Origin of the sequence: Herbaspirillum sp. VT-16-41 (genome assembly GCF_001994935.1) — a bacterium.
Classification (GTDB): domain Bacteria; phylum Pseudomonadota; class Gammaproteobacteria; order Burkholderiales; family Burkholderiaceae_D; genus Herbaspirillum; species Herbaspirillum frisingense.
Map to the genome: position 1 here is coordinate 1 of NZ_MUXB01000279.1, position 57040 is coordinate 57040.

51 protein-coding genes (1 of these 51 cut by a window edge) are annotated in these 57040 nt (G+C 63.9%); 33 read left to right on the forward strand and 18 right to left on the reverse strand.

The genetic code is table 11. From position 1 onward, the window contains the following. Positions 1–266 precede the first annotated feature (266 nt). From BTM36_RS27120 to BTM36_RS27165, 10 genes are all read left to right on the forward strand, one after another. Positions 267–1475, forward strand: a complete 1209-nt coding sequence (locus BTM36_RS27120; protein WP_077238595.1) for an ABC transporter substrate-binding protein — start codon at positions 267–269, stop codon at positions 1473–1475. A gap of 149 nt (positions 1476–1624) precedes the next feature. Continuing rightward, positions 1625–2509 carry a branched-chain amino acid ABC transporter permease gene (locus BTM36_RS27125; RefSeq protein ID WP_077238596.1) on the forward strand — a complete coding sequence of 295 codons (885 nt, stop codon included), beginning with the start codon at positions 1625–1627 and terminating at the stop codon, positions 2507–2509. 12 nt (positions 2510–2521) lie between these two features. Beyond that, positions 2522–3502 (forward strand): branched-chain amino acid ABC transporter permease, encoded by a 981-nt coding sequence (locus BTM36_RS27130; RefSeq protein WP_039875323.1) that lies wholly within the window; start codon positions 2522–2524, stop codon positions 3500–3502. A gap of 390 nt (positions 3503–3892) precedes the next feature. Continuing rightward, the gene (locus BTM36_RS27135) at positions 3893–4654 is read left to right on the forward strand and encodes a TSUP family transporter (protein ID WP_006463432.1); all 762 of its coding nucleotides are present in this window, start codon (positions 3893–3895) and stop codon (positions 4652–4654) included. Between the two features lie 302 nt (positions 4655–4956). Next, on the forward strand, positions 4957–6885 hold the full coding sequence (mnmG, locus tag BTM36_RS27140; protein WP_077238597.1) for a tRNA uridine-5-carboxymethylaminomethyl(34) synthesis enzyme MnmG: 1929 nt from the start codon (positions 4957–4959) through the stop codon (positions 6883–6885). A 67-nt stretch (positions 6886–6952) separates the two neighbouring features. After that, complete coding sequence (gene rsmG, locus BTM36_RS27145) at positions 6953–7615, forward strand: 16S rRNA (guanine(527)-N(7))-methyltransferase RsmG (RefSeq protein ID WP_077238598.1); 663 nt, start codon at positions 6953–6955, stop codon at positions 7613–7615. After that, positions 7615–8160: a lipocalin family protein gene (locus tag BTM36_RS27150; RefSeq protein WP_006463429.1), complete on the forward strand. Its 546-nt coding sequence runs from the start codon at positions 7615–7617 to the stop codon at positions 8158–8160. The genes rsmG and BTM36_RS27150 overlap by 1 nt, the downstream gene beginning before the upstream one ends. 69 nt (positions 8161–8229) lie before the next feature. After that, positions 8230–8862 (forward strand): leucine efflux protein LeuE, encoded by a 633-nt coding sequence (gene leuE, locus BTM36_RS27155; protein ID WP_006463428.1) that lies wholly within the window; start codon positions 8230–8232, stop codon positions 8860–8862. Positions 8863–8880: 18 nt separating this feature from the next. Then, the gene (locus BTM36_RS27160; RefSeq protein ID WP_006463427.1) at positions 8881–9651 is read left to right on the forward strand and encodes a ParA family protein; all 771 of its coding nucleotides are present in this window, start codon (positions 8881–8883) and stop codon (positions 9649–9651) included. A 28-nt stretch (positions 9652–9679) separates the two neighbouring features. Further along, positions 9680–10594, forward strand: a complete 915-nt coding sequence (locus BTM36_RS27165) for a ParB/RepB/Spo0J family partition protein (protein WP_006463426.1) — start codon at positions 9680–9682, stop codon at positions 10592–10594. 120 nt (positions 10595–10714) lie between these two features. Here the strand turns inward: BTM36_RS27165 and BTM36_RS27170 are convergent, their stop codons facing one another. Beyond that, positions 10715–12259 (reverse strand): glucan biosynthesis protein G, encoded by a 1545-nt coding sequence (locus tag BTM36_RS27170; protein ID WP_077238632.1) that lies wholly within the window; start codon positions 12257–12259, stop codon positions 10715–10717. Positions 12260–12527: 268 nt separating this feature from the next. On the opposite strand from BTM36_RS27170, the gene bglX reads away from it, so the two are divergent. Beyond that, positions 12528–14882, forward strand: coding sequence for a beta-glucosidase BglX (gene bglX, locus BTM36_RS27175; RefSeq protein WP_077238599.1), 2355 nt, complete (start codon positions 12528–12530; stop codon positions 14880–14882). A gap of 183 nt (positions 14883–15065) precedes the next feature. Here bglX and BTM36_RS27180 read toward each other — a convergent pair whose 3' ends face one another. Beyond that, positions 15066–16919 (reverse strand): ABC transporter ATP-binding protein, encoded by a 1854-nt coding sequence (locus BTM36_RS27180; RefSeq protein WP_077238600.1) that lies wholly within the window; start codon positions 16917–16919, stop codon positions 15066–15068. Positions 16920–17229: 310 nt separating this feature from the next. Here BTM36_RS27180 and BTM36_RS27185 point away from each other — a divergent pair, with 310 nt between their 5' ends. Beyond that, complete coding sequence (locus BTM36_RS27185; RefSeq protein WP_077238601.1) at positions 17230–17886, forward strand: HD domain-containing protein; 657 nt, start codon at positions 17230–17232, stop codon at positions 17884–17886. Positions 17887–17994: 108 nt separating this feature from the next. Here the strand turns inward: BTM36_RS27185 and BTM36_RS27190 are convergent, their stop codons facing one another. Then, positions 17995–19716 carry a methyl-accepting chemotaxis protein gene (locus BTM36_RS27190; protein WP_077238602.1) on the reverse strand — a complete coding sequence of 574 codons (1722 nt, stop codon included), beginning with the start codon at positions 19714–19716 and terminating at the stop codon, positions 17995–17997. A gap of 329 nt (positions 19717–20045) precedes the next feature. On the opposite strand from BTM36_RS27190, the gene BTM36_RS27195 reads away from it, so the two are divergent. The 3 genes from BTM36_RS27195 (at position 20046) to BTM36_RS27205 (ending at position 23294) form a co-directional block, all read left to right on the forward strand. Beyond that, positions 20046–21851: an ABC transporter ATP-binding protein/permease gene (locus BTM36_RS27195; protein WP_077238603.1), complete on the forward strand. Its 1806-nt coding sequence runs from the start codon at positions 20046–20048 to the stop codon at positions 21849–21851. 126 nt (positions 21852–21977) lie between these two features. Next, positions 21978–22826 (forward strand): D-amino acid aminotransferase, encoded by an 849-nt coding sequence (locus BTM36_RS27200; RefSeq protein WP_077238604.1) that lies wholly within the window; start codon positions 21978–21980, stop codon positions 22824–22826. Between the two features lie 186 nt (positions 22827–23012). After that, a complete protein-coding gene (locus BTM36_RS27205) occupies positions 23013–23294 on the forward strand; it encodes a DUF493 family protein (protein ID WP_039875317.1) in 282 nt (93 codons plus the stop codon). 64 nt (positions 23295–23358) lie between these two features. Here the strand turns inward: BTM36_RS27205 and gcvA are convergent, their stop codons facing one another. Next, positions 23359–24327: a transcriptional regulator GcvA gene (gene gcvA, locus BTM36_RS27210; RefSeq protein ID WP_006463417.1), complete on the reverse strand. Its 969-nt coding sequence runs from the start codon at positions 24325–24327 to the stop codon at positions 23359–23361. Positions 24328–24514: 187 nt separating this feature from the next. Here gcvA and BTM36_RS27215 point away from each other — a divergent pair, with 187 nt between their 5' ends. The 7 genes from BTM36_RS27215 (at position 24515) to BTM36_RS27245 (ending at position 32665) form a co-directional block, all read left to right on the forward strand. After that, the gene (locus tag BTM36_RS27215) at positions 24515–24904 is read left to right on the forward strand and encodes a DUF2917 domain-containing protein (RefSeq protein WP_077238605.1); all 390 of its coding nucleotides are present in this window, start codon (positions 24515–24517) and stop codon (positions 24902–24904) included. A gap of 35 nt (positions 24905–24939) precedes the next feature. Continuing rightward, positions 24940–25641 (forward strand): lipoyl(octanoyl) transferase LipB, encoded by a 702-nt coding sequence (gene lipB, locus BTM36_RS27220; protein WP_077238606.1) that lies wholly within the window; start codon positions 24940–24942, stop codon positions 25639–25641. 40 nt (positions 25642–25681) lie between these two features. Further along, the gene (gene lipA, locus BTM36_RS27225) at positions 25682–26680 is read left to right on the forward strand and encodes a lipoyl synthase (RefSeq protein WP_006463414.1); all 999 of its coding nucleotides are present in this window, start codon (positions 25682–25684) and stop codon (positions 26678–26680) included. A gap of 26 nt (positions 26681–26706) precedes the next feature. Continuing rightward, positions 26707–27456, forward strand: coding sequence for a Fic family protein (locus BTM36_RS27230; protein ID WP_077238607.1), 750 nt, complete (start codon positions 26707–26709; stop codon positions 27454–27456). Between the two features lie 147 nt (positions 27457–27603). Further along, positions 27604–28296: a GTP cyclohydrolase II gene (gene ribA / locus BTM36_RS27235; protein ID WP_006463413.1), complete on the forward strand. Its 693-nt coding sequence runs from the start codon at positions 27604–27606 to the stop codon at positions 28294–28296. Between the two features lie 146 nt (positions 28297–28442). After that, positions 28443–29651, forward strand: coding sequence for a GTP-binding protein (locus tag BTM36_RS27240; RefSeq protein WP_077238608.1), 1209 nt, complete (start codon positions 28443–28445; stop codon positions 29649–29651). 173 nt (positions 29652–29824) lie between these two features. Further along, positions 29825–32665: an EAL domain-containing protein gene (locus tag BTM36_RS27245; RefSeq protein WP_077238609.1), complete on the forward strand. Its 2841-nt coding sequence runs from the start codon at positions 29825–29827 to the stop codon at positions 32663–32665. A 39-nt stretch (positions 32666–32704) separates the two neighbouring features. Here the strand turns inward: BTM36_RS27245 and BTM36_RS27250 are convergent, their stop codons facing one another. Both BTM36_RS27250 and BTM36_RS27255 read right to left on the reverse strand, forming a co-directional pair. Further along, the gene (locus BTM36_RS27250) at positions 32705–33640 is read right to left on the reverse strand and encodes an AEC family transporter (protein ID WP_006463410.1); all 936 of its coding nucleotides are present in this window, start codon (positions 33638–33640) and stop codon (positions 32705–32707) included. 48 nt (positions 33641–33688) lie between these two features. Then, positions 33689–34414, reverse strand: a complete 726-nt coding sequence (locus tag BTM36_RS27255; protein ID WP_077238610.1) for a GntR family transcriptional regulator — start codon at positions 34412–34414, stop codon at positions 33689–33691. A 136-nt stretch (positions 34415–34550) separates the two neighbouring features. On the opposite strand from BTM36_RS27255, the gene mnmC reads away from it, so the two are divergent. Next, positions 34551–36473, forward strand: a complete 1923-nt coding sequence (gene mnmC / locus BTM36_RS27260) for an FAD-dependent 5-carboxymethylaminomethyl-2-thiouridine(34) oxidoreductase MnmC (protein WP_077238611.1) — start codon at positions 34551–34553, stop codon at positions 36471–36473. On the opposite strand, the gene BTM36_RS27265 is transcribed toward mnmC, so the two are convergent. Continuing rightward, the gene (locus BTM36_RS27265) at positions 36448–36786 is read right to left on the reverse strand and encodes a YXWGXW repeat-containing protein (protein WP_077238612.1); all 339 of its coding nucleotides are present in this window, start codon (positions 36784–36786) and stop codon (positions 36448–36450) included. The genes mnmC and BTM36_RS27265 overlap by 26 nt on opposite strands. 222 nt (positions 36787–37008) lie before the next feature. Beyond that, a complete protein-coding gene (locus BTM36_RS27270) occupies positions 37009–38013 on the reverse strand; it encodes a helix-turn-helix domain-containing GNAT family N-acetyltransferase (protein WP_077238613.1) in 1005 nt (334 codons plus the stop codon). 256 nt (positions 38014–38269) lie between these two features. Between BTM36_RS27270 and BTM36_RS27275 the strand changes: the two genes are divergently transcribed. Beyond that, positions 38270–39877 (forward strand): NAD(P)/FAD-dependent oxidoreductase, encoded by a 1608-nt coding sequence (locus tag BTM36_RS27275; RefSeq protein WP_077238614.1) that lies wholly within the window; start codon positions 38270–38272, stop codon positions 39875–39877. Positions 39878–39965: 88 nt separating this feature from the next. Here BTM36_RS27275 and phaP read toward each other — a convergent pair whose 3' ends face one another. The 3 genes from phaP to BTM36_RS27290 form a co-directional block, all read right to left on the reverse strand. Then, positions 39966–40535 (reverse strand): TIGR01841 family phasin, encoded by a 570-nt coding sequence (gene phaP / locus BTM36_RS27280; protein WP_006463404.1) that lies wholly within the window; start codon positions 40533–40535, stop codon positions 39966–39968. Between the two features lie 241 nt (positions 40536–40776). After that, positions 40777–41991 (reverse strand): patatin-like phospholipase family protein, encoded by a 1215-nt coding sequence (locus tag BTM36_RS27285; protein ID WP_077238615.1) that lies wholly within the window; start codon positions 41989–41991, stop codon positions 40777–40779. Positions 41992–42119: 128 nt separating this feature from the next. After that, positions 42120–42326, reverse strand: coding sequence for a DUF3717 domain-containing protein (locus BTM36_RS27290; protein ID WP_006463402.1), 207 nt, complete (start codon positions 42324–42326; stop codon positions 42120–42122). Between the two features lie 310 nt (positions 42327–42636). On the opposite strand from BTM36_RS27290, the gene BTM36_RS27295 reads away from it, so the two are divergent. From BTM36_RS27295 to BTM36_RS27315, 5 genes are all read left to right on the forward strand, one after another. Then, positions 42637–43905, forward strand: a complete 1269-nt coding sequence (locus tag BTM36_RS27295) for an SfnB family sulfur acquisition oxidoreductase (protein ID WP_077238616.1) — start codon at positions 42637–42639, stop codon at positions 43903–43905. 17 nt (positions 43906–43922) lie between these two features. Next, positions 43923–45302 (forward strand): LLM class flavin-dependent oxidoreductase, encoded by a 1380-nt coding sequence (locus BTM36_RS27300; protein WP_077238617.1) that lies wholly within the window; start codon positions 43923–43925, stop codon positions 45300–45302. A 121-nt stretch (positions 45303–45423) separates the two neighbouring features. Next, positions 45424–46245: a MetQ/NlpA family ABC transporter substrate-binding protein gene (locus tag BTM36_RS27305; protein WP_006463399.1), complete on the forward strand. Its 822-nt coding sequence runs from the start codon at positions 45424–45426 to the stop codon at positions 46243–46245. 442 nt (positions 46246–46687) lie between these two features. After that, complete coding sequence (locus tag BTM36_RS27310) at positions 46688–47623, forward strand: DMT family transporter (protein WP_077238618.1); 936 nt, start codon at positions 46688–46690, stop codon at positions 47621–47623. Positions 47624–47634: 11 nt separating this feature from the next. Next, positions 47635–48969, forward strand: a complete 1335-nt coding sequence (locus tag BTM36_RS27315; protein WP_077238619.1) for a DUF2863 family protein — start codon at positions 47635–47637, stop codon at positions 48967–48969. Here BTM36_RS27315 and BTM36_RS27320 read toward each other — a convergent pair. Further along, positions 48966–49289, reverse strand: coding sequence for a hypothetical protein (locus tag BTM36_RS27320; RefSeq protein ID WP_006463396.1), 324 nt, complete (start codon positions 49287–49289; stop codon positions 48966–48968). The genes BTM36_RS27315 and BTM36_RS27320 overlap by 4 nt on opposite strands. Before the next feature lie 427 nt (positions 49290–49716). Between BTM36_RS27320 and BTM36_RS27325 the strand changes: the two genes are divergently transcribed. After that, the gene (locus tag BTM36_RS27325) at positions 49717–50562 is read left to right on the forward strand and encodes a transporter substrate-binding domain-containing protein (RefSeq protein ID WP_077238620.1); all 846 of its coding nucleotides are present in this window, start codon (positions 49717–49719) and stop codon (positions 50560–50562) included. A 142-nt stretch (positions 50563–50704) separates the two neighbouring features. On the opposite strand, the gene BTM36_RS27330 is transcribed toward BTM36_RS27325, so the two are convergent. The 4 genes from BTM36_RS27330 to BTM36_RS27345 form a co-directional block, all read right to left on the reverse strand. Continuing rightward, positions 50705–50896 (reverse strand): hypothetical protein, encoded by a 192-nt coding sequence (locus BTM36_RS27330; RefSeq protein ID WP_006463394.1) that lies wholly within the window; start codon positions 50894–50896, stop codon positions 50705–50707. Beyond that, positions 50896–51192 (reverse strand): hypothetical protein, encoded by a 297-nt coding sequence (locus tag BTM36_RS27335; RefSeq protein ID WP_077238621.1) that lies wholly within the window; start codon positions 51190–51192, stop codon positions 50896–50898. Before BTM36_RS27335 ends, BTM36_RS27330 begins: the two co-directional genes overlap by 1 nt. A gap of 218 nt (positions 51193–51410) precedes the next feature. Then, positions 51411–52193, reverse strand: a complete 783-nt coding sequence (locus BTM36_RS27340; protein WP_006463392.1) for an amino acid ABC transporter ATP-binding protein — start codon at positions 52191–52193, stop codon at positions 51411–51413. A 10-nt stretch (positions 52194–52203) separates the two neighbouring features. Then, the gene (locus tag BTM36_RS27345) at positions 52204–52869 is read right to left on the reverse strand and encodes an amino acid ABC transporter permease (protein WP_077238622.1); all 666 of its coding nucleotides are present in this window, start codon (positions 52867–52869) and stop codon (positions 52204–52206) included. 377 nt (positions 52870–53246) lie between these two features. Here BTM36_RS27345 and BTM36_RS27350 point away from each other — a divergent pair, with 377 nt between their 5' ends. Both BTM36_RS27350 and BTM36_RS27355 read left to right on the forward strand, forming a co-directional pair. Beyond that, positions 53247–54029, forward strand: a complete 783-nt coding sequence (locus tag BTM36_RS27350) for an SDR family NAD(P)-dependent oxidoreductase (protein ID WP_077238623.1) — start codon at positions 53247–53249, stop codon at positions 54027–54029. A gap of 71 nt (positions 54030–54100) precedes the next feature. Next, on the forward strand, positions 54101–55366 hold the full coding sequence (locus BTM36_RS27355) for a D-amino acid dehydrogenase (RefSeq protein ID WP_077238624.1): 1266 nt from the start codon (positions 54101–54103) through the stop codon (positions 55364–55366). A 22-nt stretch (positions 55367–55388) separates the two neighbouring features. Here BTM36_RS27355 and BTM36_RS27360 read toward each other — a convergent pair whose 3' ends face one another. Beyond that, positions 55389–55829, reverse strand: a complete 441-nt coding sequence (locus BTM36_RS27360) for a hypothetical protein (RefSeq protein ID WP_077238625.1) — start codon at positions 55827–55829, stop codon at positions 55389–55391. A gap of 255 nt (positions 55830–56084) precedes the next feature. Between BTM36_RS27360 and BTM36_RS27365 the strand changes: the two genes are divergently transcribed. After that, entirely contained in the window at positions 56085–56660 is a 576-nt protein-coding gene (locus tag BTM36_RS27365) for a hypothetical protein (RefSeq protein ID WP_006463386.1), read from the forward strand. Positions 56661–56773: 113 nt separating this feature from the next. Here BTM36_RS27365 and BTM36_RS27370 read toward each other — a convergent pair whose 3' ends face one another. Continuing rightward, positions 56774–57040 carry the end of a flagellar basal body L-ring protein FlgH gene (locus BTM36_RS27370; RefSeq protein ID WP_006463385.1) on the reverse strand. Its footprint extends 399 nt past the window's final position, so the window shows 267 of its 666 coding nt (coding positions 400–666); its start codon lies beyond the right edge, outside the window; it ends in the stop codon at positions 56774–56776.

The following is a 57040-nucleotide window of genomic DNA, read 5'->3' on the forward strand; positions in this document are numbered from 1 at the left end:
GCCAGATCGTCGAGTCCTTCGAGTCTTCGCAGCTGGAAGCGAAGATGCAGACCTTGAACGAACTGCTGGGCGTCTGATCCCGATCCACGCTCCCGTGAGCGGCGCCACGGCTGCGCCGCCTTCCTGATTTTTCCGTAGCACCTGCATCACCGGAACAAGAAGTACTGCCAAACAAGTACGTCAGCGGGGTGAGCGATCCTTTCCCCGTTCCACCAAGTTGTCTCGCTTCACTATTACACGCGGGCTTCATAACAGAGGAGATGAATATGAAACTTAAGGCAATGGCACTGGCGATCACCGCAGCAGCGGCAGCATTCGCGACGGCATCGGCTTCGGCCCAGATTTCGGGCGACGTGATCAAGATCGGTTTCATCACCGATATCTCGGGCGTGTATTCGGACATCGACGGCCAGGGTGGCGCAGAAGCCATCAAGATGGCGATTGCCGACATGGGCGGCGCCATCAACGGCAAGAAGATCGAACTGGTCGTGGCCGACCACCAGAACAAGGCTGACGTGGCCGCCAGCAAGGCCCGTGAATGGTTCGACCAGCAGGGCGTGGACATGCTCATCGGTGGCACCAACTCCGGTACCGCCCTGGCCAGCGCCAAGGTAGCGGCCGAGAAGAAGAAGGTCTACATGCAGATCGGCGCCGGTTCGGCCCGTCTGACCAATGAAGAGTGCTCGCCCTATACCGTGCACTACGCCTACGACACCGTGGCCCTGGCCAAGGGTACCGGTTCGGCAGTGGTGAAGCAGGGCGGCAAGAGCTGGTTCTTCCTGACCGCTGACTACGCCTTCGGCCACTCCCTGGAATCCGACACGGCCAACGTCGTGAAGGCATCCGGCGGCACCGTGGTGGGTTCGGTCAAGCACCCGCTGGGCGCGTCCGACTTCTCCTCCTTCCTGCTGCAGGCGCAGAGCTCCAAGGCCCAGATCATCGGCCTGGCCAACGCCGGTGGCGACTTCATCAACTCGGTGAAGGCTGCCAACGAGTTCGGCATCACCAAGACCGCCAAGCTGGCCGGTCTGCTGGTGTTCATCAACGACGTGCACTCGCTGACCCTGAAGAACACCGAAGGCCTGTACCTGACCGATAGCTGGTACTGGGATTCCAACGAAGAGACTCGTGCCTTTGCCAAGCGCTACTTCGCCGTGCGCAAGAAAATGCCGTCGTCCCTGCAAGCCGCCGACTACTCGGCCGCCCTGCAATACCTGAAGGTGGTCAAGGAAATCGGTACCGACGATTCGGACAAGGTCATGGCTGCCCTGCGCAAGGCCAAGTTCAACGACATGTACCAGAAGAACGGCTACCTGCGCGCCGACGGCCGCGTGATGCACGACATGTACCTGTACCAGGTCAAGGCCCAGTCGGAATCGAAGTATCCGTGGGACTACTACAAGCTGGTGCAGACCATTCCTGCCGAGCAGGCCTGGACTACCAAGGCTGAATCCAAGTGCGCGGCCTGGAAGTAAGCAGGACGCACCGAGCAGCGCGCAACAAGCAGTAAGGCCATCGCACAGCCCGGCAAAATCTGTCATTTCTGTTCACGCGGGGATGGCAGATTTTTGCTGTAAAGCGCCGGGCGATGGTGATTTTCACCCATCTGGATGAACGGGTTTTTATGGAACTATTCGGCATACCCCTGCAAGCCCTGTTGAGCCAGCTCCTGCTGGGACTGGTCAACGGCTCCTTCTACGCCATGCTCTCGCTGGGCCTGGCGGTGATCTTTGGCTTGCTCAACGTGATCAACTTCGCGCACGGCACCCTGTACATGCTGGGCGCTTTCCTGGCGTGGATGGGCCTGTCCTATCTCGGCCTGAACTACTGGGTCATGCTCATCGTGGCACCGATTCTGGTGGGCGCATTCGGCATCGTCATCGAGAAGACCATGCTTCGCTGGCTCTACAAGCTGGACCACCTCTACGGGCTGCTGCTGACCTTCGGTATCACGCTGATGATCGAGGGCATCTTCCGCTCCATCTATGGCGTCTCCGGCCAGCCGTATTCGGTGCCTGACCTGCTGCAGGGCGCTACCAACCTCGGTTTCATGGTGCTGCCGAACTACCGCGCCTGGGTCGTGGTGGCTTCGCTGATCGTCTGTTTCGCCACCTGGTTCGTGATCGAAAAGACCCGCCTGGGTGCCTACCTGCGCGCCGGTACCGAAAACCCCAAGCTGGTGGAAGCCTTCGGTATCAACGTGCCGCTGATGGTGACCCTGACCTACGGCTTCGGCGTGGCATTGGCGGCTTTCGCCGGCGTGCTGGCCGCACCGGTGATCCAGGTTTCGCCGCTGATGGGCTCCAACCTCATCATCACGGTGTTTGCGGTGGTGGTCATCGGGGGCATGGGCTCCATCCTCGGCTCCATCCTGACCGGGCTGATGCTCGGCCTGATCGAGGGCCTGACCCGGGTGTTCTACCCCGAGTTGTCGGCCACCGTGGTCTTCATCATCATGGCCATCGTCCTGATGGTCCGTCCGGCCGGCCTGTTCGGCAAAGAGAAATAATCGGAGACCGGCATGAACAAGAAAATCGGAATTGCTGTTTTACTAATATTGTTGTTGGCTGCACCGTTTGGCATCTACCCGGTGTTCCTGATGAAGATGCTGTGCTTCGCGCTCTTCGCCTGCGCCTTCAACCTGCTGATCGGCTACACCGGCCTGCTGTCCTTCGGTCACGCCGCCTTCTTCGGCTGGGCCGGCTACATGTGCGGCCAGGCGCTGAAGGTATGGGGACTGCCAACCGAGCTGGGTTTGATCATCGGCACCCTGGTGGGCGCGCTGATCGGCCTGGTGATGGGTTTGCTGGCGATCCGCCGGCAAGGTATCTACTTCACCATGATCACCCTGGCGCTGGCGCAGATGCTGTTCTTCGTGGCCTTGCAGATGCCGTTCACCGGCGGCGAGGATGGCTTGCAGGGCGTGCCGCGTGGCAAGCTGCTGGGCTTCCTGAGCCTGGAAAGCGACATGACCCTGTACTACGTGGTGCTGGCCATCGCGGTGGCGGGCTTTGCCCTGATCGTGCGCACCATCCATTCGCCCTTCGGCCAGGTGTTGAAGGCGATCAAGGAGAACGAGCCCCGCGCCATCTCGCTGGGCTATGACGTGGCGCGCTACAAGCTGCTGGCCTTCGTGCTGTCGGCTGGTCTGGCGGGCCTGGCTGGTGCCACCAAGACGCTGGTGCTGGGCTTCGAGACCCTGACCGACGTGCACTGGAGCATGTCCGGCCTGGTGGTGCTGATGACCCTCGTGGGCGGCCTGGGCACCATCCTTGGTCCCATCGTCGGCGCGGTCATCATCATCATGTTGGAGAACAAGCTTGGTGACATCGGCAGCTGGCTGGCCAATGCCACCAGTATCGACTGGTTCAACACGCTGGGTGACTCGGTGACCATCGTGACCGGCTTCATCTTCATCGTCTGCGTGCTGGCCTTCCGCAAGGGCATCGTTGGGGAAATCCAGGCGCTGATCGGGAAAGGGCAGGCCAAGAGCTCGCACTAGCCCGTCTTCGACAGAGCGCGGGTCACCACCAGGGTGATCCGCTTGCCGCCGGCAAGTCACCGATCAGGTGATTTCCCGGCGGTAATTTTTTGTCCACAGGTTTTTCGTCGTCCTGTGCCAGGCATAACAGATCGTTCATGTTCCGGAACAGCAATATGCTGGCCGCATCTGTTGCTGATGCCGACGGAGCCGGGGCGGTAGAATGTGGGCCGGTCGGAGGGCGATCGGCGTCACGTGTCTGCCATTCCCGTGCTCCCGTTCTCCGATTATCCAGATCACCAATCCGCGTCTTATCTTATGCACAGCCTTGCGTCACTGCTATCGGTCCCATCTTCCCCTTGTCCACATCACCTTATGCCGGTCCGGTCCGTTTCGTCATGGAGGTGAGGCATGCTTGATTACGTCATCCTGTGCGGCGCTGCGTTCGTTGCCGGTCTGATTGATGCGGTGGTAGGCGGGGGAGGGCTGGTGCTGGTACCGACCTTGTTCTCGGTCTTTCCCAATACCGCACCGGCCACGCTGCTGGGTACCAACAAGGTGGCCGGCGTCATGGGTACCAGTGCTGCCGCCATCAATTTTGCGCGCAAGGTGGCAGTACGTTGGAGCACCGTGACACCGGCGGCCATGGCAGCGTTTGCCTTTTCCTTCTTCGGTGCGTATGTGGTGACGCATATCCCGACCGATCTGATCCGCAAGGCCTTGCCCTTTGTATTGATCGCGGTGGCGCTGTACACGCTGAAGAAGAAGGATTTCGGTACGACCCATGCGCCCACGTTGAGTGGGAGCAGGGAAATGATCTACGCCGCCCTGATCGGTGGTGCGGTCGGTTTCTACGACGGTGTGTTCGGCCCGGGTACGGGGAGCTTCCTGGTCTTCCTGTTCGTACGAGTGTTCAGCTATGACTTCCTGTCGGCATCGGCGGTCTCCAAGTTTGTCAACATCGCGACCAATCTCGCAGCCTTGTGCTGGTTCGGGTATAGCGGCCATGTGATCTGGCAATTGGGTCTGCTGATGGCAATATTCAATATCGGTGGCTCGCTGGTTGGCACCCGACTGGCGATGAAGCATGGCAGCGTCTTTGTGCGCAAGTTGTTCCTGATCGTGGTCGGAGCGTTGATCCTGAAGTCCGGGTACGACGCGTTTCTTCGCTAGAAAGCATGTTTGATGTTTCACGTGAAACAGCGTGAATGAAGTTGAAGACGGAGCCGATGGCTCCGTTTTTATTTGCTCGTTGAATTTCATCTAAGCACAAAGACATCCTCCCGATGTTCCACGTGAAACAGTAGCGATGCTGTTTCATTGATCAGCTATACCTATCGGAAGTCATCGCCGATAGCGTTAGACAGGGCAGGGAAGTGCGGTAAACCAACAGCCAGGGACCTGCCTGCCGACCCCTCCGGATAAAAGGTCTTATAATCTCGCCTCTGTTCTCACCTCACCACGAGGCCCGCATCATGCTATTCCCCACACAATTTGACGTCATTGTCGTTGGCGGCGGTCACGCCGGCACCGAAGCTGCACTGGCCGCAGCCCGCATGGGCCAGAAAACCCTGCTCTTGACGCACAACATCGAGACGCTGGGCCAGATGTCCTGCAATCCCTCCATTGGCGGGATCGGCAAGGGCCACCTGGTCAAGGAAGTCGATGCCATGGGTGGGGCGATGGCCATTGCCACTGACGAGGCGGGCATCCAGTTCCGCATCCTGAACTCCTCCAAGGGGCCGGCCGTGCGCGCTACCCGCGCCCAGGCTGACCGCATCCTGTACAAGGCAGCGATCCGCTCCCGCCTGGAGAACCAGCCCAACCTGTGGCTGTTCCAGCAGGCAGTGGATGACCTGATGCTGGAAGGTGACCGCGTCGTCGGCGCCGTGACGCAGGCCGGTATCCGCTTCGCGGGCCATGCAGTGGTATTGACCGCGGGTACCTTCCTGGACGGGAAAATCCACGTAGGACTGAACAATTATTCCGGCGGCCGTGCCGGTGATCCGCCAGCCGTCTCGCTTTCCGCCCGATTGAAGGAATTGAAGCTGCCGCAAGGCCGTTTGAAAACCGGCACGCCGCCGCGTATCGATGGCCGCAGCATCAACCTGGCCATCCTGGAAGAACAACCAGGCGATCTCGATCCGGTACCGGTGTTCTCCGTCATGGGCAACGCCGCCATGCATCCGCGCCAGATGCCGTGCTGGATCACCCATACCAACAGCCGTACCCATGACATCATCCGTGGCGGCCTGGATCGCAGCCCCATGTACACCGGCGTCATCGAAGGCGTGGGCCCGCGTTACTGCCCCTCCATCGAAGACAAGATCCATCGCTTCGCCAGCAAGGATTCTCACCAGATCTACCTGGAACCCGAGGGCCTGACCACCCACGAGTTCTACCCCAATGGCATCTCCACCAGCCTGCCATTCGACGTGCAGCTGGAGCTGGTGCGCTCGATGAAGGGCATGGAAAACGCCCACATCCTGCGCCCCGGCTATGCCATCGAATACGATTACTACGACCCGCGTGGCCTGAAGTCCTCGCTGGAGACCCGCCAGGTGCAGGGTCTGTTCTTCGCCGGCCAGATCAATGGCACCACCGGCTACGAAGAAGCCGCTGCCCAGGGCATGCTGGCCGGTATCAACGCCGCCTTGCAGACCCAGGGCCGTGACGCCTGGACCCCGCGCCGCGACGAAGCCTATCTCGGCGTGCTGGTCGATGACCTGGTCACCCAGGGCGTGCAGGAGCCATATCGCATGTTCACCAGCCGCGCCGAATACCGTCTCTCTCTGCGCGAAGACAATGCCGACCTGCGCCTGACCGAAATCGGCCGCGAACTGGGTTGCGTGGGCGATGCCCAGTGGGAAGCCTTCGAACGCAAGCGCGAAGCCGTTTCACGTGAAATGGAACGCCTCAAGTCCACCTGGGTGAATCCGCGCATCCTCGCCACTGCTGAAGCCGAGCGCGTGCTGGGCAAGGCCATCGAGCGCGAATACAACCTGCTGGACCTGCTGCGCCGTCCCAACGTCAACTACGACAGCCTGATGAGCCTGACCGGTACGGAAGGCCAGCCCCTGGCCGGCCCCGGCATCGAAGACGGCCCGGTGCGCGAGCAGGTCGAGATCCAGGTCAAGTACGCCGGCTACATCGCCCGCCAGGCCAACGAGATCAGCCGCCAGGACCATAACGAAAACCTGAAGCTGCCCGCCGATCTGGACTACATGGACGTCAAGGCACTGTCCATCGAAGTACGCCAGAAGCTCAACAAGCATCGCCCCGAGACCCTGGGCCAGGCCTCGCGCATTTCCGGCGTGACCCCGGCGGCGCTGTCGCTGTTGCTGGTGCACCTGAAGAAGGGCGGCCTGAAGCAGCTGGCCGCCAGCGACAACCAGGCGGCCTGAGGCTGCGCAAAGCTTCACATTACCGCCCACGGCACTACCGACCCAGATCAATAACAAGGCATCATGGATGAGCAACACTGCAGACCTGTCCTCACTGACCCGCACCCTGAAAGAGGGGGCCCAGGCCCTCGGGCTCACGCTCTCGGAGGCGCAGATCGCCAGGCTGATGGCCTACCAGGCCCTGCTGGCGAAGTGGAACAAGGTCTACAACCTGACCGCCTTGCGTGACCCGGCCCAGATGGTGTCGCACCACCTGCTGGATTCGCTCTCGGCCATGACCGCCTTTGCCGGCGCGCAGCGCGTGCTGGATGTGGGTGCCGGCGGTGGCCTGCCGGGCATCGTGCTGGCGATCTGGGCCGCCGAGGCCGAGCCGCAGATGAAGATCACCCTGGTCGATACGGTCCAGAAGAAGACCGCCTTCCTCAACCAAGTCAAGGCTGAATTGCAACTGGGCAATGTGACGGTCCTGCATGCCCGCGTCGAGCAGTTGCCAGTCGAGCAACAGTACGATGTCATCACGTCGCGTGCCTTTGCGGAACTGAAGGACTTCGTCACATGGTCGAACCACCTCCTGCAACAAGGTGGCAAGTACATCGCCCTCAAGGGTGTGCTACCGCAAGAGGAAATCGACCGGTTGCCGGCGGGGTGGACGGTGCAGCAAGTGCAGCCCCTGCAGGTACCGGGCCTGGATGCCGAACGGCATCTCATCTTCATGGAAAGAGCGACCTGATGAACAAACTCAAACAGGCCCTGGTGGCCACCATGGTCTCGATGGCAGCCTATGGCGTCATCGCCACCGCCAGCGCCCAGGAAGTCAAGACCGTGCCCTCCGTGGACCTGAAGCGCTATGCGGGCAAGTGGTACGAAATCGCCAAGATTCCCAACAGCTTCCAGAAAAAATGCATCTCCGGCACCAGCGCCGAGTATGCTGGCCGTGACGATGGCATGATCGACGTCACCAACCGCTGCAAGACCGCCGATGGCATCGATGAAGCCAAAGGCGTGGCGCGGGTGGTCCCGGGCAGCAACAACAGCAAGCTGGAAGTGCGCTTTGCGCCGGCCTGGCTGTCGTGGGTGCCGATGGTCTGGGGCGACTACTGGATCATGGACCTGGACGAGCAATACACGCTGGCCACCGTCGGCAGCCCCTCGCGCGAATACCTGTGGATTCTCTCGCGCACGCCGACCATCAGCGACGAGCAATACGAGAACGCACTCAACAACGCCACCAAGCAGGGTTTCGATACCGCGCGGGTGGTCAAGAGCAAGCCCTAATACGGCACCTGACATCAGGCCGGCGGCCCGGGCAGCAACCCGGGCCGCTCACATTCAAGGAGACCCACCATGCAGGCGATCTTTCATTCCCTCGGCATCACCGATATCTGGCAACTGATTGCCGCCACCATGGTGTTCCTGCTGCTGCCCGGCCCCGGTACCTTCTGCGTGCTGACCTGCGCGGCCAAGGGTGGCTTGCGCGGTGGCTTCATGGCGCAGGCGGGTCTCATGCTCGGTGACATCGTGCTCATGTTCCTGGCGGCGGCCGGCGTGGCCGCGCTGCTGCACGCCAACCCCTTGCTGTTCCACGGCCTGCAATACCTGGGCGCGGCCTACCTGGCCTACCTCGGCGGGCGTCTTTTGTTTGCAAGAGGCGAGGGCGGTGGTACAGTCGTACCCTTTTCCAACGCCGCAGAATTCCGGCGCGGCTTTCTGGTCACCTTGTTCAACCCGAAAGCCATCGTGTTTTACATGGCGTTCTTCCCGCTGTTCCTGGACCCCGCCACGCAACAGGGCTCGCTCACCTTTTTCACGATGGGCGCCGTGATCAGTACCTGCACCTTGTTCTACGGCAGTTTCCTGATCTTCGTCGGCAATGCCGCCGCCCGTCGCATGGCCCGCAATCGCACCATCGCCAAGCTGGCCTCACGTGCGGCCGGGATCTTCCTGATCGGTTTCGGCATCAAGTTGACCACGCAATAACGCTCACATAAAAAAGATATGGCAAAAATATTTTGTGTCGCCAACCAGAAAGGTGGCGTAGGCAAGACCACCACCGCGGTCAACCTGGCCGCCGGTCTGGCGCAGCTGAACCAGCGCGTGCTGCTGGCCGACCTCGATCCCCAGGGCAATGCCACCATGGGCGCCGGCATCAACAAGGCCACGCTGGAAGCGTCGATCTATGAAGTGCTGCTGGGCATGTCCGATATCCGCAGCGTGCGCAAGCGTTCGGAGGCGGGCGGTTTCGACGTGCTGCCGGCCAATCGTGAGCTGGCCGGTGCCGAAGTCGAGATGGTCGAACTGGAGCAGCGCGAGGCGCGCCTGAAGATTGCCTTCGCCGAGGTGGCGGAAGACTACGACTTCATCCTCATCGACTGCCCGCCGGCACTGTCCATGCTGACCCTGAACGGCCTGTGCTCGGCGCATGGCGTGATCATCCCGATGCAGTGCGAATACTACGCACTCGAAGGCCTGTCGGACCTGGTCAATACCATCAAGAAGGTGCATGCCAAGCTGAACCCGGAGTTGAAGGTGATCGGTCTGCTGCGGGTGATGTTCGACCCGCGCATGACGCTGTCGCAACAGGTCTCGGACCAGCTGGAACAGCACTTCGGCGACAAGGTCTTCAAGACCGTCATCCCGCGCAATGTGCGACTGGCCGAAGCGCCTTCGTACGGCTTGCCGGGCGTGACCTTCGATCCTTCCTCCAAGGGGGCGCAGGCCTATATCGCGTTCGGCGCGGAAATGGTCGAGCGCATCAAGACGCTGTAATCAGGCATCGTTTTCATCAGGCAATCGCATGGCAACTCTACCGAAAAAATCCAAGGGACTGGGACGCGGACTGGACGCACTCCTGGGTGGCTCCTCCGACATCACCGAAGAAGCGCAGGCGCAAGCGGCCAAGGCCGGCCTGCCCAGCGTGATGGCCGTCACCGAGCTGCAGGCCGGCAAGTACCAGCCGCGCACCCGCATGGACGAGGGCGCGCTCAACGAGCTGGCCGCTTCCATCAAGGAACAGGGCCTGCTGCAGCCCATCCTGATCCGCGCCATCGGCCAGAAGAACGGCCGCGACGTCTACGAGATCATCGCCGGCGAGCGCCGCTTCCGCGCCGCCAAGATCGCCGGCCTGACCGAAGTGCCGGTGCTGGTCAAGAACGTGGACGACCAGACCACCGCCGCCATGGCGCTGATCGAAAACATGCAGCGCGAGGACCTCAATCCCCTGGAAGAAGCCCAGGGCATCCATCGCCTGATCACCGATTTCGCCTTCACCCACGAGCAGGCAGCGCTGGCCGTGGGCCGTTCGCGCAGTGCAGTGTCGAACCTGCTGCGCCTGCTGAACCTGGCCAAGCCGGTGCAGACCATGCTCATGGCCGGCGACATCGACATGGGCCATGCCCGCGCGTTGCTGGCGGTGGATTCGGCGACCCAGATCCAGCTGGCCAACCAGATCGTGGCCAAGCGCATGTCGGTGCGCGACGCTGAAAAGCTGGTCACCCGCGCCTCCGCCGAGCAGGCCGCCAAGCCACGCGAAGCCCGCGACAAGTCGCGTGACATCGCCCGGCTGGAAGAAGAGCTCTCCGACCTCCTGGCGACCCAGGTCAGCATCAAGACCGGCGCCCGCAACAAAGGGCAGTTGATCATCAACTTCAACGACCTCGATGCCCTCGATGGCGTCATCGCCCGCCTGCGCGGCGAGTCGGTGGAGAGCTGATCGCCGGTTTGCGCATCGCGTGAAGCAAGGCGCGACGCCGCAAAAAAATGGGCTGCAAGTGATATCACTTGCAGCCCATTCTTATTGATATAAATAATTTACTGTTTCGGCGCCTCAGGATCAGAAGGTCCGCTGCACATCCGAGCGCGGCGGCAGCTGATAGCTCCAGGTCTCGGTCAACGGCTTGCCGTTGGCAGTGAGCGCGGCCCGCAATTCCACCGCCTGTGCGACGTTGCGGATCTTCACCCGCAAGGTCAGGCGCCAGCCGTTGATGGCCGGATTGGGCTGCAGTTGCGCATCGATCAGCTCGCCATTGTTGGACACGCTCACCTGCGGCTGCACCTGGGTCCCGGCCGGCAGCTTGCCCAGCGGGCCGCCGGTGAAGTCCACCAGCAGGGCCGTGGTACCGTCGAAGGCGCGGATCAGGTTGGCCTGCGTGAGCTCGCCATCGGTATGGAAGGTCTGCTTGACCCAGCCCACCTCGTTGTTGAGGATGGCCGGCTCGTCCATGGTCCAGTGGATGCGGTAGTCGTAGGCCACCGGCGTGCCGCGGGCCGGCAATTGCGACGGCAGCCAATAGGCCACGATGTTGTCGTTGGTCTCGTCGGCGGTGGGGATTTCCACCAGTTGCACCGCGCCACGACCCCAGTCGCCACGCGGTTCGATCCAGGCCGAAGGACGCAGGTCGTAGCGGTCCTTCAGGTCTTCGAAGGCCGAGAAATCGCGGCCCCGCTGCAGCAGCCCGAAGCCACGTGGATTGGTCACCTCGAAGGAACTCACTTCCACGTTCTGCGGATCGTTGAGCGGACGCCACAGCCATTCGCCATTGCCGGTGTGGATCGCCAGACCGTTGGAGTCATGGATGGCCGGGCGGAAGTTGCGGCGCGAGGATTGCTGGTTGGGGCCGAACAGGAACATGCTGGTCAGCGGTGCAATGCCCAGGCGACCCACCTCGCCGCGCAGGAACACGCGGGCCTGCACATCCAGCAGCGCATCCTGGCCCGGGGTCAGCGTGAACTTGTAGGCGCCGGTGGCGCGTGGCGAATCCAGCAGCGCATAGAAGGTCAGCTGCTTCTCGCCCGGGGCTGGACGCTGGATCCAGAATTCGGTGAAGTGCGGGAATTCCTCGCCGCTCAGCATGGCCGTATCGATGGCCAGGCCACGCGCCGACAGGCCATAGACCTGGCCCTTGCCGATCACGCGGAAATAGCTTGCGCCCAGCACGCTCATGACCTCGTCTTCCTTGTCATCGCGGTTGAGCGGATAGACCACCCGGAAGCCCGCATAGCCCAGGTGCGCGGTGCTGTCCTTGGCCAGCGCCAGGTCGCCGAAGTTGAAGCGGTCGGTGCTGTAGCCCACATCCTGCACGCGACCATCGATGATCTCGTGGATCGCCACCGGCGCGTTGAACTGCATGCCCTGGTGGTAGAAGGCCAGCTTGAAGGGCGTCTTCTGGTCGCGCCATTCGAACTTCTCGCTCTTCGGCTGGATCTTCATGTAGTCGGCGAACTGCATCGCCGCAAAGGTCGGCGAGAGATTGCTCGCCGGTTTCTGGTAAGGCTTGTCAGCCAGCGCCCTGGCGCGTGCCACGGCCTGGTTGAGGTCGAAGCCCTGGTTGCTCTGCGCCTGCACCGAGGCCGCCAGCAGCGAGGCTGTCAGCACCATGCCGTGCAGGAAATTCCATTTCAATCCACGTTTGATCAATGCATCTCTCCACAAAGAGGCGGCATTCCAGCACAAACGGGCTGGTCACCGCCATGGTCCTGTCTGTCCTACAGGCATCAAAACAGAATAATATAGCGAACCGTCCGACCGGCTAAGCATCATAGAAGACAAGCAATAACTGATCCCGCCGGCCAGACCGCCTTCGACGGGCCGCTGCACCCTGTAGAGAGCAGCGCGCCGCCAAAGTTTAGAAAAAGAGAGGAAACCCGTGTCCCACAAGCTTACCGAGCGGCAAGCCGCGCCCGTGCGCCGCCCCCGCCTGGCCTTGGCCATGACCCTGTGCGCGCTGGCCTGTAGCGCCGCGCTCAGTGGCCCCGCGGCCCATGCGCAAGCCAACCCGGCCTTGCTGGGTGACAAGACCGCCTTCATCGACGACCTGCTGCGCCAGATGACGCTGGAAGAAAAGATCGGCCAGTTGCGCCTGATCAGCATCGGCCCGGAAATGCCCGCCAAGAAACTGGCCGAGGAACTGGCCGCCGGCCGCGTCGGTGGCACCTTCAATTCGGTCACCCGCGCCGAGAACCGGCCGCTGCAGGAAGGCGCGATGCGCTCGCGCCTGAAGATCCCGATGTTCTTCGCCTACGACGTGATCCACGGCCATCGCACCACCTTCCCGATCGGGCTGGGCCTGGCCTCCAGCTGGGACATGGACCTGGTCGCCAAGGCCATGCGCACCTCTGCCGAGGAAGCCGCGGCCGACAGCATCGACATGACCTTCGCGCCGATGGTGGACATCAGCCGCGACCCGCGCTGGGGCCGCACCTCGGAAGGCTTCGGTGAAGACCCCTACCTGGTCTCGCGCATCGCCGATGTCTCGGTGCGCGCATTGCAGGGCGAGACCCGGCCCATCGCCGCCAATCGCGTCATGGCCAGCGTCAAGCACTTCGCGCTGTATGGGGCGGTGGAGGGCGGGCGCGACTACAACGTGGTCAACATGGACCCGCAACGCATGTACAACGACTACCTGCCGCCGTATCGCGCCGCCATCGATGCCGGCGCCGGTGCAGTGATGGTGGCGCTCAATTCCATCAATGGCGCCCCGGCCACCTCCAACACCTGGCTGCTGCAGGACCTGCTGCGCCGCGATTGGGGCTTCAAGGGCCTGACCGTGTCTGACCACGGTGCCATCACCGAACTGGTCAATCACGGCGTGGCGCAGAACGACAGCGAAGCGGCGCGCCTGTCCATGAAGGCCGGCACCGACATGAGCATGGCCGACCAGGTCTATATCAAGCAACTGCCGGAGCTGGTGCGCTCGGGCAAGGTCTCGCAGCAGGAACTGGACAACGCCGTGCGCGACATCCTCGGCGCCAAGTACGACCTGGGCCTGTTCAAGGACCCGTTCGTGCGCATCGGCCGTGCGGCCGATGATCCGGCCGATGTCTATGCCGATGCACGCCTGCATCGCGCCGCGGCCCGTGAAGTGGCGCAGCAGTCCATGGTGCTGCTGGAAAACCGCAACGCCACGCTGCCGCTGAAGAAGAATGCCCGCATCGCGCTGGTCGGCCCGCTGGCCGATTCGCACATCGACATGCTGGGCAGCTGGTCGGCCGCCGGCCGCGACAAGCAGACCATCACCGTGCGCCAGGGCCTGCAGGCCGCGGTGGGCACGCAGGGCAGGCTGGTCTATGCCCGTGGCGCCAACATCACCGAAGACAAGCACATCGTCGATTACCTCAACTTCCTGAACTGGGATGATCCGGAGGTGGTGCAGGACAAGCGCAGCCCGCAGGCGATGATCGCCGAAGCCGTGCAGGCGGCCGCCAATGCCGACGTCATCGTGGCCGCCGTGGGTGAGTCGCGTGGCATGTCGCATGAATCCTCCAGCCGCACGTCGCTGTCGCTGCCGCAGAGCCAGCAAGATCTGCTCAAGGCGCTCAAGGCTACCGGCAAGCCGCTGGTGCTGGTCTTGATGAATGGCCGCCCGCTGGACCTGAACTGGGCACGCGAGAACGCCGCGGCCGTGCTGGAGACCTGGTACACCGGCACCGAGGGGGGCAATGCGATTGCCGATGTGCTGTTCGGCGACGTCAATCCTTCCGGCAAGCTGCCGCTGACCTTCCCACGGTCGGTGGGGCAGATCCCGAGCTACTACAACCATGCGCGTGTCGGTCGTCCCTTTACCGAAGGCAAGCCCGGCAACTACACCTCGCAATACTTCGACGAGCCCAATGGCCCGCTCTATCCCTTCGGCTATGGCCTCAGCTATACCGAGTTCAAGCTCTCCGAGGTGAGCCTGTCGCAGCCCACCATGCAGGCCGATGGCAAGGTCGAGGCCAGCGTCACCGTGAAGAATATCGGCCGCCGCGCTGGTGCGACCGTGGTGCAGCTGTATATCCGCGATGTGGCGGCCTCGGTAGTGCGCCCGGTCAAGGAACTGAAGGATTTCCGCAAGCTGATGTTGCAGCCGGGAGAAGAAAAGCAGGTGCGCTTCAGCATCGACCGCAAGGCGCTGTCCTTCTATAACGCCAAGCTGGAATACGTGGCCGAGCCGGGTGAATTCCAGGTGCAGGTGGGCCTGGATTCCAAGGAGGTGAAGACGGCTTCGTTCACTCTGCAGTAAGGGTCTGCGGAAAGGGCGATAGGTCTCCCATCAGTCCGAACGGTATGAGATGGGAACCGCCATGGATGATCATGCGGATCTTCGTCAGGCAAAGAAAAATGGGCACACTCAACAGAGTGTGCCCATTTTCATTTCCGGCCCGGCTTTGCATAAATGATATAAATCATTTATACAGCGACGGCATCAGGCCGCTGCTGCTTCGTCTTCCTCTTCGCCCAGGAAGCCACCGCTCTGGTGCGCCCACAGCCGCGCATACAAGCCGTTGGCCGCCAGCAGCTGGCTGTGCGTGCCTTGCTCGACGATGCGCCCCTGGTCCAGCACGATCAGGCGATCCATGGCCGCGATGGTGGACAGACGGTGCGCGATGGCGACTACGGTCTTGCCTTCCATCAGCTTGTACAGGCTGGTCTGGATGGCCGCTTCCACTTCCGAATCGAGCGCGCTGGTGGCCTCGTCCAGCAGCAGGATGGGCGCATCCTTGAGCATCACGCGGGCAATCGCGATGCGTTGGCGCTGGCCGCCGGACAGCTTCACGCCGCGCTCACCGACATGGGCGTCGTAGCCGGTGCGGCCCTTGGCATCGGCCAGGGTGCCGATGAAATCATGCGCCTCGGCCTGTTCGGCGGCGTGGACCATCTCGGCATCGCTGGCGTCGGGACGGCCATAGATCACGTTCTCGCGCACCGAACGATGCAGCAGGGAGGTGTCCTGGGTGACCATGCCGATCTGCGCGCGCAGGCTGTCCTGGGTGACGTGGGCGATGTCCTGGCCATCGATGGTGATGCGGCCACCCTCGATATCGTAGAAACGCAGCAGCAGGTTGACGATGGTCGACTTGCCGGCACCGGAGCGGCCGACCAGGCCGATCTTTTCGCCGGGTTTGATCACCAGGTCCAGGCGGTCCACCACCGGACGTGGCGCCGCGCCACCATAGCTGAAGCTCACGCCCTCGAAGCGCAGTTCGCCCTGCGCGACCTTCAGCGGCTTGGCATCCGGCGCATCCTTGACGTCATGCGCCAGCGCCAGCGTATTGATGCCGTCCTGCACCGTACCGACGTGCTCGAACAGGGCCGACATTTCCCACATCACCCAGTGGGCGATGCCGTTCAGGCGCAGCGCCATGGCGGTGCTGGCGGCCACCGCACCGATGCCCACCTTGCCCTGGGTCCACAGGTACAGCGATACCCCGCTGGCTCCGATGATGAGGATCATGTTCAGGATGTGGTTGACCACCTCGAAACCCGAAACCAGCCGCATCTGGCGATGCACCGTGGTCAGGAATTCGCGCATCGCGCTGCGGGCGTAATCAGCCTCGCGGCCGGCATGCGAGAACAGCTTGACGGTGGCGATGTTGGTGTAGGCGTCCGTGATGCGACCGGTCATCAGCGAACGCGCATCGGCCTGGTTGCGTGCCACCGCCGACAGGCGCGGCACGAAGTAGCGCAGCGCCACCGCGAAGGTCGCCAGCCAGACGAAGAAGGGCGCCAGCATCCACATGTCGAAGCTGCCGACCACGCCGATCAGGGTCGCGAAGTAGATGGTGATGAAGACCAGGATGTCGCCCACGATCATGCAGAAGTCACGCACCGCCAGCGCGCTTTGCATGACCTTGGTGGCGACCCGGCCGGCGAATTCGTTCTGGTAGAAGCTCATGCTTTGGCTGAGCATGAGGCGATGGAAATTCCAGCGCAGCAGCATGGGGAAGTTGCCGGCCAGGGTCTGGTGCTTGAACATGGTCTGCAGGGCGATCAGCAGCGGACTGGCGGCCAGGATCAGCAACAGCCACAGCAGCGTGTGTCCCTCTTGCACCCACAGGTGTGCCGGTTCGACCTTGGCCAGCCAGTCGACGATACGGCCCAGCGCCGCAAACAGCAGTGCCTCGAATACACCGATGATGGCCGTCATCAGCGTCATGGCGGCGATGTAGGGGCGTACGCCCCGGGTACAGAACCAGATGAAGCGCATGAAGCCGCGTGGCGGCGGCAGGGGATGTGTTTCCGGGTAGGGATGGACCAGTTTTTCGAACCAGCTGAACATGCAACAAACTCCAAAAAGGGGGGCGGCGGGCGACGGCGATACTGCGGCGGGCGCAGGACAGGCCAGGTTGGCCTGCGGCGCGGCTTCATGCGTGGCTGGCGGATCGTTGCGGCAGCAGGGCCGCTATCGTGATCCGGGGCTGGCCCGCGATAGGGTGGACGCCTTGGAAGCCGCATCATCTCATAGGCATGGGGCCCAGGTGTATCGGACAAGACAAAAACACTTGTCGGAAAATCGGAATGGTGGCCGGCGCTTGAAGTTCCCTGATCGGCGATACTGATGAATTGCCATCCATTCATCAGTTGCAGCCATGAATCTCTCTCAAGCCGCCGTCGCCTTCCTGCCACAGGAGCAGTTGGCCCTATCGTTGTTGCCCTATGTCCTCGACGATGCCGGTGATGGTTCGCATGATCTCTCGCATCTGCTGCGAGTCTGGAACAATGCACGCCGCCTCCAGCAGGAGGAGGGTGGTGACTTGCGCATCCTGCTGGCCGCCGTGCTCTTGCATGACTGCGTGCGGGTGGAGAAGGATTCGCCCCTGCGCGCCCAGGCCTCGACGCTCTCGGCGCAACGTGCGCGGGAAATCCTGGACGCACTGGGGTGGACCGCGCAAGACGCCGACCGCGTAGCCCATGCCGTGCAGGCTCACAGCTACTCCGCGCAGATCACGCCGCAGTCGCTGGAGGCGAAGATCGTGCAGGATGCCGACCGGCTGGATGCCATCGGCGCCATTGGCGTGGCACGCTGTTTCTATGTGGCGGGGCGGATGGGGTCGGCGCTCTATGAACCGCTGGACCCACAGGCGCACGGGCGGGTACTGGAGGATCGTCGCTTCGCGCTGGACCATTTCCCGGCCAAGCTGTTGCGCTTGCAGGAGGGCTTCCAGACCGCCAGCGGAGCGGCCATGGCCAGCGCACGGCAGGCACGCATGCGCGCGTTCGTGGAGGACTTCCTGGGGGAGTTGTGAGGGGGAGGGTGGTGCACAGGGAGTAGCGTCAGCAGCGCCTGCCCGCTCGCGAGGGGAAGATCAGGTGGCCCCGGATCGAGGCCACCTGATCACCGGATCACTTGAGCATCAGGCCGCCAGTTTTTCCATCGGCAGTGCCGGTGCCACTTGCAGCGGGACCTGTACGGTACGCAACAGCGGTGCGGTTTGCGCTGTCCTTGCCGCGGATACCCCCGCCACCGGTGCCGCCACCAGCGCGTCCGGTGCTTCCAGCTGGAATACGCCCACCGCCTGGTTCAGGTTCACCGCCTGCTCCTGCAGCGTGGCCACGGCGGCGCTGGCCTGTTCCACCAGCGCGGCATTGTGCTGGGTCACCTGATCCATCAGGGCAATGGCCTTGTTGACTTCCTCGATGCCCACGCTCTGCTCATGGCTGGCGGTGGAAATCTCGCCCATCACATCGGTCACCTGCTGCACGCTGGTCACGATCTGTTCCATGGTCTCGCCGGCCCGTTCCACCAGGCGGGTCCCGGCTTCGACGTTGTTGACCGAGGCGTCGATCAGTTGCTTGACTTCCTTGGCGGCCGCTGCGCTGCGTTGGGCCAGGCTGCGCACCTCGGTAGCGACCACGGCGAAACCGCGGCCCTGTTCACCGGCGCGGGCCGCTTCCACTGCGGCATTCAAGGCCAGGATATTGGTCTGGAAGGCGATGCCGTCGATCACCCCGATGATGTCCACGATCTTGCGCGACGAGGTGTTGATGGCGGCCATGGTATCGACCACCTCTTCGACGATGGCGCCACCCTGCTTGGCGATGTCGGAGGCATTGCGGGCCAGCTGGTTGGCTTCGCGGGCGTGGCCGTCGTTCTGCTTGACGGTCGCGGTCAGTTGCTCCATGGCCGAGGCGGTTTCTTCCAGCGAGGCGGCCTGGTCTTCGGTGCGGGCCGAGAGGTCGCTGTTGCCGGCGGCGATCTGGGCGCTGATGGTGGCAACGCCAGCGGCGGCATCGCGCACTTCGCTGACGGTGTTGCGCAGATTGCCACTCATTTCGGCCAGGGCTTCCATGATGCTCTGGCGACGCGCATTGCCGACACGGCGCAGCGTCACCTCGTGGTACAGCTCGCCACGGTCCACGGCCAGCGCCACTTGCTTGACCTCGTCCGGTTCGGCGCCCAGTGCGCCACGGATGGAGCGGGTGATCAGCGTGGCCAGCACCACGCCGGCCACCAGCGCGGCGCTGAGCAGGATCAGCATGAAGGCCTGGAAGCCGCGTGCGGTGCTGCGGGCCTTGGCTGATTCCGCCTGGCTCATGCCTTCTTCCAGATCGATGAACTGGTTGATCGCGGCCAGCCATTCGACAAAGGCCGGCTTGACCTGGCCCAGCATCAACTGGCGCGCAGCCTCGATGTCACCCGCCTTGCGTGCCGCGATGGCCTTGGCGGCCAGCGGCATGGCACGGGCTTCCATGGCCTTGATGCGTTCCAGGCTGGCGCGCTCGTCGGGACGCACGCTCATGCTGGCGAAGACCGCATCGAGCGGCTTGGCCGACTGCTGATAATCGGCGTCGAGCTTGTCGATCTGGGCCGTCACGTCCTTGACCTCGGCATCGCCCACCAGGGTCAGGTCGCGCAGGGCGATGGCGCGGTCATGCACGCTGCCGCGGAAGTTGATGGCGTAGCGCTGCTTGACGTTGTTGTCTTCGCTGACCCGCGCCAGGCTGCCTTCGATGGCATTGACCTTGGTAATGCTGACCACGGTCAGCACCAGCATCATCGCCAGTACCAGCGCAAAGCTCAGCGACAATTGGGCGGCGACGCTCAGCGAGCGACGCTTGGGGGTGAGATTGTGCATGGTAGGGCTCCCTGGAATGATGGACTGGTGACGCGACTGTGACTTGTGACCTATGCTGCCGATGTTGCCGATGTTGCCGATTATTGCGGGTCAGCCCGCAGGCGCCTACCAGACGATGGTATTAGTCCACCCTCGGACACGGCATTGATGACCGGCAACATGGTGCGAAGAGGGCAGTCTAGCGGCAATCGCCACGGCCCTGGATTGAATCTTCCGATGGAAGCGATAGCCTCTGCGCAGTCCCACGGGATGGGCGGGAGAGGGTGCTTAAGCCTGCGTTAAGTCTTCTGCGGCAAGCTGGGCAGCAAAACAACCGCCAGGACCACGACATGACCGAACACCCGTCCCCTGCAGTCGCTTCCACGCCACCGGCCGATCCCAGCCATCTCGCCAACCGTGCCACCCGCGCCCAGATATGGCGGCTCATCCGGCCGTTCTGGGTGTCCGAAGAAAAGTGGAAGGCCTGGGCGCTGCTGCTGTCGATCATTGCCCTGAACCTGGGCATGGTCTACATCAACGTGCGCCTGAACTCGTGGAACCGCGACATGTACAACGTGCTGCAATCGCGCGACTATCCGCAGTTCAAATCGCTGCTGTGGCAGTTCTCGGGACTGGCCTTCGTGTTCGTGGCCATCGCCATCTATAGCGTCTACCTGAAGCAGGCGCTGCAGATCCGCTGGCGCTACTGGATGAGCACCCGCTATCTCGACCAGTGGCTGGCGCATCGCGCCTATTACCGCATCGAGCAGGGGCAGGAGGGCCGGCTCTCGGACAACCCCGACCAGCGCATCGCCGAGGACCTGCATGCGCTGACCTCCGATACGCTGTCGCTGGTGCTCGGATTCATCTCCAGCAGCGTCACCCTGTTTTCCTTCATCCATATCCTGTGGTCGGTCAGTGGCCCACTGAGTTTTTCGGCCGGTGGTCACAGCTGGGTCATTCCCGGTTACATGGTCTGGTTCGTCATCGCCTATGCCGCCGTCGGGTCCGGGCTGGTGTGGTGGATCGGTCGTCCGCTGGTGGGACTGAGCTTCAACCAGGAGCGCTTCGAGGCCAACTTCCGTTTCGGTCTGATCCGCGTGCGCGAGCATGCCGAGGCGGTGGCCCTGTATCGCGGCGAGGCGCAGGAACGCACGCAGCTCACGGCACGCCTGGACGATATCCGCCGCAACTGGTGGGACATCATGCGGCTGACCAAGAAGCTCAATGTGGCCGTCAATTTCTATGGCCAGTTCGCCGTGATCTTCCCCATGCTGGTATCGGCGCCGCGCTACTTCTCGGGCGCCATTTCGCTGGGTGTGCTGATGCAGATCAGCGATGCCTTCGGCCAGGTGCAGGATGCGCTGTCATGGTTCATCAATGCCTTCACCACGCTGGCCAGCTGGAAGGCCAGTATCAACCGGCTGGCGGGCTTCCATGCCGATGTGGAGCGCGCGGCTGGCATGGCGCGCACCATCGAGGTCACGCCGCATGCGGGCAGTGCGGTGACGGTGTCGGGTTTGCAGCTGTCCTTCCCGGATGGTGCGCCGATGATGCGCAGCCTCGATGCCCGGGTGGAGTCGGGCGAGCACGTGCTCATCAGCGGCCCCTCGGGATGTGGCAAGTCCACGCTGATCCGCGCCATGGCCGATGTCTGGCCCTATGGTCATGGCCAGGTCGGCCTGCCGCAGGATGCGCCGGTGATGTTCCTGCCCCAGCGCAGCTACCTGCCCATCGGCAGCCTGCGGGCCGCGCTCTCCTATCCGGCGGCCGAAGGCAGTTTCGAAGATGCCCTCATCACCCGTTACCTGGCCCTGTGCCGCCTGTCACACCTGGCCGACCGGCTGGATGTGGCGGCCAACTGGAGCCAGGCACTGTCGCCGGGCGAGCAGCAGCGGCTGGCCTTCGTGCGGGTGTTTCTGAATCGTCCGCGCATCGTGTTCCTGGATGAAGCCAGCAGCGCCATGGATGGCGAGACCGAAGAGGTGCTCTATGCCGCCTTGCCGCGCGAGCTGCCGGGCGTGACCGTGATCAGCATCGCGCACCGCGAGACGCTGGCGCGCTTCCACGATGTGCGCTGGAAGTTCGTGCCGGCGGCAGCGGGCGAGGGTGAGGGAGAGGGACATCGGGTACAGATGCAGCCCATCGCGTCGTGACATCACCGGTTGGCGCGACCATACCGTTTTTGCATAAGCTCGGCAGAGAGGGCGTGACAGAATGGATTCATCGCGGCACGGTTCGCCGCATCCACCCGCTCACCCACGATTACTGGAAAGCCCACCATGAACGATCCCATCGTCTATCTCAATGGCGAACTCACGCCGCTGTCCGAAGCCCGCGTCCCGGTGCTGGATCGCGGTTTCATCTTCGGCGATGGCATCTACGAGGTGATCCCCATGTATCGCCGCAAGGCCTTCCGTGGTCGCCAGCACCTGGCGCGCCTGTTCCGCAGCCTGGACAGCATCGGTATTCCCAATCCGCATGACGAGGCCGGTTGGAACGCCCTGATCGACCAGGTCGTGCAGGCCAACGGTCTGGACGACCAGATGATCTACCTGCAGGTCACCCGGGGTGTGGCCAAGCGCGCCCACGCCTTCCCCAAGGAAGTGGTACCGACGGTACTGATCATGACCAACCCCATGGCACTGCCACCGGCTTCGGCCATTGAGCAGGGCGTGGCCTGCGTGACCATGGAAGATCGCCGCTGGCTCAATTGCCAGATCAAGTCGACCTCGCTGCTGGGCAATGTGCTGGCCGCGCAGTTCGCCGCCGAAAACCAGGTGACCGAGGCGATCCAGTTCCGTGACGGTTTCCTGTCGGAGGCGTCGTCCTCCAATGTGTGGGTGGTCAAGGATGGCAAGATATCAGCGCCGCCCAAGGACAACCTGATCCTGGAAGGCATCCGCTATGGCCTGATGGAAGAGCTGTGCGCCGAAGAGGGCATCGTGCTGCAGTCGCGCCGCATCACCCGCGAAGAAGTGCTGGCCGCTGACGAGCTCATCATTTCCTCGGCTAGCAAGGAAGTGCTGCCGGTGGTCAAGCTGGACGGCCAGCCGGTGGGCAGCGGGCGTCCGGGTCCGGTGTTCGGCAAGGTCTATGCGGCCTACCAGGCAGCCAAGGCCCGTCTGTAAGCGTGCCGGCAATGTGGTAACGGCGACCCTGACGTTTTCTGCACGTCGGGTCGCCGGCATGGCGTAGAATGCAGGCATCCCCCACCCGTATTCACCTGACCCTCCGCTTGAAGCGCGCCGGTTCATCCCCATCTGGGAGCATTGAAACCAGGAGCGCCGAAGCGGACAACGCCAAGGCGGTTTGCCATGACTATGCCCACTATTTCCCCTGAAGAATCCCTGATCGAATATCCCAGCGACTTCCCCATCAAGGTGGTCGGGATCACCCATGACGATTTCGCCGAAACCATCGTCGCCATGGTCATCGAGCACGATCCCGAGTTTCATGCAGGCAAGGTCGAGATGCGGCCGTCCACCCAGGGCAAGTACCTGTCGCTGACGCTGACCGTGCGCGCGACCAGCCGCACCCAGCTCGACAACATCTATCGCGCGCTGTCCACGCACGAGATGGTCAAGTTCGTGCTCTGATCCGGTTCGCGGTGTCGCAAGGTCGGCAAAGACCGGCGCAGTCCTTCGGGATGCGCCGGTTTTTTCATGGGCTTTTCGCTTTTTTGCGGGCTGGCGTTTTCGGCACATCGCCCGGCCAGCCGGGGATGGCCTGGAAGCGTTGCATCTCCTCGAAGATCCATTGGCGGAAGGCCACCACGCCGGGCTTTTCCAGTCCTTCCGGCAGGTGCACCAGGTAATGCGCCTCCTCGCACAACTGGGCCACGTCGAACAGGCGTACCAGCGTGCCACTGGCGATTTCCTGCCAGGCAATGGTGTGTCGCGACAGCGCCACGCCCTTGCCCTCGACGGCATGGCGCAGGGTCAGTGAGGAGTCTTCCACCACCAGCGTGCCGCTGGGTTCCGGCAGATCCAGCCCGGCCAGGGTCAGCCAGGGTTGCCAGGACTCGCGGGTATCCATGCGCAACAGGGTGCAATGGGCCAGGTCGGCCGGGCGCGTGAGCTTGCGGCTACGACCACCGTCACCGCGATAGCCGGGGGCGGCCACCGGGTAGTAGTAATCGTCGCTGAGCTTTTCGGTGACCACGCCGCTGTACTGCCCGCGACCGAAGCGGATGCCCACATCCACCCCGTCCAGACGCAGGTCGGCCAGATGGCTGCCCGATTGCAGCACTACCTCGATTTCCGGATGGGCATCGATGAACTTCCACAGGCGCGGCGCCAGCCAGCGCGAGGCGAACGAGGGCGTGGCCGAGATCACCAGGCGCTGCTGGCGGTTCAGGCTGCGCAGATGTTCGGCGGCCTGGGCGATTTCGCCGAGCGACTTGCGGATGGTGGCGGCGAAGCGCTGGCCGGTCTCGGTGATGGCGATGCGCTTGCCGTGGCGTTTGAAGAGCTGCAGGCCCAGGTCTTCTTCCAGCGCACGCACCTGGTGGCTGATGGCGCCGGGGGTGACATGCACCTCCTCGGCCGCGCGCGAGAAGCATTCGTGGCGGGCGGCCGCGTCGAAGGCGCGCAGGGCGGCCAGGTTGGGCAGTTTCCTGAGATCGGCCATGGTGGGTTCCTTATGAATTCCATTCGCAAAGAAACGCAATATATATCGTTTTGTCGGCCTGCAGGGTTTTCCTACAATGGTGACTCATTCACCATCACTCCAGGCATTTTCCCTCTGAAAGCCGCACCCGATAGGGCAGTGCGGCAGGGACGCGGCTTGTCTGGATTTTCGCAAGGGAGTACCCGCCATGGCAATTTCATTCGCAGATCAGACGATTCCGGAACGGCTTCTGGAAGGACAGACGCAGACCCGCCGCCTGCGCGGTGGGGTGCGCATCCGCGTCACCAGCGGCCTGGTGTGGCTGACCATTGCCGGCTGCCGGCAGGACATCTGGCTCACGGCCGGACGTTGCTTCGACTACCACGGACGCGGGCTGGCGATCCTCGAAGCGGTGCACGGCGCGGCCGAGTTCACGGTGTCGCCCCTGCGCGTCGCGGGCTGGCGCAGCTGGCTGTCCGGTGCCGGTGCTGGCATCGCTCCCCAGGCGCCGCTGCTGCCGGTGGCTGAGGGTGACGACACGGTGCGTATCAGCAGTATCAGCAAGTTGTTGCCGCACGGACTGATCCGCTGGTTCTGACACGGCCCTGTCCGAATTTCGCTACACTGGCGGGCATGCAAACCGCACTACCCCCCGCCAGCGCCAGCACCACGCCCGCCGCCACGGCCCGCCGTCCAGAGATCGTACGGCGCGGCGTCGAGTCCTACGAGACCAGCTTCGCCGCCATGCGCGCCTACACCGATGCGCGCAGCGCCGACAGCCCCGACCAGCTCTGGATCGTCGAGCATCCCCCCGTCTATACCCTGGGCCTGGGCGCCGACCGCGCCCATGTGTTGAATCCGCACGACATCCCGGTGGTACAGACCGACCGGGGAGGCGAGGTCACCTACCACGGTCCCGGACAGGTGGTCATCTACCTCTTGATGGACCTGCGCCGCAATCGCAGCGGGGCGCGCCTGTTCGCCCGCGAATTCGTGCACAACATCGAAGAGGCGGTGATCGCCACGCTGGCGGCGTATAATCTCGCCGGTGTACGCAAGGAAGGGGCGCCCGGCATCTACGCCGCCGACGGCCCCTGGCAGGGCGCCAAGGTGGCCGCGCTGGGCTTGAAGATACGGGGCAACGGCTGCACCTACCACGGGGTATCGCTCAACGTGGCCATGGACCTGGCGCCGTTTTCCTGGATCAACCCCTGTGGCTACGAAGGCCTGGCCACCGTGGACATGCAGACCCTGGGGGCCGGACAGGCCCGCCTGGCCGATGTCCAGGACTTGCTTGCCGACCAACTGATCGCCCGCTTCGCGGGCATGGCTTGAGCCTCACGCGCTGAGCGCGCCCGGGGCCGGAACGACCGACATGACGACCGAAATCACTCCCGCAGCAGATTCCTCCTCCAATGCCAATGCCGCCGGTGCGGCCCGCGTGAACCCGCTGGACAAGCAGAAGGGCGCCGGCAAGACGGCCTGGATTCCCATCAAGGTGGTGGCCGCCGAAAAGCTGAAGAAGCCGGACTGGATTCGCGTCAAGGCCGGCTCGCCGACCACGCGCTTCTACGAGATCAAGGACATCCTGCGCGCCAACAACCTGGTGACGGTCTGCGAGGAAGCCTCCTGCCCCAACATCGGCGAATGCTTCGGCAAGGGCACGGCGACCTTCATGATCATGGGTGACAAGTGCACCCGCCGCTGCCCGTTCTGCGACGTCGGCCACGGTCGCCCCGACCCGCTGGACCCCAACGAGCCGGAAAACCTGGCCAAGACCATCGCCCAACTGCGCCTGTCCTACGTGGTCATCACCAGCGTGGACCGCGACGACCTGCGCGACGGCGGTGCCGCCCACTTCGCGGCGTGCATCCAGCGTGTACGCGAATTGTCGCCCGAGACCCGCATCGAGATCCTGACTCCGGACTTCCGTGGCCGCATGGACCGCGCCCTGGAAATCCTCAAGATGGCCCCGCCGGATGTGATGAACCACAACCTGGAAACCGCGCCGCGCCTGTACAAGGAGGCCCGTCCCGGTTCCGACTACGAGTATTCGCTGAGCCTGTTGAAGCGCTTCAAGGACCTGCATCCGGAAGTGCCGACCAAGTCCGGCATCATGGTCGGCCTGGGCGAGACCGACGAGGAAGTGCTGCAGGTCATGCGCGACATGCGCGCCCACAACGTCGACATGCTCACCATCGGCCAGTACCTCATGCCCAGTGGCGACCACCTGCCGGTACGCCGCTACGTGCACCCCGACACCTTCAAGATGTACGAGGAAGAGGCTTACAAGATGGGCTTCGTGCACGCCGCCGTGGGCGCCATGGTGCGTTCCAGCTACCACGCCGACCAGCAGGCGCACGGGCTGGTGTAAGCCCGAGGCCGAGCCGAGGCAGCCAGATGCCGTGCCCAGTCAGGTTCGACCGCATCGATGCCGACCGGGCGAGGCTGGACGCCGCCCGGCCATTACCCCCTCACACGGTCGCCTCCCTGCGCGACAAATTGATGCTGGAGTGGACCTATCACTCCAACGCCATCGAAGGCAATACGCTGACCCTGCGCGAGACCAAGGTGGTGCTGGAAGGCATCACCGTCGGCGGCAAGTCCCTGCGCGAACACTTCGAGGCCATCAATCACCGCGATGCCATCCTGCTGGTGGAACAGATCGTCGCCGGCAAGGAAGCCTTGAGCGAGTCGCATATCAAGGACCTCCATAGCCTGGTCCTGAAGGGTATCGATGCCGATGAGGCCGGCCGCTACCGCCGTGAAAACGTGGTGATCGCCGGTGCCAGCACCACGCCGCCGGATTTCCTGCACCTCAACGATGAAATGGCGGCGCTGCTGGACTGGTATCGTCAGGCAGGCGAGCTGCATGCGGTCGAGCGGGCGGCGCAGCTGCATACGCGCTTCGTGAAGATCCATCCCTTTGTGGATGGCAACGGTCGTACCGGCCGATTGCTGCTGAACCTGGAACTGATGAAGGCTGGCTACCCGCCGGCCGTGATCCGCAAGGAAGACCGCCTGGCCTATTACGATGCCCTCGATGAGGCCTGCGTCAGTGGTGATCATGATGACATCACCGCGCTGGTCGCCGAAAGCGTGCAGCGCTCGTTGAGCCTGTATCTCGATCTGCTGCCCGCGTCCGGCTAGCCGGACCTGGCCGGTTGGCCGCAGCCTGTTCAAATTCCCTGCACGAATTGGACAATTGCCTTCACCGCCGCAGGCGGGGCGCTGAAAGAAACCCGGCCGCAAGGTAAGATACGCGGTTCTGAGCATTCGATTCGAAAGCAGGTTGTCATGTCCTCATCCATCGCCCCGGCCGCCGCCGCGCCGGAAGAAAAACTGGTCTTCGTCAGTTCGTGCAAGTTGCCCATGCCCTGGGCCACCTTCGAGCTGCACGCCTTCTACGATGAAGTTTCCGGCAAGGAACATCTGGCCCTGACCCTGGGCGATGTCGGCAACGGCGTGCCGGTGCTGGGCCGCGTGCATTCCGAGTGCCTCACCGGCGACGCCTTGTTCTCCCAGCGCTGCGACTGCGGCGCCCAGCTGGAGGCCGCCCTCAAGAAGATCGCCAAGGAAGGCCGTGGCGTGCTGTTCTACCTGCGCCAGGAAGGCCGTGGCATCGGCCTGTTGAACAAGATCCGCGCCTACCATCTGCAGGACCAGGGCGCCGATACCGTGGAAGCCAATGAACGCCTGGGCTTCCCGGCGGACATGCGGCGCTACACCATCGTCTTGCCCATGCTGGCCCACCTGAAGATCACCAGCCTGCGCCTGATGACCAACAATCCGCGCAAGGTGAAGGCGCTGGAAGAGAGCGGCATCACCGTGGCCGAGCGCATTGCCCTGATCGCCAACCACAATCCTTTCAACATCGGCTACCTGGGGACCAAGGCGCGCAAGCTGGGGCACCTGCTGCCGGGCCTGGGCAAGGGCGAGGCCCAGCCGCAGCCGGAGAAGGTGCCGCTGGATGCGCACGACAATGAGTGAACTGCACGGGTAAGCAGCGCGAGGGAATCGCACAACACCAGACGGGCCGATACGGTCCGTCTTTTTTTTGCCCGTTCCGGCCTGCCCCCTTGACGCATCGGTTAGCATGGAGACTGGACTGTCCATTCTCATCCCGTCTTTACAACATGAACCCATCCGTACCCGCCGGCGCTGCGCCGATTCCCGTGTCCCTGCTCACCGGCTTCCTGGGCAGCGGCAAGACCACGCTATTGAATCACCTGATCACCCAGCCGGAAATGAAGGACACGCTGGTCATCATCAACGAGTTCGGCGAGATCGGGCTGGATCACCTGCTGGTGGCGCACAGCCAGGAAGAAACCATCGTCGAGATGAGCAGCGGCTGCCTGTGCTGCACCATCCGTGGCGATCTCAAGAAGACGCTCAAGGACATCACCTGGCGCTTCGCCGAAGGCGGCCAGCGCAAGTTCAACCGGGTGGTCATCGAGACCACCGGCCTGGCCTCGCCCACACCCATCCTGCACACGCTGATGACGGACCCCTTCATTTCGGAGCGCTATCGTCTCGATGGCGTGATCGTCACGGTCGATGCGGTCAATGGCATGTCGACCCTGGACAATCATCCGGAAGCCGTGCAACAGGCGGCGGTCGCCGACCGCCTGCTGCTGACCAAGACTGACCTGGCCGACGCTGCCACGCTGTCGGCCCTGCAGGCGCGCCTGCGTACGCTGAACCCCGGTGCGCGCCAGTTGCAGCCGCAGGTCGGCCAGATCGCGGCCGGCGAGTTGCTGGATGCGGGCCTGTTCAAGCCGGGCGAGAAGATGCCCGACGTGGCGCGCTGGCTCAACGAGGAAGCCTTCGCCGAGAAAGCGGCCCAGCACCACCATCACGGGCATGACCACCATCACCACGGTCATCATGACCATGGACATGATGATCACGGCCACGCGCATGCACACGATCATCACGATCATCACGAGCATGAGCACGCCCACGACGTGAACCGTCACGACGACCATATCCGTGCCTTCTGCTTTACCTTCGACGAACCCATCGATCCGGTGCTCTTCGATGAATGGCTGAGCTTGCTGGTGGGCTTCAAGGGGCCCAACATCCTGCGCATCAAGGGCATCCTCAACCTCAAGGGCGAGGAATTGCCGACCGTGATCCATGGCGTGCAGCACATCTTCCATCCGACTGCCACCTTGCCGCAGTGGCCTTCCGAGGATCGCCGCAGCCGCATCGTCTTCATCACTCGCGACGTCGAGCGCGCCACCATCGAGCGCTCCTTCGACGCCTTCATGCAGGCCCAGCAGATCGAGCGGGAGGCGCGCGAGGCGCAGCAGAAGCGCAATGCGGCACCGGCCGCCTATTGAGCAGGACCGGCCGCGCAGGCGGCCGCATGTTCCCGCGAGGAAACATGAAAACGACCCGGCGATGGGATCAGCGCCCGCCGGGAGTGTGCCGATTAAAAATAAATCCACTACGGCCGATAACGAGGGATAGTCCGGATTATGATCGGGCTCACTAGAGATATAACGATTCGTTTATGCAGCGTGTGATCAACAAGCTGGGGGCAACGTTGTCGGCATCGCTCACGCTGATGCTGGGTTTGTGCGCCACCGTGACGGTCTTCGTCGCCACCAGCCACCTGGAAGAGGATGCCGTCAACCTGGACTTCGAGCGCCGGGCCGGTCTGCGCGCCTTTACCATCCAGCGCGGGCTGGAAGAGGCGGTCCAGGTGCAGTCGGTGGTGAACCACTTCTATGCCACCGTGGGCGACCCCAGCCGCGAGCAGTTCGAGAGCTTCACCCGTCCGCTGCTGGAACGTTATCCCTATGTGCGCGCCTTCAGCGTGCAGCGTTTCGTGTCCGACGAAGACCGGCCGGTCTTCGAGGCCCTGCGCCAGGGGGCCAAGCCGGGATTCGAAATCACCACCCTGCAGGATGGTCGTCTGCAAAGCGCGCCGCAACAGGCTTCCTATCTGGTGGTGGATTATGTCGAACCTACCGCCGGCAATGAAGCCGCGCTGGGCTTGGACGTCTCCGGCAACGCCGCCATCCGGCATGCCCTGGATGCGGCCCTGGTCAGCGGCCGGCCGGCCTCGACGCTGCCGCTCCAGCTGGCCCAGTCCGGTCCCGACGAGCGCGGCCTGCTGGTGATCCAGCCGGTCTACCGGGGCGGCGTGCAGCCCACCGACCACGCGGCGCGGCGCGCCCTGCTGGTGGGCGATACCACGGCGGTGCTGGAACTCAATGGCCTGGTGCAGAAGATCCTCGACGGTGCCGGCCTGACCTCGGATCACGAGATCGGCCTGCGTATCTACGTCGGCCGGGAGGCCGAGCCGGGCAATCTGGTGTATCGCCACGACAGCACGCCGCGGGAGACGCAGTGGCTGGACCAGTTGCTCAAGCCCGGTACCCTGTTTCGCCATCCTTCCAGCACCGTCACCCGTTTCGACATCGCCGGCCAGACCTGGCACATGGAGATCAGCATCCCCCCGCGCTCGGTCTTCGCTGACCATTACGGTTCGCTGCTGATCCTGCTGGTGGGGGTGATCGCCTCGCTGCTGGGTGCGGCCTACATGCGCGCTCTGTCGATGCGTTCACACCGGGTGCAGCAACTGGTGGAAGACAAGACCGCCGAGCTGCGCACCACCAATGCCCTGCTGTCGGACGACATCAAGGCACGCCGGCTGGCCGAGCGCGCATTGCGCCTGCGCCATCAGGCCATCGAGGCCAGTGCCAATGCCATCCTGATCCTGTCGGCCCAACAGCCTGACTACACCATCGAATACGTCAACCCGGCGTTTGCCCGCATCACCGGCTACAGCAGCGCCGAGGCGGTGGGCAAGAGCATCCGCTTCCTGGAGGGACGCGACAGCGATCCCGAAGGTTTCGAGACCGTCTGGATCGCCATGCGCGAGCAGCGCGAGCACAACGTGGTCCTGCGCAACTATCACAAGGACGGTTCGGAGCTGTGGAACGACTTCTACATCGCCCCAGTGCGCGACGAGAGCGGCGAGGTCACCCACTTCGTGGCGGCGCTCTACGACATCACCTCGATGAAGCGCTACGAAGCCGAACTGGAATTCCAGGCCAGTCGCGATACGCTCACCGGCCTGATCAACCGCCACATGCTGCGGCACCATCTGGAACAGGCCATCGGCGTGGCCGAGCGACAGAAGCAGGCCCTGTGGGTGGTGTTCGTCGACCTGGACCGTTTCAAGTTCGTCAACGACACGCTGGGCCACAAGGCCGGCGACACCCTGTTGCGCACCGTGGCCGGGCGACTGCGCGCGGCGGTGCGCGAAGCCGATACCGTGGCGCGCCTGGGGGGTGACGAATTCATCATGATCCTGCCGGAGCAGGATGAGCTGTCACTGGATACACGCAGCCTGCAACGCATCATGGATGCGGTGGCAGCACCGGTGACGCTGGGCGGGCATACCCTCTTCATGACCTGCAGCATCGGCGTGGCCTGCTATCCCAACGACGGCACCGATGGCGAGACCCTGATCAAGCACGCCGACATCGCCATGTATCGCGGCAAGCAGACCGGTCGCAACAATTTCCAGTTCTACACCCCGGCGATGAACGAGCAGGCGCTGGAACGCCTGCGCATCGAAGGCGACCTGCGCAATGCGCTGGACCACGGCGAATTCCTGCTGCATTACCAGCCCAAGGTGGACCTGGCCAGTGGCCGCGTGATCGGCAGCGAGGCATTGATCCGCTGGCAGCATCCGCAACTGGGCATGGTCTCGCCGGCACGCTTCATCGGCCTGGCCGAGGAGACCGGCCTGATCCTGCCTATCGGCGCCTGGGTCCTGCGTACCGCCTGCGTGCAGTGCCGCCAGTGGCAGTTGAAGGGGCATGAGGACATCAGCGTCTCGGTCAACCTCTCGGTGGGCCAGTTCCTGCAGAAGGACCTGGTCTGCTCCATTGCCGACGTGCTGGAAGACACCGGCCTGCCGCCGGCCTCGCTGGAACTGGAACTGACCGAGAGCCTGATGATGACCGATGTCGAGCACGCCATCGGCATCCTGGCGGGGTTGAAGAAGCTCGGCGTGCGCTTGTCCATCGACGACTTCGGCACCGGCTATTCCTCGCTGGCCTACCTGAAACGCTTCCCCATCGACGTACTCAAGATCGACCGCTCCTTCGTGCGCGACATCACCATCGACGCCGACGATGCCGCCATCACCGCATCCATCATTTCGCTGGCACGCCACCTGAAGCTGCGCGTGATCGCCGAAGGCGTGGAAACCGACGAACAGCTGGATTACCTGCGCCACTACGGTTGCGACGAGATCCAGGGCTACCTGTTCAGCCCGCCGGTGCCGGCCGACAAGTTCGAGCAGATCCTGCGCGAGGAACGGGCCATGCTGTAAGCGCGCCGGCGCTGTCGTGGCCGGTACTGCGCATCACCTTCAGTGGTGTGCGATCCAGGCCAGGATCACGGCGATGGTCGGCAGCGAGAGCGTGGTAGAGATCAGGATGGCGCGCGACATGGCCGTCACTTCCCGCTGATACAGCTCGGCCAGCATGAATGGCCCGGTGCCGATCGGCATGGCCGCCAGCAAGACCGCACTGTCTGCCCACACCCGGGGCAGGGGCAAGATCCAGTAGGCCAGCACGGCCGTCACCGCTGGTTGCAGCAGCAGCTTGAAGGCCACCAGCAGCCACACCGGCGCGCCCTCGCCACGCTGTACCGGCTGCGCCAGGAACAGCCCCAGCGACACCAGTGCACAGGGGCTGGCCGCTCCCCCCAGAATCTTGAACAACTGCTGCACGCCGCTGGGGATGGTGGCCCCGCTCAGGGCCACCGCAATCCCGGCCACCGGCGCGATCATGATGGGATTGCGCAGCAGCGAGCGACCCACCTTGAGCACCGTCTGCCCCAGCCCGGCCTGGGCATGCAGGCAGGTCTCCAGCAACACGATGGCCACCGCGAAGAGCAGGCAGGCCGTCATCATCATCGCGATCACCGAGGGCGGCAGGCCATCGCGGCCGAAGGCCAGGTAGCACAGGGGAATCCCGATGAAACCGACATTGGCGTAGGAACTGCCCAGGCTGTCGATGATGACGTCGGCCGCCGCCGCCTTCTGCCGCAGGCGCAACCATGCGGTCAGCAGGAACACCAGTGCCACGCCCGCCGCAAAGACGCCGATGAAGCGCAGGTTGGCGAAGTCGGCCGCTGTCAGTCGCGACATGGAATCGAACAGCAGGGCCGGCAGTGCCAGCCAGATCACGAAGCGGTTCAGCTCGCTGGCCGCGCCGGCCGACAGGATGTTGCGGCGACGGCAGATCCAGCCCAGGAAGATCAGTGAAAAGATCGGAAAGACGATATTGAAAATGGCAAGCATGGCTGGGCGCAGCCGTGCTGCGAGCGAATGAAGGGGAGGGTGAAGTGGTCAGGCCTGCCTGCCGGCCTGGCCTGTCTGTTCTCTTTGTTCAGTTTGTTGTGCGCCATCCAGCGCCCGCGCCAGGTGTTCGGCCGCGCCTTCGGCATGCTCGCGCGCCAGCTTGTCGGCCAGCGCCGGCTTGCCCTCCAGCACGGCTTGCAGGATCGCCTCATGCTCGTCCCACACCATCTGGTGTGAGCGCACATCTCCGGCCAGGATGGCACCCATGGCGCGGCGGATGTGCTGCCAGTGCAGGGCGGTGGTCTCGGCGATGACGGGATTGCCGCTGCTGCGATAGAGGAACTGGTGGAAATCCATGTCGGCCCGGATGCGTGCCGACAGGTCGTCCATGTCCGGCAGGGCGCGGGCCGTTGCGATCAGGGCGAGGCCCTCGCTGGCCGTGGCGGCACGGCGGGCCGCATCCTGCCTGCAGTGCGCGGCACAGTCGCGTGCGGCCAGGCCGTCCAGGACCGCACGCACCTGGTAGAGCTGCTGCAGCCGCTGCGGGTCCAGGGCGGTCACCATCACCCCCTTGCGACCGGCATCAGTGATGAAGCCCTCGCGCCGGAGGATCTGGAACGCCTGCAGGATGGGCTGGCGCGACACGCCCAGCTGTTCGGCCAGGCCTTCCTGGGTGATCTTGCTGTTGGGCGCCAGCGTGCCGGTGCAGATGGCATCCAGGATGGCGTGGTAGACCTGTTCGATGAGCTGGGCGGGGGCGGCAATCTTGAGCATTGCGTGTAGGTTCGCTTTTTCTGTGTTCTGTATGCAGATTATGGAGAGCGGTGGGCTTTGTCAAGGCGCAAGGTCTGCGCAGGCGGGCGGCGTAGAATGGCGGCCTTGATCGATCCCGCCCCTGGATGTACCGATAATGCCTGCCTGCCCCCTCCAACCTGCCTCCCCGGAATTGCTGGCCGCCTGGCGTGCCGACGCCGCGCAAGCTGCGCCCGGCCCGGTGGCGATCCCTGATTGCCTGAGCGAGCAGTCCACGGCCGTGGTGCTGGATCTGCATTTCGGTCTGGGCCATGCCTTTTTCGCCACCTGGCATGCCTTCGCGCGACAGCGGGCGCAGGGGCCAGTGCAGCGCCTGCATTACATCGCCATCCTGCCGCACCCGCCGACGGCGGAGGCCCTCCATTCAGATTTGACTTATGCACAGGCCTTGCGCGAAGCCTGGCCCTTGCCGCTGCCCGGCACGCACCGGCTGCTGCTGGACGAGGGCAGAGTGGTGCTGACGCTGATCTGGGGCGCACTGGAAGAAGAGCTGGCACGGCTGGAGGCGCCAGTCGATCTGTTCTACCTGCATGCCGATCCGCAGCGCTTCGACGCCGCTGCGCCGCCCTGGCACGCGCATGCTTGCAAACGGCTGGCGCGCCTGGCCTGGACCGGCGCCCAGGCCATGGTGTGGGGAATCGATGAGGCAGCGGCTGCGGCCTTGACGGCGGCGATGCGCCAGGTCGGCTTTTCCGTTCACCCGCGTGGCCCGCTTGGTGACGACGTATCGACCTTGCGCTACGAGCCGATGTGGGCGCGCCCGGCTTCGCATGTGGCCACCAGCGATACACCGTTGCAGCGTCACCCGCGCCAGCCCCGTCATGCACTGGTGATCGGCGCCGGCCTGGCCGGCACGGCCATCGCCGAACGTCTGGCCGCACGTGGCTGGCGCATCGATCTGGTGGATGCCGGGCCGGAGGTGGCCACACGTGCTTCCGGCAATCACGGCGGTCTCTTCATGCCCGCGTTGGCACGCGACGACAGTCCGCTGGCGCGCCTGACGCGTGCGGCCTTCCTGTTCGCAGCGCAACGCTGGCAGGCACTGGGGGGCGTGGGCTTGGAGGAGGGCGCGGCCATCACCGGTGAATGCTGCGGCATCCTGCAGTTCGGGCGCGATGCCAAGCAGGCCTGGTCCTTTGAACAGGGGGCGCAGCAATGGCAGTACCCTGCCCGTTATGCACGCTGGATGTCGGCTGCCGACACGGCTGCTGCGCTGGGCATGCCGACCATGGGCGGGGGCTATTTCTTTCCGGAAGCAGGCTGGTTGCATCCACCTTCGGTCTGCCGCCGCCTGCTGGCGCAGGCCAGTTCATATGGACAGTTTGCCACCCACTTCGGTCGCGCCGTGGCGCGCCTGCAGCGTGAGCAGGCGAGCGCGCATTGGCAGGCGCTGGATACAGCGGGCAGCGTGATCGCCCAGGCGCCGGTAATGATCCTGGCCGCCGGTGCACAGGCCAGGGCGCTGACCCAGGCAGCCGACCTGCCACTGAATGCGGTGCGCGGCCAGGTCACGCATCTGCCGGCGCAAGGATTTCCCGACCTGCCGTACGCCCTGTGTGGTGACGGCTACCTGACCCGGCCCTACGCCGGGCAAGTCTGCATGGGTGCCAGCTACGACCGCTTCGACGATCCCGCCTTGCGGGTCGACAGCCATGCCGACAATCTCGACCGTTTGCGCCACATGCTGCCGCAGATCGACCAGCACCATGGGCAGCCGGGGTTGCCGGATGCCTCCGATCCCGACCTGGGCGGGCGGGTCGGTCAGCGCTGCATCGCGCCCGACCGGCTGCCGCTGGTGGGAGCACTGCCGGGGCAGGATCCGGGGCTCTACGGTTTGCTGGGCTATGCGTCGCGGGGCCTGATCTGGGCACCGCTGATGGCGGAACTGCTGGCGTCGATGATCGAGCGCGAGCCCTTGCCGCTGCCGCGTGATCTGGTGGCGGCGCTGGACCCGGCTCGTTTCGCGGGCTTGTCAGCCGGTGCGTTCGACGCGATCAACGCGCCCAGTGACCCGGAATGAAATGCCAGCCGCCGCCCGGGCCTTGTTGCCAGTGGGCCGGCTCGTAGCGCGCATAACCGCGACGCACGCGTTCCCAGTGGCCACCCACCCAGACGTGGCGGTGACCGTTCCAGGCCCAGTAGCCCGGTGCCCAGGCATAGCCGTGGCGGGGCGGCGGGGCGACTTCATAGCGCGGGGCCGGTGGTGGCGTGCCGATGCGCACATCCACGCCCACCACCTGCGCCTGGGCGGCGGAGGCGGCGGCCAGGGTGGCGCCCAGGGCGGAGAGGGTGGTGACAAGGGCGAAGGCGATGCGACTTGTTGTGGTTTTCATCATGGACTCCTGTAATGGACAGCATGGCGGTGGATGCAGCGCGTCGCTGTGGTCGCGCCGTGAAGCCACTGTAGGAGCCGCTCTTCTTTAAGACTGTAATGTTGTGTTTCCAGTTGTTTCCTGGTGCGGGTGTGCGCCGCGCCGGCATCGGGGCGGGCGCAGCACTGCATCCGGCTGCCGTAACAACTCCGGGCAGATTGATACTTTGCGACACCGGCGTGATCAGCTCCGGGCCGGTTCAGTCACTTCAGTCACCTTGCCACGCGCTGCCCGCACATAGCGCTGCTCCACCACCCGGCTGCCCCATTGCTCCCCGGGCGACTCCTCGGCCAGCGTGAAGCCTGCCGCCAGATACAGGTGGCGCGCCGCATCCAGCCCCTGGAAAGTCCACAGATAGCATGCGAATCCATGCGCATCGACAAAGGCCATCGCCTCCTCCAGCAGGCGCCGGCCCACGCCGGCGCCGCGCAGGCTGTCATCGACGATGAACCAGCGCAGGTGGGCTACTCCGCTGGTGGGATCACCATCGATGACGATCGAAGCCAGGGTGTGTCCCTGCTCCACATGCGTCCAGAGTTGCTTGCCGGCGACCGGCAGCAGCTGGGCGAAGGCACCCAGTTCGCTACCCACCTTGTGCTCGAAGAACACGCCGAAACCGGCCGCCTCGGCGTAATAGCGCGCATGCAGGCTGGCGATGTCGCCGATGCAGCCGGGCTGGTAGCCGAGGCACAACGGTATCGGCTGCTTCTCTTGCGAGGCTGCTGCATTCGGGTTTTCACGCGACAGGGCCTGCGAATACAGCGCCAGTGCGCGTAGCAGGCCTTGCTGGTCTTCCGGCACGATCCGCCGCAGCGCTGCGGAGACCTGGTCGGTGGCGAACTTGTCGATCTTCTTGCGCAGGGCCTGCCCGGCCTCGGTCAGCGCCAGGCTGAAGGCCCGCCCGTCAGCTTCCAGTGGCGTACGGCGCACCAGGCCCAGGGCCTCCAGCTTGGCCAGCTGGCGGCTGGTATTGGACTTGTCCAGATACAGCAGCTCGCCCAGGTCGCGCGCCTGGATGCCGGGATTGAGCCCGATCTCGATGATGGCGTGCACCGCCGAGGGCGCCATGTCGCTGCCGGCCAGCGTGCTGCGCATGAAGCCCAGCTCGCGCACCAGCTTGCGTGAGAGCTCCCGCAACTGGCGGATGGTATGTTCCCGTGACGGTAGCTGCAGGCCGTCGTAGTCCATGGTGTTCTCCCGATTCAGTCTTATGGTTGCGATATGCAATCAATGTACGGCCAGATGATTGCGTAGTGCAACCAGTTTTGCGGGCCGCTCGCCAGGCTGTCTCGCGCGCGCAACTGGCGTCGGGCGGCGTCGGGTTGGGGTCGGCCAGCCTGCTGGAGTAGAATGTCGCCTTTCGCGCAGCCCGCCCGCCGTGACCCTACCGGCCGCCGTGGCGCGCCACCTCCTGCATCCCCAGCCTTGTTGAAAGTCTCCGCACATGTTGCGCATCTCTGAGCTAAGCCTTCCGTTGAATCATACGGAAGATGAACTGAACGCCGCCATCCTCGACCGCCTGGGAATCCAGGCCGACGAGATGCTGTCCTTCACGCTGTTTCGGCGCAGCTACGATGCCCGCAAGAAGACGGCCATCACCCTGAACTACACCATCGACGTCGCGCTCAGGAACGAAGCCGAAGTCCTGCAGCGCAACGCGAAGAAGACCAATGTCGGCCCTACGCCCGACACTTCCTATCATTTCGTCACCCGCGCCCCGGCGACCCTGAAGAAGCGCCCGGTGGTGATCGGGTTCGGGCCGTGCGGCCTGTTCGCCGCGCTGATCCTGGCCGAGATGGGCTTCAACCCCATCATCCTGGAACGCGGCAAGACCGTGCGCGAGCGTACCAAGGACACCTGGGGCCTGTGGCGCCAGCGCGAGCTCAAGCCCGAGTCCAACGTGCAATTCGGCGAAGGCGGTGCCGGTACCTTCTCCGACGGCAAGCTCTACAGCCAGGTCAAGGACCCCAAGCATTACGGTCGCAAGGTGCTGTCCGAATTCGTCGCCGCCGATGCGCCGCCGGAGATCATGTACGTCAGCAAGCCCCACATCGGCACCTTCCGTCTGGTCAAGATGATCCAGCTGATGCGTGACAAGATCGAGAAGCTGGGCGGTGAGTTCCGCTTCGAACAGCGGGTCGAGGATGTACTGATCGAGGATGGCCGCATCCGTGGCCTGACCCTGGCCACCGGCGAACAGATCGAGGCCGACCATGTGGTGCTGGCCATCGGCCACAGCGCCCGCGATACCTTCGAGATGCTCTACGAGCGCGGTGTCTACATCGAGGCCAAGCCGTTCTCCATCGGCTTCCGCGCCGAACACCCGCAGTCGCTGATCGACAAGTGCCGCTTCGGGCCCGGGGCCGGCCATCCCATCCTGGGCGCGGCCGATTACAAGCTGGTGCACCATGCCTCCAACGGTCGTTCGGTGTACAGCTTCTGCATGTGCCCGGGTGGCACGGTGGTGGCGGCCACCTCCGAGCCGGGCCGGGTGGTCACCAACGGCATGAGCCAGTATTCCCGCAACGAGCGCAATGCCAACAGCGGCATCGTGGTGGGCATTTCACCGGCCGACTATCCCGGTCATCCGCTGGCCGGCATCGCCTTCCAGCGCGAGTGGGAAAGCCGCGCCTATGAGCTGGGTGGCAGCAACTACGATGCGCCGGCGCAACTGGTGGGCGACTTCATCGCCAACCGTCCCTCGACGCAACTGGGCAGCGTGGAGCCGTCCTACAAGCCGGGCGTGAAGCTGGGCGACCTCAATCCTTCGTTGCCGAGCTACGCCATCGAGGCCATCCGCGAAGCGCTGCCGGCCTTCGAGAAGCAGATCCGCGGCTATTCCATGCACGACGCCGTGCTGACCGGCATCGAAACGCGCACCTCATCGCCCATCCGTATCAAGCGTGATGACCACACCCTGCAAAGCCTCAACACCAAGGGTTTGTATCCGGCCGGCGAAGGGGCCGGTTATGCCGGTGGCATCATGTCGGCTGCCATCGACGGTATCCGTGTGGCCGAGGCGCTGGCGCTGGACATGGTGGCGCAGGCCTGATTGTCGGACCACCCAAGCAAAACGCCGCTCCGGTTGCCCGGAGCGGCGTTTTTCGTTTGCCTTGCTGAGTATTGCCTGACGCGTTGGCTTACTTCTTGGCGCGGGCCGAAGCGACGGTCTTTTCAGCCGCAGCCGTGAATTGCTTGGTCGCGTTGGCCAGGTTGGCTTCCAGGGTTTCCACAGCCTGCTTGGAGTTCTTGGACAGTTGCTCGTAGGCAGCGTTGGCGTTGGTCAGGGTGGCCTTCAGGATGGACACGGCCTGTTCCGAACCCGGGGGCGCGTTCTTGCTGATCTCGTCGATCAGGGCCGACAGCTTGCGGCTGGTTTCGGAAATCTGGGCTTCGGCCGCCTTGGTGAATTCAGCCTGGGTCGAGGACACGATGCCGGCCAGGTGACGGCTGTAGGCGGTGGCCTTCTCGGCGCCCGGCTGGGCTTGTGCAGCGGCCAGCGACAGCAGTTCCTGCGGGTCCTTGGCGGCGGCCAGCTGCTTGGCGGCGGCGGTGGCTTCTTCCAGGGTGGCCTTGGTGGCCGACAGGTTCAGTTCAACAATCTTTTCCACGCCTTCGAAGGCCTTGGCGGTCAGGTTGTTGATGAGGTCCAGGTGGGCTTGCAGGTTGGCCTTGGTAGCGGCGGAAAACTGATCTTGGTACGAAAACATGTTCATCTCCTAGGTGATAGATATGACAAATGAGCTTGCCGACGAGTGTGACGATCAAACAATCGGCTTTCGAGAGCGGCTTTCGACCAGAATCAACAAACAATCATGATTTGTGCGCCGCAACAATTCCTATTTTATGCACTTCTTTGGTGAAATCAAGTGTTATTTGTGCGCCGCACAAAAATAGTCCGGAGGTCGTGGGAATTATGCGACGCCCCGCCCGCAGCGGCTTTGCGGGCGATCAAGCCGAACGTTCGGTCGTTTTCTCCGGTTGCACCTGCGTATGGCCGCTGGGCAGGTCATGCACCACGATGCCGGCATCGGTCTCGCTGAAGGCACAGCCCTTGCCCAGGGCGATGGCGCGCAGGCCGTCCTGATAACCCTGTTCCCAGCGCCATAACACTGAGCCACGGGCGAAATTGACGTCCTTGGAAGCCATGTTCCAGTCACGCCCTGCATAGGCCAGCCGCACGATGTGAATGGTACTGTCGGCGCCGAGCTCGGCCATCATCTGCTTGTCTTCCTGGGTCAGCATTTCACGCGGCAGGCGCTTGTAGAGCGCATGGGCGGCACGCCGCAGGTGGTACTGCTGCAGGTAGGCATCGATGTGGCGCTGCGAACGCGAGGCGAAAGTGACATCCTTCTCGCGCGTCTGCACCTCTTCCAGGGTACGCGGTTCGGGACCGTCGGCATGCCACAGGTCCACCATCATGCACAGCAGGTTGGTGCGGGGCTCATCGTTGAGCACGGCTTCCAGCGGCGTGTTGGAATACAGGCCGCCGTCCCAGTACAGCTCGCCATCCACCCGCACCGGTGCGAAACCCGGGGGCAGGGCGCCGCTGGCCATGACGTGGTCCGGTCCCAGCGGCTGCTCGCGGGAGTCGAAGTTGACCAGCGTGCCACAGGTGACCTTGACCGCCGCCACCGTCATGCGGATACCGGACTGGCTGTTGAGGTAATCGAAATCCACCAGCCGCGACAAGGTCTCGCCCAGTTCGGTGGTGCTATAGAAACTGGCTTCCTCGGGTGACACCGGCAGGCCCAGCGAAAAGGCATTGAGCGGGCGCGGCCGGAAGAAGCCGGGGGCACCCCGCAGGAAGGTATCCAGCGTGGTCACGCGGGTGGCCCAGGGACGCAGTGCGTCGGGCACCTGGCGTAGGTCGAACAGGTCGGGGTGGGCCACCGTCTCCCAGAACTCGCGCAGACGGGCGATGCGGGTCTCGCGCGGATTGCCGGCGATCAGGGCGGCATTGATGGCACCGATCGAGGTCCCCACCACCCAGTCCGGCGTGAGGTCGTGCTCGTGCAAGGCCTGATAGACACCGGCCTGGTAAGCCCCCAGCGCGCCGCCGCCCTGCAGCACCAGTGCCACGCGCGGCTTGACCGCCGGCGCGGCGGACCGGCTGGCGGGTTTGCGGGGAGCGGACGGGGCTGTCTGTTCGGGGTCCTTGCGCATCGTTCATCCTTTCAGGGAGTGCCTGTCACCGCTGGGGCGACCACATCGTCAAGGAGTCTAGGATAGCGCGCTTACGGGAACGTGACCGGACCAATATGCAAGTGCCGGCAAATGCCCGGCGGCACCGATCAGCTGGCCAGCCAGGCCTCGATCAGTTGACGTGCCTGTGCATCGATCTGTTCCAGGTCGACCTCATGACGGCGATGGAAGATCATCAGCGCGTACAGCCCGGCGAGGGCATTGACTTCGGGCGATAGTGCGCACTCCTCTCCGCTGGCCGGACGCTGCTGGCGCCAGTAGTTGATTGCATCTTCGAGTTCGGTGAGGGTGAGCATGGCGGTGATTCTTGATAAAGACTTAAGCTGAAACGTCGGCGCATTCTAACGCATTTCGCCCCCGAATACTGGTTGGAAATACAGTGCTGACGCGCTTGCCCGAGGGCATCAACCCACGGCCCGGCGCTGGTCGCGCCACGGACAGCATGCAAAAAGCAAACAAGCACATGCGTAATGCTTCGTTCGGATTCACAGGTCGCTTTGCTCTAATGAACGTCTGCTGACGCAAGGCTTGCACCACCGGTCTCTCATTTTCTACTGAGCTGGCCCCGACCTTGCCCTGACTTCTCCCCGAACTTGATCGCCCGCCATGACCCAGACTGCTGCTGCTTCCGCCACCCTGCTCGATACCCTGCCGCCACCCTCGGCCACCTCCACCTCCACCTCCACCCGCCTGGTCGCTCGCATCCGCGACGAGGCCGAGGCGCTGGCCGCTGCCCGCAAGTTGGCCGAGGATTTCCGCCGTGAAGCCGGCCTGCGCGACCGCGAACGCAAGCTGCCCTGGGACGAGCTGGAGCGCTATGTGCGTTCCGGCCTGTGGGGCATCAGCGTGCCGCGTGAATACGGTGGTGCCGGTGTGTCCTATGGCACGCTGGCCGAGGTGATCGCCATCATCTCCGCTGCCGATGGCTCGCTCGGACAGATTCCGCAGAACCACTTCTATGCGGTGGAGCTCATCCGCGTCAACGGCAACGAAACGCAGAAACGCTTCTTCTTCGAGCGCGTGCTGCAGGGCGACCGCTTCGGCAATGCCCTGGCCGAGCTGGGCACCCGTACCTCGCACGAGCGCAAGACCAGTCTCACGCGCAACCCGCACGGCCCCGGCTACCGCATCAATGGCCGCAAGTTCTACGCCACCGGCGCACTCTATGCCGATTGGGTCCCGACCTCGGTGATCGACGAACAGGGCGTGCAGCAACTGGCCATCGTTCCGCGCCATGCCGCCGGCCTGACCGTCATCGATGACTGGTCAGGCTTCGGCCAGCGCACCACCGGCAGCGGCAGTGCCGTATTCGACAACGTGCAGGTCCCGGCCGACGCCGTGATCGGGTTTGCCTCGGCCTTCACGCGCCCGACCCAGATCGGCCCGCTGGCGCAGATCCTGCACGCCGCCATCGACCTGGGCATCGCCCGCGCCGCCTATGCCGACCTGCTGGAATTCGTGCGCACCCGATCGCGTCCCTGGATCGACAGCGGTGTCGAACGCGCCGGTGACGATCCGTTGACCCTGCGCGAAGTGGGCGACCTGACCATCCAGCTGCATGCCGCCGAGGCATTGCTGCAGCGTGCCGGCGACCGGCTCGACACCGCCGCCGCAGAGCCGACCGAGGACAGTGTGGCCGCTGCCTCCATCGCCGTGGCCGAGGCGCGGGTCTTGACCACCGATGTCTCGCTGGCCGCCGGCAGCAAGCTCTTCGAACTGGCCGGTTCACAGGCCACCCTGGCGGAGCACAACCTCGATCGCCACTGGCGCAATGCCCGTACCCACACCCTGCATGATCCGGTGCGCTGGAAATACCACGCCATCGGCAACTACGTGCTCAACGGCCAGAAGCCACCGCGTCACGGCGCGCTCTGAGCCATCCGGGAGCCATCATGAGCAGTAAGGAAATCCGTCTCAACGCATTCAACATGAACTGCGTCAGTCACATCAACCACGGCCTGTGGACGCATCCCCGCGACCGCTCGCAGGACTACACCGATATCGCCTATTGGACCGGCCTGGCGCGCCTGCTGGAACGCGGCAAGTTCGATGGCCTGTTCCTGGCCGACATTGTCGGCGTCTACGACGTCTACCAGGGCAATACCGACCTCACCCTGCGCGAAACCATCCAGTTGCCGGTCAACGATCCCATGATGCTGGTGTCGGCCATGGCTGCCGTGACTGACCACCTGGGTTTCGGCATCACCGCCAACCTGAGCTACGAAGCCCCGTTCCTGTTCGCACGCCGCATGTCCACCCTGGATCACCTGAGCAAGGGCCGCGTGGGCTGGAACATCGTCACCGGCTATCTCGACAGCGCCGCCCGCGCCATGGGCCTGCACGAACAGCTGGAACACGACCAGCGCTATGACCGTGCCGACGAATTCATGGAAGTCGTCTACAAGCTCTGGGAAGGCAGCTGGGAAGACGGTGCCGTGCTGCGCGACCGCGCGCGCCGCATCTATGCCGACCCGGCCAAGGTGCACAAGATCGCCCACCATGGCGACTACTATCACGTCGAAGGCATCCACCTGAGCGAACCCTCGCGCCAGCGCACCCCGGTGCTGTACCAGGCCGGTTCTTCCGGGCGTGGTCAGGCCTTCGGCGCGCGTCATGCCGAGTGCGTCTTCATCTCCAGCCAGAGCAAGGATGCCACCCGCAAGCTGGTGCAGAGCATCCGCGACGGCGCCGTGCGCGAGGGGCGCGATCCGGAGGCGATCAAGATCTTCATGGGCCTGACCGTGGTCACCGGCCGCACCGAACAGGAAGCCCAGGACCGCTATCGCGAATACGCCAGTTACGCCAGCCCGGAAGCCGGCCTGGCCCACTTCTCGGCCGGCACCGGTATCGACTTTTCGCGTTACGACCTGGATGAACCGATCCGCCCTGCCAAGACCAATGCCATCCAGTCGCTCACCAAGACGGTCACGCAACCGGAGTCGAACTGGACCAAGCGCAAGCTGCTGCAGCAACTCGAACTGGGTGGCCGCTATGCCAGCATCGTCGGCACCCCGGATCGCATCGCCGACGAACTGGAAAGCTGGGTCGCCGACACCGGCATCGACGGCTACAACCTGACCCGCACGGTGACGCCGGAGAGCTTCGAAGACTTCGTCGACCTAGTCATCCCGGTATTGCAGGAGCGCGGCTCCTACAAGCGCGAATACGCACAGGGCAGCCTGCGCGAAAAACTCTTCCAGCGTGCCGCGACCCTGCCGCAAGAGCACGTAGGCGCGGGCTTCCGGAGGGCCGCTGCGGTCGAACACGCCTGATTCCACCCCGGGTGCTGACGCGTGTTGGCACATGCGCGCAGCACATATGCAAAGCGGAAATGATTCCTTCCGCCCCGCTTGAGCGGTCGCTACATTGGACCTTTTTCAATCGGGGAAGAGAATGAAGTTCAACGCAGCGAAATGGATTTCCGGCATCGCCCTGTGCGCGCTCGCCAGCATCGGCGGGACGGCACAGGCCGCACCGGATCAGGTGATCCGCGTCGGCGTCACCAGTGGTCCGCACGCACAGATCTTTGAGCAGGCACGACGCGTCTTCGAACGCGACAACCCAGGCTACAAGGTCAAGATCATCGAGTTCAACGACTACATCCAGCCCAACGCCGCCCTCGATGCGGGTGAACTCGACGCCAACAGCTACCAGCATCGCCCCTTCCTCAATGCCCAGATCAAGGCTCGTGGCTACAAACTGTATGCCGAGGGCAAGACCATGATCGGCCCGATGGCGATCTATTCGAAGAAGTACCGCAAGCTTGAGGACGTCCCCACCGGTGCCAAGATCGGCATCCCCAACGACCCCGCCAACGAAAGCCGCGTGCTGTTGCTGCTGCAGAAGCATGGCGTCATCAAGCTGCGCGCCGGCATCGACCCGCTCATCGGCACCAACGCCACCCCCATCGACATCACCGAAAATCCGAAGAAGTGGAAGTTCGTCGAGATCGACGCTGCGCAACTGCCACGCACGCTGGACGACCTCGATGCCTCCGCCATCAACGCCGACTATGCTTCCAAGGCCGGCTTCAATCCCGCCCGCGACAGCCTGGTGGTGGAAAGCGGCGACAGCCCCTATGCCTGCCTGATCGCTGTGCGCGAGAAGGATCGCGGCCAGCCATGGCTGGGCAAGCTGGTGCAGGCCTACCAGTCGCCGGAGGTGAAGCAGTACATCGAGACGGAATTCAAGGGCGGGATTCTGGCGGCGTGGTGACATCGGCAGGATCGATCTCGCAGTAATTTTGGACGCGGTGCGAAATGTTTTGACACCGCGGCCTTTCCAAGAGGATTTGCCTTTTTCCAGCAGATATTCGCTTACCTTCCCGATGGCGCGTCGAACCCCAGGATGACGCTAACATCGACAATCACATCGGAAGGCAGGCACATGAGGAATTTCTTTCGGAAACTCTGGCGGGATTTATGCAAAGGTGAAATCCACTCCGCACCTGTGGCGTGGGAGGTATTCAGTATCGGACTGCTATTGCTTATCGCCCTGTTTGTCGGTGCGGAGCGGCTGGTGGCCTATCTGTTGCACTGACCGCAGGACCAGTCCTGCCCTCGCGTTTCGGTGATTGCTCTTGAGCGGGTAAAATGCTGGCTCCCCCAGCGCGCCACATTTCATGGCGCCTGGTCCCGAGACAAACATCAAACCGCACATGAGCTACACCCCCAGCCGCCCCATGGGCTACGGCTGCCTGATCCTGAGCATGTCCATGGTGGGCGCCTATGTGGCGCTGACCAAACCGCTGGCGGCGATGCTGCCGGTGTTCCTGCTGGCCTGGCTGCGCTTTGGCATCGGCGCCATCGCCATGCTGCGCTGGCTGAAGAAGCCGGCCGATGAAAAGCCCCTGAGCGCGCAATCGCGCTGGCTGGTCTTCCTCGAATCCTTCCTCGGCAATTTTCTCTTCACGCTGTGCATGATCACCGGTGTGTCGATGACCAACGCGGTCTCGGCCGGCGTGATCATGTCGGCGATTCCGGCGGTGGTGGCGGTGATGAGCTGGGTCTTCCTGAAGGAGAAGATCAGCCTGCGCGTCTGGGGTGCGGTGGCCTGCGGCGCCATCGGCATCGGGTTGCTGTCGCTGGCCAAGGATCATCACGGAGCAGCGGCCGCAGCCAGCCACGGACAATACGCGTGGCTGGGCAATGTGCTGGTGTTCTGTGCGGTGCTGTGCGAGGCCGCCTATGCGGTCATCGGCAAGAAGCTGACCGCCGTGCTCACGCCCAAGCGCATCAGCGCCGTCATCAACCTGTGGGGGCTGTTGCTGATGACGCCCATGGGCCTCTATACCGCGCTGCAGTTCGACTTCGTCTCGGTGCCCGCCAACATCTGGCTGTTGCTGGTGTTCTACGCGCTGGCGGCCAGTGTGTGGACCGTTTGGCTGTGGATGACCGGCCTGAAGGTGGTGCCGGCCGCGCGCGCGGGCGTGTTCACGGTGATGCTGCCGATATCGGCTGCCGTGGTCGGTGTGCTGGCGCTGGGCGAGAACCTGTCGGCGCTGCAGGCCACGGCCTTTGCGGTGGCCCTGGCGGGAATGTTCCTGGCGACCTTGCCTGGCCGTTCCAGTTCTGAAAAATTACCGCTGCATTGAGCGAGGAAGACATGAATCAAGCCAAGCGCCCCTCCGGCAAATCACCCTCGAACGCACCCCGGAAACCGGCGGCCGGCCAGTCCCGGCCGCCGGCCAAGCCGGCCGCCCAGGGCCCGGTCCGCGACAAGCCCCGCACCCACGTCTCCACCGAGGCGGCACGTCGGCGCCAGCATCAGGCCCACGCGGCCTCGCAGAGCCTGGACGAAGACGAACTGCGTGTGCAGCAGATGGTGGCCCTGGCCAGCGCCGTGGCCGCCAGTGCGCCGGACCGTCGCGGTCGCCGTACCGGCCAGGATGAGCTGGAGCGCATGGTGCGCAATATCCTGCGCGAGCGCGACGACGATACCCTCTACGAAGCACTGGAACAATTGCGCTACGACGATCAGCGTGGTCATGCCTTCCTGCGCGAGGTGGTGGAAGAGGGCGCGGACATCATCGTGCTGCGACGGGGAGAGAAGGAGCTGGAGATCAACGCCTTCCTGATCCCGCTGCTGGTGCGCACCCGTGGCGGCCTGAAGGAAGCGCTGGCGCTGGCCGATGGCGATGCCTTCGATGCGCTGCGCACCAGCCTGCAGGAGGCCGGCCTGGAAAGCCCCGGCGCGCGCGTGGTGCTGGTCCACCATCTCTATCATCCTGAAGAAATCAATGCGCTCAGCTTCAGCGAAGTCGAGGCCATGAACCGCGACGCCTTCGCCTCGCTCACCGACAAGAAGATACTGAGCGTGCCGGCCATCGAGCGCAGCATGCGCGGCTGGCCGGAGAGCGCCTTCGGAGCTGACGATGAGGCGCTCGAATTACGCTTTCTGCTGGGCTTCGCCTTGAAGGATGTGGACGATCCCTTCTATGCCATTCCGGCGGAAGAGGCGGCAGCCGATGCCTATTTCGAAGCGCGCGCGCAGCGCTTCCGCCAGTGGAGTGAGCAGATCACGCCGCTGATGCAGCGCTGCCTGACCGGGCAATCCGGCGAGGCGGCGCAGTGCCAGCTGCACTTCCTGTACCAGGACCTGTTCCACGGTGCCAAGCACACCGGCAATGCGGAATATCGCACGCTGCAGATGCTGTCGGAACTGGAGGCAGGGCTGGCGCAAGCAGGTGCGCAGGCCGCGCAGGCCAGCGCCTTCTTTGCCATCGACGATGCAGAGGGCGAGATCCAGCTGCAGGTCGTGCTGCGGGGCGCGCAGGGACTCCTGGCGCGTTCGGTACAGCCTGTCGACGGGGATGTGCAGGTGGCCCTGTTCGATGCTGCCGATGCCGTCGCTTCGCTGGGTGTAGCCGCAGTGAAGCTGGCCGAGGCGATTGATGCCGATGGCCTGCCGCTGCGCGAGCGCGATTTTCCGAAGGCCTAGTCCAGCAGCGCCTGCAAGCTCACGCCCGTGGGCTGGCAGCGAAAATACAGGTCCACCTGCATCGGTCGCCAACCGCGCACCAGCTGGCGCAGGTCGGCCTGCATCTGCTGCCGGCCGCAGAAGTCGCGGGCCTTTTCACGCGCTGCTGCAGTGAGGGCAGGGATGGACATGGTGTAGCTCACGCCCGTGGCCGAGACCTGATAGAGCTCGTCCTGCCCGGCGCTGACTTCGCTGAAGTTGGCGCAGCCACCCAGGGCGACGGCGCTCAGGCAGGCGAGCACGATGCCGCCCCTATGCTGGCTGGTTTGTTCAATACGCATGAAATCCCCCCGTTGACTGGTCCTCGCGTGTGTGTGCATGGCAATCGTGGCATTGCCGTGCGGCATCGATGCGAGAGGTCCCAGATTAAGCGTGCGAGTTTCCGTGGAGCGTCGGCCTTACCCGGTTTTACCCGGATGGCGTGGCTGTAAGAAAATCTTCAACCGGGCTTGCACGCATGCGCAGGCTGTCAGATTTCGTTCAACGGTGTGAGTCCGCCACTGTTTGTGCGGTAGCCGGGAAATTTTTCCTGCCTGCTGGGAGGCAGCCCCACTCGGGTCCCTGCTGCCGGCAATTGCCCGGGCGGGCCGCCTGCGGCTGGGCTAAAATCGTCGACGCCGTCCGGCGTGGGCCGGGCGCAGACCACTTGCGCAACGCTGCCGTCCACGCGGCGGCCGCGCCATCCGCCAAATCAGGGAGAACAGAGAAATGACCAACCGTCGCAGTTTCATCACCAGCGTGGCCGGCCTTGCCGCTGCCAGCGCCATTCCGAATGTCTTCGCCCAGGCCGCCGCTGCGACCGGCTCGACCGAACCGACCCTGGCCCGCGTGCAGCGTACCAAGACCCTGCGTATCGGTGCCGTGCGTGGTGCTGCGCCTTACTACAACAAGGACCTGGCCAGCGGTGAGTGGGGCGGTTTCATGATCGATTTCGCCAAGAGCCTGGCGGCCAGCCTGAACGTCAAGCTGGACATCACCGAAACCACCTGGGGCAACTCGGTGCTGGATCTGCAGACCCACAAGATCGACCTGTTCTTCGGCATGAATCCGACGCCGGCACGCCGCGAGGTGATCGGCTTTACCGAACCGCTGTTCCTGAATGCCTTCACCGTGGTCTCCAAGAAGGAATTCAAGACCTGGGCCGAGCTGAACAAGCCGGAAGTGAAGATCGCCGTGGACATCGGTTCTTCGCACGACCAGATGATCAGCCGTGTCTGCCCCAATGCCACCATCGTGCGCCTGGAGAAGGCCGACGATGCCACCCTGGCGCTGCAGACCGGTCGTGTCGATGCGCAGGTGCTGGTGTGGCTGCTGGCGCTGAACATCCTGAAGAAGAACCCGGCGCTGGGCAAGATGTACGTGCCGCAGCCGCTGGAAGCGACCTCGACCAACATCGGCGTCCCCAAGGAAGAGGACAAGGCCTGGGTCGAGACCATCAACAAGTGGATCGTGGCCGAGCGTGCTGCCGGCAAGATCAAGCCGACCGTGCTGGGCAACCTGCAGAAGCTCTCCGGCGTGAAGCCGGAAGATGTGCCGCCGCAGATTCCGCTGTAAGTACGGGCCGGCGTCCCGCACGCCAGCACTCGGACCGCACCAGCGATGGTGCGGTTTTTTTTGCCTGTACAGGACCGGGTTGAGAACTTTGCTTGATTCGGGGGAGGGGTGGAACTGCCCGTCGAAGGCCGGGCGTTTGTCGTCAATTGAGGCGCTTGAATTCGCTGGAGCGGATCACCACTTCCAGCAGGGTCTCGAGCCTGATCATGCGCTCGGTCAGATTTTCTATCCTGGCCTGTTGCTGGCGGATCGCTTCGCTTTGTCGCGTGACCTTGTCTTCCAGTTTGATGATGGCGGTCAATGCCGTCCACAGCCGCCCGGTGAGACCGAACATCAGGACCTCGCCGCGCTGACCTGCCGTTGCGCCTCCAGTGCCGCCAGGCGGGCGTTGCTGGCGGCAACAAAGTCCAGCGTCTCATCGATGGCGGCACAAGCCCGCTCGGCAGCCTGTCGGGCCTGGCTGGCCAGTTCGCCCAGCGCCTCATCCATCTGTCCGCCTTCGTAGGCCAGTGCGCCCTTGCACATCAGGTCCGGTACATCCAGGCCGAGCCTGCGCGCCTTGGCGGAAATGACCAGCTTTTCACGGGTGGTCGCCCTGACCACGATGGTTTCGTTGGCAGACGTTTTCATTGCGTTTCTCCTGAAAGGACGGTTGCGGGAAAGCGGTACGCTGCCTGATCCAGATAACCATGTCGAGTCGGCACTGGTTAAACTGTACAAGAACTCGATTTTTTTCAGCGCCCATTCCGCCTGTCGATGGCACCTGAAATGAAAATGGCGCGCCACCGAAAACGGGTGACACGCCATTCTCATGAGTTACGTTGAACGTAATTCAGTGTAACCAGAAATCAAGCATTGAAACGTGACAGGAAGGCCTGGGTCGCCGCCTGCTGCGGATTGTCGATCACCTGCGACGGCGGTCCGGCTTCCACCACCACACCGTCGCGCATGAAGACGACCTGGTCCGCGACTTCACGGGCGAAGGCGATTTCGTGCGTGACCAGGATCATGGTCATGCCATCGGCGGCCAGGCTGCGGATCACGTTGAGCACCTCGCCCACCAGTTCCGGGTCCAGTGCCGAGGTGGCTTCGTCGAACAGCATCACGTCCGGTTGCATGGCCAGGGCGCGGGCGATGGCGACGCGCTGCTTCTGGCCGCCCGAGAGCTTTTGCGGATACATGTCGGCACGGTCTGCCAGCCCCACCTTCTGCAGCAGTTCCATGGCTTGCGTGCGAGCCTGCGCCTTGGGCGTGCGCAGTACGGTGACCATGCCTTCCATCACGTTCTCCAGCGCCGTCATGTGCGGGAACAGGTTGAAATGCTGGAACACCATGCCGGTGCGGGCGCGGAACGCGGCCAGTTCACGATCCTTGGGCAGGCGCGACTTGCGGCCGTCGAATTCGAAGTGGCGCTCGCCGATGCGCACCGCGCCCTGGTCGGGCACGGTCAGGAGGTTCAGGCAGCGCAGCAGGGTGGACTTGCCCGAGCCGGATGGCCCGATCATGGCGACCACGCTGCCCTTGCCGATCTGGATGGAGATGTCCTTGAGCACCACGTGCTCGCCGAAGGCCTTCTTGAGATTGCTGATCTGGATCATCGCGTTGGCGTTGTTGTTGACCTGGGTGTTCATCCTGTTCTCCTCAACCATGCTGCGCCGACAGGCGATTTTCCAGGCGCTTGGCCCAGATGGTGGCCGGCAGCAGGATGATGAAATAGATGATCGCCACCAGCGTGTAGATTTCCAGCGGACGATAGGTTTCGTGGGCGATGATCTGGCCCTGGTACAGCAGGTCCGGCACGGCCAGCACCGACAGCAGCGAGGTGTTCTTCAACTGCATGATGGACTGGTTCACCAGCGGCGGGGTCATGCGCTTGAAGGCTTGCGGCAGGATCACGCGCTTCATCAGCTGGAAGCGCGTCATGCCCAGTGCCCAGCCGGCTTCGGACTGGCCCAGGTCGATGGAGACGATGCCGCCGCGGATGATCTCGGAATAGAAGGCGCCGCCGTACAGCGCCAGCGACAGCATGGCGGCGGTGCCGGCCGACATCTCGATGCCCAGCAGCACCGGCAGCGCGTAGTAGAACCACACCAGTTGCACCAGCACCGGGGTGCAGCGGAACACTTCGACGAAGGCCCGCAGCGGACCGGAGATGAAGGGGTTGGTGGACAGCCGACCCAGACCGACCACCAGGCCCACCAGCAAGCCAAGGGCAATACAGGCAACCGTATAGCTCAGCGTATAGACGAAGCCGATGCCGATGATGCTCCTGAATTGCCAGAGCGAGCCGAAGTCCCATTGATACATCTGTGTTTTTCCTTGGTTACGAAACGCGTGATTCCAGCGAAGGGCGGGGGCCGGCTCCGTGGAAGAGGGATGCCCGCATCGCATGCACGAACCATGCCCTGTGCGCCCGGGGCGCATGCTGGCATGGGTCAGGTAGAAGGTCGGACATGGGAAGGGGCGTCATCACATGGACCAGCATGGCCGGTGGCGCATGCCGTGAATCCTGCAAATCCGGCCATTGTAATGGAGAACGGTCGGCCGGCACATCGCGCAGGACAGCAATCGACAGCCCGCAAGCCCACGCCGCGACTGGCTTTGGCTAAAATGGCGGGATTGCGCTGACGTGCATTCGCGTCAATTCCCGGCATCCGGGAACGCGCCTTCTTTTCTTCAGGACCATGAGCGCATCTTCCCCCGCCATCGATGGCGAAACCGTCCGTACCATTCTCATCACGGGCGCTGCCCGCGGCATTGGCGCGGCGGTCGCCACCACCGTGGCCGCGCCCGGCGTGGCCTTGATCCTCCATGCGCGCAGCGAGTCACCCGAGCTGCAGGCGGTGGCGCAACACTGCCGCGCTCTGGGTGCGCGCTGCACCCTGGCATTGGGCGACCTGGCCGATCCGCAGACCGCCGCGCATCTGCGTGATACGGCGCTGGTGCAACACGGGCGCCTGGATGCGCTGGTGGCCAATGCCGGCTTTGCCGATCGCAAGCGCATCGGCGAGCTCTCCGAGGCGGACTGGTCGCGCTCGCTGGATGCCTTGTTGAGCGGCTTCTTCCGGCTGGTCACGGTCTGCCGCGAGCCGTTGATGGCCAGTGGACAGGGCAGGGTGGTGGCGGTGAGTTCCTTCGTGGCCCATGTGTATCGGCTGGGTGAGTCGGGCTTCCCGGCATCGGCGGCGGCCAAGGCCGGCATCGAGGCGCTGGTCAAGTCACTGGCGGTGCAACTGGCGCCGGCAGGCGTGACGGTCAACGCGGTGGCACCGGGTTACGTTCAGAAGAGTGATCCGGCCAAGTCGGCCATCGATCCGGCAGCCTGGCAGGCGGCATTGGCGCGCATTCCCATGCAGCGCCTGGGCCAGCCGCAGGAGATTGCCAACGTGATCGGCTTCCTGCTGAGCCCAGCGGCGTCCTATGTCACCGGTCAGGTGTGGCATGTGGATGGTGGCCTGACGCTGTAGTGCTCATGCTGCTATCCACAAAATAATTTATAAGATTTACGTCATTCATCTTTCTTCGAGAAGTCCAAACCATGCGCATCATCGTGCTGGGCGCCGGCATCGTCGGCGTCACCACTGCTTATTTCCTCCGCGAGCGCGGCCATGAAGTGGTCGTGGTCGAGCGCCGCGCCGAAGTGGCGGCCGAGACCAGCGTGGGCAATGCCGGACACGTCTGTCCGTCCTACGCCACGCCCTGGGCCGCACCGGGCATGCCGGCCAAGTCGCTGAAGTGGTCGGTGCAGAGCTGGCTGGGCATCGAGGCGGCGCTGCGCTTTACACCGCGCCTGGATGCGCACCAGTGGAAGTGGTTGCAGCGCTTCCTGGCGCAATGCACGCCTGAGCGCTATGCCATCAACAAGGCCCGCATGGGGCGTCTGGCGCGCTACAGCCATGGCCAGTTGAAGCAGATCCGCGAACGCCTGGACATCCGCTACGAACAGACCACCGGCGGCAACCTGCAGCTGTTCCGTACCCAGGAGGGACTGGACAATGCAGGCCTGTCGACCCGGGTGCTGGCCGAAGCCGGCGTGCCTTTCGAATTGCTGGATGCCGATGGCTGCGTGGCCTTCGATCCCGGCCTGCACGCAGCGCGTCACGAACTGAAGGGGGGGCTGCTGCTGCCCCTGGACGAGACCGGCAACTGCCCCTTGTTCGCGCGCGCCCTGGCGGCCTGGCTGCAGGCGCACGGGGTGGAGTTCCACTTGTCCACAGAGGTGCAGGCCATCGAGGTGGCCGGTGGTCAGGTCAGCGGCGTGCGCACCCGGAACGCCACGCTGCGCGCCGATGCCTACGTGGTGGCCTGCGCCAGTGCCTCGGTGCCGATGTTGAAGCCGCTGGGCCTGGACCTGCCCATCTATCCGGTCAAGGGCTATGCCATCACGGTGCCGGTGGCCGACCCTGCCAGCGCGCCGCGCAGTGGCGTCATGGACGAATACTACAAGGTGGCCATCACCCGCATGGGCCAGCATATCCGCGCCGCCGGCACGGCCGAGATCGGCAGCTGGGACACGCGCGTCACGCCGCGCGATTGCGCCACCGCACTGAAGTCGCTGAAGAATCTTTATCCACAGGGCGCCGATCTGGCCAAGGTGGAATACTGGGCCGGCCTGCGACCGATGACCCCGGACGGTGCGCCGCTGATCGGTGCGACCCGTTATCCGAATCTCTGGCTCAACGCCGGGCATGGTTCCAATGGCTGGACCACGGCCTGCGGTTCCTCGCGTCTGATCGCCGACAAGATATCGGGCGTGGCCAGCGAGATCGAGAGCGCCGACCTGGAGCCGCATCGCGTGATCTGAGTGGAGCGTCGCCGGGCTGCCGTCAGCGATCGAACAGGGCGTCGACGTTGGCGCCGTTGCTGAAGGTACTGACCGCCCAGCCGGCCGGCGCCTTGTAGAAGATGAACATCCAGGGGATGGCCTGGCGCTCGGTCTTTTCGATGTAGGTCAGCTTGATGAGGGATTCACCGACCTTTTCCGAACGGATGAATTCATAGCCGACCGAATTGCCGACCAGGGCTTCGATGGCCATGCGCGAACTGCGGGCGTTGGTGCGGGCAGTTTCGAAGGCGCGGATGTCGACCAGCGCATACGGCGAGAGCATGCCGTAGGCGTCGTCGGTACGGCCGGCACCGGCCTGGGCCATGACCTTGTCGGTCAGGGCGCGCACCTCGGTTTCGGACTTCAGGGTATCGGCCTGCGCGGCCGGCAGCACGACCAGGGCCAGCGCGGCCAGCAGGGTGCGGGGGATGAAAGCGGACATGGAAATCTCCTTGTGGGCATGGCACAGGTGGCCACAGCCGGCTATTGTGCCAGCACCGTGGGCCATGTTGCATCCGTTCGTGCCGGCGCGGCTTTGCGTCTTGCTGCCTGCTGTAAAGCGCGCAAGCGGCCAGCGTAAATACAGGTAAAACGGAACAGTCGCCCTGCCGTGCGCCGCTATGATGGGCAGCCTGTGATCCGGCCACCCGCGCCATGCGGGATGCGGCACATCGGATTGCGCTCGGGGGAGAGCATCATGCGCACCATCATCACTGCCACCTTGCTGGTTTCATCGCTCGCGGGTTGCGTCGTCACTTCCGGTAATGCCCTGGTGGATGCCGTGGGCCTGGTGGGCTCGGCGGCGTCCAGCGTCAAGGCGATGACGCCCAACACGACCCAGAATCCCATCGTCTACAGCAAGGATCCGATCCGCGATGTCTGCATCGAGTGGAATGGCTCGGTGGCCCTGAGCGATTTCGTGCCGGGCCTGCAGGGCGAGCTGCAGAAGCACGGGGTGCAAAGCCGGGTCTATGATGCCGGTACCCAGGCGCTGGCCTGCCCAGTGACGCTGAGTTACGTCGGTTACGTCAAATGGGATACCAAGGTCTTCACCGATGCCTATACCCCCTATCTCACCTATGCCGCGCTGACCCTGCGGCGCGATGGTCGCGTGCTGGGTACGGCGCAATACCGGCTTGGCTCCTTCGGCCAGGACAAGTGGGCGTCTGCCGGTGACAAGCTGGCGCCCCTGATCGATGCGCTGTTCCCGGGCAATCCCATCGTGGCGGACAATTCGCCGGACAACATGCGCGGTGCCGCCAACGGTTTCTGAGAAAAGGGGCGGGGCGCTCGTCTGGCCCGTACATCCAACGCTATCCAGTACGCAATGAAAAACGGCAAGCCAGGCTTGCCGTTTGTCTTTTGTTGCCTTCGCTGTCAACGTGCTTACCAGATCGTCAGTAGGCGGCGGAAGAAGTTGCCATCGGTGCTGGCGTCGGCAATGGAGCCGCCGCCGACCTGTTCCAGCCGGGCATCGGCGACGTTGGAGGAGGCCACGATGCCGCCCCGGATATCGCGTGTGCGCACCACGCCCGAGAAGCGCAGCGTGTTGATGTTGCCGTTGACGCCGATGCGTTTTTCACCGGCCACCACCAGGTTGCGGTTGGGAAGCACTTCGACGATGGAGACCATCAGCGTGCCGCTCATGGTGTT

Coding starts and splice junctions, on each gene's coding strand:
- BTM36_RS27120 (WP_077238595.1), top strand. CDS start 267: ATGAAACTTAAGGCAATGGCACTGGCGATCACCGCAGCAGCGGCAGCA.
- BTM36_RS27125 (WP_077238596.1), top strand. CDS start 1,625: ATGGAACTATTCGGCATACCCCTGCAAGCCCTGTTGAGCCAGCTCCTG.
- BTM36_RS27130 (WP_039875323.1), top strand. CDS start 2,522: ATGAACAAGAAAATCGGAATTGCTGTTTTACTAATATTGTTGTTGGCT.
- BTM36_RS27135 (WP_006463432.1), top strand. CDS start 3,893: ATGCTTGATTACGTCATCCTGTGCGGCGCTGCGTTCGTTGCCGGTCTG.
- mnmG (WP_077238597.1), top strand. CDS start 4,957: ATGCTATTCCCCACACAATTTGACGTCATTGTCGTTGGCGGCGGTCAC.
- rsmG (WP_077238598.1), top strand. CDS start 6,953: ATGAGCAACACTGCAGACCTGTCCTCACTGACCCGCACCCTGAAAGAG.
- BTM36_RS27150 (WP_006463429.1), top strand. CDS start 7,615: ATGAACAAACTCAAACAGGCCCTGGTGGCCACCATGGTCTCGATGGCA.
- leuE (WP_006463428.1), top strand. CDS start 8,230: ATGCAGGCGATCTTTCATTCCCTCGGCATCACCGATATCTGGCAACTG.
- BTM36_RS27160 (WP_006463427.1), top strand. CDS start 8,881: ATGGCAAAAATATTTTGTGTCGCCAACCAGAAAGGTGGCGTAGGCAAG.
- BTM36_RS27165 (WP_006463426.1), top strand. CDS start 9,680: ATGGCAACTCTACCGAAAAAATCCAAGGGACTGGGACGCGGACTGGAC.
- BTM36_RS27170 (WP_077238632.1), bottom strand. CDS start 12,259: ATGGTGCTGACAGCCTCGCTGCTGGCGGCCTCGGTGCAGGCGCAGAGC.
- BTM36_RS27180 (WP_077238600.1), bottom strand. CDS start 16,919: ATGTTCAGCTGGTTCGAAAAACTGGTCCATCCCTACCCGGAAACACAT.
- BTM36_RS27185 (WP_077238601.1), top strand. CDS start 17,230: ATGAATCTCTCTCAAGCCGCCGTCGCCTTCCTGCCACAGGAGCAGTTG.
- BTM36_RS27190 (WP_077238602.1), bottom strand. CDS start 19,716: ATGCACAATCTCACCCCCAAGCGTCGCTCGCTGAGCGTCGCCGCCCAA.
- BTM36_RS27195 (WP_077238603.1), top strand. CDS start 20,046: ATGACCGAACACCCGTCCCCTGCAGTCGCTTCCACGCCACCGGCCGAT.
- BTM36_RS27200 (WP_077238604.1), top strand. CDS start 21,978: ATGAACGATCCCATCGTCTATCTCAATGGCGAACTCACGCCGCTGTCC.
- BTM36_RS27205 (WP_039875317.1), top strand. CDS start 23,013: ATGACTATGCCCACTATTTCCCCTGAAGAATCCCTGATCGAATATCCC.
- gcvA (WP_006463417.1), bottom strand. CDS start 24,327: ATGGCCGATCTCAGGAAACTGCCCAACCTGGCCGCCCTGCGCGCCTTC.
- BTM36_RS27215 (WP_077238605.1), top strand. CDS start 24,515: ATGGCAATTTCATTCGCAGATCAGACGATTCCGGAACGGCTTCTGGAA.
- lipB (WP_077238606.1), top strand. CDS start 24,940: ATGCAAACCGCACTACCCCCCGCCAGCGCCAGCACCACGCCCGCCGCC.
- lipA (WP_006463414.1), top strand. CDS start 25,682: ATGACGACCGAAATCACTCCCGCAGCAGATTCCTCCTCCAATGCCAAT.
- BTM36_RS27230 (WP_077238607.1), top strand. CDS start 26,707: ATGCCGTGCCCAGTCAGGTTCGACCGCATCGATGCCGACCGGGCGAGG.
- ribA (WP_006463413.1), top strand. CDS start 27,604: ATGTCCTCATCCATCGCCCCGGCCGCCGCCGCGCCGGAAGAAAAACTG.
- BTM36_RS27240 (WP_077238608.1), top strand. CDS start 28,443: ATGAACCCATCCGTACCCGCCGGCGCTGCGCCGATTCCCGTGTCCCTG.
- BTM36_RS27245 (WP_077238609.1), top strand. CDS start 29,825: ATGCAGCGTGTGATCAACAAGCTGGGGGCAACGTTGTCGGCATCGCTC.
- BTM36_RS27250 (WP_006463410.1), bottom strand. CDS start 33,640: ATGCTTGCCATTTTCAATATCGTCTTTCCGATCTTTTCACTGATCTTC.
- BTM36_RS27255 (WP_077238610.1), bottom strand. CDS start 34,414: ATGCTCAAGATTGCCGCCCCCGCCCAGCTCATCGAACAGGTCTACCAC.
- mnmC (WP_077238611.1), top strand. CDS start 34,551: ATGCCTGCCTGCCCCCTCCAACCTGCCTCCCCGGAATTGCTGGCCGCC.
- BTM36_RS27265 (WP_077238612.1), bottom strand. CDS start 36,786: ATGAAAACCACAACAAGTCGCATCGCCTTCGCCCTTGTCACCACCCTC.
- BTM36_RS27270 (WP_077238613.1), bottom strand. CDS start 38,013: ATGGACTACGACGGCCTGCAGCTACCGTCACGGGAACATACCATCCGC.
- BTM36_RS27275 (WP_077238614.1), top strand. CDS start 38,270: ATGTTGCGCATCTCTGAGCTAAGCCTTCCGTTGAATCATACGGAAGAT.
- phaP (WP_006463404.1), bottom strand. CDS start 40,535: ATGTTTTCGTACCAAGATCAGTTTTCCGCCGCTACCAAGGCCAACCTG.
- BTM36_RS27285 (WP_077238615.1), bottom strand. CDS start 41,991: ATGCGCAAGGACCCCGAACAGACAGCCCCGTCCGCTCCCCGCAAACCC.
- BTM36_RS27290 (WP_006463402.1), bottom strand. CDS start 42,326: ATGCTCACCCTCACCGAACTCGAAGATGCAATCAACTACTGGCGCCAG.
- BTM36_RS27295 (WP_077238616.1), top strand. CDS start 42,637: ATGACCCAGACTGCTGCTGCTTCCGCCACCCTGCTCGATACCCTGCCG.
- BTM36_RS27300 (WP_077238617.1), top strand. CDS start 43,923: ATGAGCAGTAAGGAAATCCGTCTCAACGCATTCAACATGAACTGCGTC.
- BTM36_RS27305 (WP_006463399.1), top strand. CDS start 45,424: ATGAAGTTCAACGCAGCGAAATGGATTTCCGGCATCGCCCTGTGCGCG.
- BTM36_RS27310 (WP_077238618.1), top strand. CDS start 46,688: ATGAGCTACACCCCCAGCCGCCCCATGGGCTACGGCTGCCTGATCCTG.
- BTM36_RS27315 (WP_077238619.1), top strand. CDS start 47,635: ATGAATCAAGCCAAGCGCCCCTCCGGCAAATCACCCTCGAACGCACCC.
- BTM36_RS27320 (WP_006463396.1), bottom strand. CDS start 49,289: ATGCGTATTGAACAAACCAGCCAGCATAGGGGCGGCATCGTGCTCGCC.
- BTM36_RS27325 (WP_077238620.1), top strand. CDS start 49,717: ATGACCAACCGTCGCAGTTTCATCACCAGCGTGGCCGGCCTTGCCGCT.
- BTM36_RS27330 (WP_006463394.1), bottom strand. CDS start 50,896: ATGTTCGGTCTCACCGGGCGGCTGTGGACGGCATTGACCGCCATCATC.
- BTM36_RS27335 (WP_077238621.1), bottom strand. CDS start 51,192: ATGAAAACGTCTGCCAACGAAACCATCGTGGTCAGGGCGACCACCCGT.
- BTM36_RS27340 (WP_006463392.1), bottom strand. CDS start 52,193: ATGAACACCCAGGTCAACAACAACGCCAACGCGATGATCCAGATCAGC.
- BTM36_RS27345 (WP_077238622.1), bottom strand. CDS start 52,869: ATGTATCAATGGGACTTCGGCTCGCTCTGGCAATTCAGGAGCATCATC.
- BTM36_RS27350 (WP_077238623.1), top strand. CDS start 53,247: ATGAGCGCATCTTCCCCCGCCATCGATGGCGAAACCGTCCGTACCATT.
- BTM36_RS27355 (WP_077238624.1), top strand. CDS start 54,101: ATGCGCATCATCGTGCTGGGCGCCGGCATCGTCGGCGTCACCACTGCT.
- BTM36_RS27360 (WP_077238625.1), bottom strand. CDS start 55,829: ATGTCCGCTTTCATCCCCCGCACCCTGCTGGCCGCGCTGGCCCTGGTC.
- BTM36_RS27365 (WP_006463386.1), top strand. CDS start 56,085: ATGCGCACCATCATCACTGCCACCTTGCTGGTTTCATCGCTCGCGGGT.